The organism is Paraburkholderia tagetis, from assembly GCF_022213065.1.
Classification (GTDB): domain Bacteria; phylum Pseudomonadota; class Gammaproteobacteria; order Burkholderiales; family Burkholderiaceae; genus Paraburkholderia; species Paraburkholderia tagetis.
This window is the reverse complement of sequence record NZ_JAKLJA010000012.1, coordinates 115343-172849: the sequence shown is the minus strand read 5'-3', so window position 1 is coordinate 172849 and position 57507 is coordinate 115343. Positions and strand designations below refer to the sequence as shown.

Annotated in this window: 48 protein-coding genes and 1 riboswitch (2 of these 49 only partly in view); of the genes, 17 read left to right on the top strand and 31 right to left on the bottom strand. The window is 66.7% G+C overall.

The annotated features are described in order from the left end of the window. Positions 1–41 carry the 5' end (the start) of a glycosyltransferase family 2 protein gene (locus L5014_RS16940; protein WP_238464877.1) on the bottom strand. The gene continues 844 nt to the left of window position 1, outside the view, so 41 of the gene's 885 nt are visible here — the first part of the coding sequence; its start codon is at positions 39–41; the stop codon falls past the left edge of the window. Between the two features lie 260 nt (positions 42–301). Between L5014_RS16940 and L5014_RS16935 the strand changes: the two genes are divergently transcribed. Then, on the top strand, positions 302–2437 hold the full coding sequence (locus L5014_RS16935; RefSeq protein WP_238464876.1) for a tetratricopeptide repeat protein: 2136 nt from the start codon (positions 302–304) through the stop codon (positions 2435–2437). Here the strand turns inward: L5014_RS16935 and L5014_RS16930 are convergent. The 13 genes from L5014_RS16930 to L5014_RS16870 all read right to left on the bottom strand — a co-directional run bounded on the left by L5014_RS16930 (position 2418) and on the right by L5014_RS16870 (position 17549). Then, positions 2418–3515 carry a TraB/GumN family protein gene (locus tag L5014_RS16930; RefSeq protein ID WP_238464906.1) on the bottom strand — a complete coding sequence of 366 codons (1098 nt, stop codon included), beginning with the start codon at positions 3513–3515 and terminating at the stop codon, positions 2418–2420. The two genes, L5014_RS16935 and L5014_RS16930, sit on opposite strands and share 20 nt — an antisense overlap. A 254-nt stretch (positions 3516–3769) precedes the next feature. Next, positions 3770–4780 carry a peptide ABC transporter ATP-binding protein gene (locus L5014_RS16925; protein ID WP_238464875.1) on the bottom strand — a complete coding sequence of 337 codons (1011 nt, stop codon included), beginning with the start codon at positions 4778–4780 and terminating at the stop codon, positions 3770–3772. Further along, entirely contained in the window at positions 4777–5784 is a 1008-nt protein-coding gene (locus L5014_RS16920; RefSeq protein ID WP_238464874.1) for an ABC transporter ATP-binding protein, read from the bottom strand. Before L5014_RS16920 ends, L5014_RS16925 begins: the two co-directional genes overlap by 4 nt. Positions 5785–5786: 2 nt before the next feature. Further along, positions 5787–6704, bottom strand: coding sequence for an ABC transporter permease subunit (locus tag L5014_RS16915; RefSeq protein ID WP_238464905.1), 918 nt, complete (start codon positions 6702–6704; stop codon positions 5787–5789). 53 nt (positions 6705–6757) lie between these two features. Next, the gene (locus L5014_RS16910; RefSeq protein ID WP_238464873.1) at positions 6758–7771 is read right to left on the bottom strand and encodes an ABC transporter permease subunit; all 1014 of its coding nucleotides are present in this window, start codon (positions 7769–7771) and stop codon (positions 6758–6760) included. A gap of 138 nt (positions 7772–7909) precedes the next feature. Further along, positions 7910–9544 (bottom strand): ABC transporter substrate-binding protein, encoded by a 1635-nt coding sequence (locus tag L5014_RS16905; RefSeq protein WP_238464872.1) that lies wholly within the window; start codon positions 9542–9544, stop codon positions 7910–7912. 213 nt (positions 9545–9757) lie between these two features. Beyond that, complete coding sequence (locus L5014_RS16900) at positions 9758–12019, bottom strand: O-linked N-acetylglucosamine transferase, SPINDLY family protein (protein ID WP_238464871.1); 2262 nt, start codon at positions 12017–12019, stop codon at positions 9758–9760. Between the two features lie 266 nt (positions 12020–12285). Continuing rightward, positions 12286–13116, bottom strand: coding sequence for a methylenetetrahydrofolate reductase [NAD(P)H] (gene metF / locus L5014_RS16895; RefSeq protein ID WP_238464870.1), 831 nt, complete (start codon positions 13114–13116; stop codon positions 12286–12288). Between the two features lie 65 nt (positions 13117–13181). After that, a complete protein-coding gene (locus L5014_RS16890; protein WP_238464869.1) occupies positions 13182–13535 on the bottom strand; it encodes a phage holin family protein in 354 nt (117 codons plus the stop codon). A 175-nt stretch (positions 13536–13710) separates the two neighbouring features. Then, positions 13711–15129, bottom strand: a complete 1419-nt coding sequence (gene ahcY / locus L5014_RS16885) for an adenosylhomocysteinase (protein WP_238464868.1) — start codon at positions 15127–15129, stop codon at positions 13711–13713. Between the two features lie 33 nt (positions 15130–15162). After that, positions 15163–15292: riboswitch (S-adenosyl-L-homocysteine riboswitch) on the bottom strand. Between the two features lie 86 nt (positions 15293–15378). Next, positions 15379–16149 (bottom strand): glycosyltransferase family 2 protein, encoded by a 771-nt coding sequence (locus L5014_RS16880; RefSeq protein ID WP_238464867.1) that lies wholly within the window; start codon positions 16147–16149, stop codon positions 15379–15381. Between the two features lie 120 nt (positions 16150–16269). Continuing rightward, positions 16270–16992 (bottom strand): LrgB family protein, encoded by a 723-nt coding sequence (locus L5014_RS16875; protein WP_238464866.1) that lies wholly within the window; start codon positions 16990–16992, stop codon positions 16270–16272. A gap of 98 nt (positions 16993–17090) precedes the next feature. Next, complete coding sequence (locus L5014_RS16870; protein ID WP_238464865.1) at positions 17091–17549, bottom strand: CidA/LrgA family protein; 459 nt, start codon at positions 17547–17549, stop codon at positions 17091–17093. Between the two features lie 160 nt (positions 17550–17709). Between L5014_RS16870 and L5014_RS16865 the strand changes: the two genes are divergently transcribed. Continuing rightward, positions 17710–18657, top strand: a complete 948-nt coding sequence (locus tag L5014_RS16865) for a LysR family transcriptional regulator (RefSeq protein ID WP_238464864.1) — start codon at positions 17710–17712, stop codon at positions 18655–18657. Between the two features lie 217 nt (positions 18658–18874). Here the strand turns inward: L5014_RS16865 and L5014_RS16860 are convergent, their stop codons facing one another. After that, positions 18875–20707: an OmpA family protein gene (locus tag L5014_RS16860; RefSeq protein WP_238464863.1), complete on the bottom strand. Its 1833-nt coding sequence runs from the start codon at positions 20705–20707 to the stop codon at positions 18875–18877. A gap of 427 nt (positions 20708–21134) precedes the next feature. On the opposite strand from L5014_RS16860, the gene L5014_RS16855 reads away from it, so the two are divergent. Then, positions 21135–22880 carry an isovaleryl-CoA dehydrogenase gene (locus tag L5014_RS16855; RefSeq protein WP_238464862.1) on the top strand — a complete coding sequence of 582 codons (1746 nt, stop codon included), beginning with the start codon at positions 21135–21137 and terminating at the stop codon, positions 22878–22880. Positions 22881–23001: 121 nt separating this feature from the next. Then, the gene (locus L5014_RS16850; RefSeq protein WP_238464861.1) at positions 23002–24609 is read left to right on the top strand and encodes a coniferyl aldehyde dehydrogenase; all 1608 of its coding nucleotides are present in this window, start codon (positions 23002–23004) and stop codon (positions 24607–24609) included. Between the two features lie 14 nt (positions 24610–24623). On the opposite strand, the gene L5014_RS16845 is transcribed toward L5014_RS16850, so the two are convergent. The 5 genes from L5014_RS16845 to fliE form a co-directional block, all read right to left on the bottom strand. After that, the gene (locus L5014_RS16845; RefSeq protein ID WP_238464860.1) at positions 24624–25007 is read right to left on the bottom strand and encodes an EscU/YscU/HrcU family type III secretion system export apparatus switch protein; all 384 of its coding nucleotides are present in this window, start codon (positions 25005–25007) and stop codon (positions 24624–24626) included. Further along, positions 25004–26644, bottom strand: coding sequence for a flagellar hook-length control protein FliK (gene fliK / locus L5014_RS16840; RefSeq protein ID WP_238464859.1), 1641 nt, complete (start codon positions 26642–26644; stop codon positions 25004–25006). The genes L5014_RS16845 and fliK overlap by 4 nt, the downstream gene beginning before the upstream one ends. A gap of 157 nt (positions 26645–26801) precedes the next feature. Next, the gene (locus L5014_RS16835; protein WP_238464858.1) at positions 26802–27134 is read right to left on the bottom strand and encodes a flagellar protein FliT; all 333 of its coding nucleotides are present in this window, start codon (positions 27132–27134) and stop codon (positions 26802–26804) included. Then, positions 27131–27577, bottom strand: a complete 447-nt coding sequence (gene fliS, locus L5014_RS16830; protein WP_238464857.1) for a flagellar export chaperone FliS — start codon at positions 27575–27577, stop codon at positions 27131–27133. Before fliS ends, L5014_RS16835 begins: the two co-directional genes overlap by 4 nt. Before the next feature lie 202 nt (positions 27578–27779). After that, on the bottom strand, positions 27780–28115 hold the full coding sequence (gene fliE, locus L5014_RS16825; protein ID WP_238464856.1) for a flagellar hook-basal body complex protein FliE: 336 nt from the start codon (positions 28113–28115) through the stop codon (positions 27780–27782). A gap of 299 nt (positions 28116–28414) precedes the next feature. On the opposite strand from fliE, the gene fliF reads away from it, so the two are divergent. The 13 genes from fliF to fliR all read left to right on the top strand — a co-directional run bounded on the left by fliF (position 28415) and on the right by fliR (position 40938). After that, positions 28415–30214: a flagellar basal-body MS-ring/collar protein FliF gene (fliF, locus tag L5014_RS16820; RefSeq protein ID WP_238464855.1), complete on the top strand. Its 1800-nt coding sequence runs from the start codon at positions 28415–28417 to the stop codon at positions 30212–30214. Next, entirely contained in the window at positions 30204–31199 is a 996-nt protein-coding gene (fliG, locus tag L5014_RS16815; protein ID WP_238464854.1) for a flagellar motor switch protein FliG, read from the top strand. The genes fliF and fliG overlap by 11 nt, the downstream gene beginning before the upstream one ends. Further along, positions 31192–31884: a flagellar assembly protein FliH gene (gene fliH / locus L5014_RS16810; RefSeq protein ID WP_238464853.1), complete on the top strand. Its 693-nt coding sequence runs from the start codon at positions 31192–31194 to the stop codon at positions 31882–31884. The genes fliG and fliH overlap by 8 nt, the downstream gene beginning before the upstream one ends. Beyond that, complete coding sequence (fliI, locus tag L5014_RS16805; protein WP_274389394.1) at positions 31878–33746, top strand: flagellar protein export ATPase FliI; 1869 nt, start codon at positions 31878–31880, stop codon at positions 33744–33746. Before fliH ends, fliI begins: the two co-directional genes overlap by 7 nt. Beyond that, positions 33743–34192, top strand: coding sequence for a flagellar export protein FliJ (gene fliJ, locus L5014_RS16800; protein WP_238464852.1), 450 nt, complete (start codon positions 33743–33745; stop codon positions 34190–34192). Before fliI ends, fliJ begins: the two co-directional genes overlap by 4 nt. 39 nt (positions 34193–34231) lie before the next feature. Next, positions 34232–35860, top strand: coding sequence for a flagellar hook-length control protein FliK (locus L5014_RS16795; RefSeq protein WP_238464851.1), 1629 nt, complete (start codon positions 34232–34234; stop codon positions 35858–35860). A gap of 373 nt (positions 35861–36233) precedes the next feature. Beyond that, positions 36234–36740 carry a flagellar basal body-associated protein FliL gene (gene fliL, locus L5014_RS16790; RefSeq protein ID WP_238464850.1) on the top strand — a complete coding sequence of 169 codons (507 nt, stop codon included), beginning with the start codon at positions 36234–36236 and terminating at the stop codon, positions 36738–36740. Between the two features lie 102 nt (positions 36741–36842). Further along, positions 36843–37841, top strand: coding sequence for a flagellar motor switch protein FliM (fliM, locus tag L5014_RS16785; RefSeq protein ID WP_238464903.1), 999 nt, complete (start codon positions 36843–36845; stop codon positions 37839–37841). Beyond that, positions 37834–38319, top strand: coding sequence for a flagellar motor switch protein FliN (gene fliN / locus L5014_RS16780; protein WP_238464849.1), 486 nt, complete (start codon positions 37834–37836; stop codon positions 38317–38319). The genes fliM and fliN overlap by 8 nt, the downstream gene beginning before the upstream one ends. Beyond that, positions 38316–38924, top strand: coding sequence for a flagellar biosynthetic protein FliO (fliO, locus tag L5014_RS16775; protein WP_238464848.1), 609 nt, complete (start codon positions 38316–38318; stop codon positions 38922–38924). Before fliN ends, fliO begins: the two co-directional genes overlap by 4 nt. Further along, a complete protein-coding gene (fliP, locus tag L5014_RS16770; protein WP_238464847.1) occupies positions 38925–39770 on the top strand; it encodes a flagellar type III secretion system pore protein FliP in 846 nt (281 codons plus the stop codon). 24 nt (positions 39771–39794) lie between these two features. Continuing rightward, positions 39795–40064, top strand: coding sequence for a flagellar biosynthesis protein FliQ (fliQ, locus tag L5014_RS16765; RefSeq protein ID WP_238464846.1), 270 nt, complete (start codon positions 39795–39797; stop codon positions 40062–40064). An 82-nt stretch (positions 40065–40146) separates the two neighbouring features. Beyond that, complete coding sequence (fliR, locus tag L5014_RS16760) at positions 40147–40938, top strand: flagellar biosynthetic protein FliR (protein ID WP_238464845.1); 792 nt, start codon at positions 40147–40149, stop codon at positions 40936–40938. A 30-nt stretch (positions 40939–40968) separates the two neighbouring features. On the opposite strand, the gene L5014_RS16755 is transcribed toward fliR, so the two are convergent. The 11 genes from L5014_RS16755 to flgE form a co-directional block, all read right to left on the bottom strand. After that, on the bottom strand, positions 40969–42699 hold the full coding sequence (locus L5014_RS16755; protein ID WP_238464844.1) for a ShlB/FhaC/HecB family hemolysin secretion/activation protein: 1731 nt from the start codon (positions 42697–42699) through the stop codon (positions 40969–40971). Between the two features lie 176 nt (positions 42700–42875). Beyond that, on the bottom strand, positions 42876–46541 hold the full coding sequence (locus tag L5014_RS16750; protein ID WP_238464843.1) for a beta strand repeat-containing protein: 3666 nt from the start codon (positions 46539–46541) through the stop codon (positions 42876–42878). 358 nt (positions 46542–46899) lie between these two features. Then, on the bottom strand, positions 46900–48159 hold the full coding sequence (gene flgL / locus L5014_RS16745; RefSeq protein WP_238464842.1) for a flagellar hook-associated protein FlgL: 1260 nt from the start codon (positions 48157–48159) through the stop codon (positions 46900–46902). 11 nt (positions 48160–48170) lie between these two features. Next, on the bottom strand, positions 48171–50195 hold the full coding sequence (flgK, locus tag L5014_RS16740; protein WP_238464841.1) for a flagellar hook-associated protein FlgK: 2025 nt from the start codon (positions 50193–50195) through the stop codon (positions 48171–48173). A 306-nt stretch (positions 50196–50501) separates the two neighbouring features. Then, entirely contained in the window at positions 50502–51257 is a 756-nt protein-coding gene (locus L5014_RS16735; RefSeq protein ID WP_238464840.1) for a flagellar brake protein, read from the bottom strand. Positions 51258–51414: 157 nt separating this feature from the next. Further along, positions 51415–52410: a flagellar assembly peptidoglycan hydrolase FlgJ gene (flgJ, locus tag L5014_RS16730; RefSeq protein ID WP_238464839.1), complete on the bottom strand. Its 996-nt coding sequence runs from the start codon at positions 52408–52410 to the stop codon at positions 51415–51417. A 719-nt stretch (positions 52411–53129) separates the two neighbouring features. Then, positions 53130–54248 (bottom strand): flagellar basal body P-ring protein FlgI, encoded by a 1119-nt coding sequence (locus L5014_RS16725; protein ID WP_238464902.1) that lies wholly within the window; start codon positions 54246–54248, stop codon positions 53130–53132. Positions 54249–54334: 86 nt separating this feature from the next. Continuing rightward, on the bottom strand, positions 54335–54964 hold the full coding sequence (locus tag L5014_RS16720; RefSeq protein ID WP_238464901.1) for a flagellar basal body L-ring protein FlgH: 630 nt from the start codon (positions 54962–54964) through the stop codon (positions 54335–54337). Between the two features lie 203 nt (positions 54965–55167). Then, positions 55168–55956: a flagellar basal-body rod protein FlgG gene (flgG, locus tag L5014_RS16715; protein ID WP_238464838.1), complete on the bottom strand. Its 789-nt coding sequence runs from the start codon at positions 55954–55956 to the stop codon at positions 55168–55170. Between the two features lie 21 nt (positions 55957–55977). Next, entirely contained in the window at positions 55978–56736 is a 759-nt protein-coding gene (gene flgF, locus L5014_RS16710) for a flagellar basal-body rod protein FlgF (RefSeq protein ID WP_238464837.1), read from the bottom strand. Positions 56737–56785: 49 nt separating this feature from the next. Continuing rightward, a protein-coding gene (gene flgE / locus L5014_RS16705; RefSeq protein WP_238464836.1) for a flagellar hook protein FlgE crosses the window boundary here: on the bottom strand, positions 56786–57507 show its 3' portion. The gene runs 532 nt beyond the window's last position; 722 of the gene's 1254 nt are visible here — the last part of the coding sequence; its start codon lies off the right edge, out of view; the stop codon is at positions 56786–56788.

Here is a 57507-nt window from a genome sequence, read left to right as displayed (position 1 = left end):
ACACCCGGCGCGTCGGTCCGGGTGGTTGGTGAATTCGTCATATTGCCCTCCTGGCCAGACAAAAGCCGGATGGTAGAGCCGCCTCATGGGAACCGAAATCGAATTCCCTCTAAAGCCGCATTCACCCACATTCACCCGCATTCCCCTTTTGGGCCGCGCATGGCGTTTCGTCATGGGTTGCGTCGCTTTCGGAGTTTTCTTATCGAAGCGGCAAGGCCAGAACCTTACCTTGTGCGGTTCTCCCCCATTTCGGCCGGTTCCGCGCCCCTTGCGCAGCGCGCCCGATCCGCCTCCCATTCCCATGACTCCGAACGCCTCCGGTCCCGCCGATCCGTCCACGCCCGACGATTCCGCCGATTCCCCCGATTCCGCCGAATGTGCCGCACGCGCTGAACGCGCTGACCACGCCGATGCCGCTGAATATGCCGATCCTGGCGCGCGCTTTGCTGCCGCCCTCGAAGCCCACAGCGCGGGACGCCTTGAAGAAGCGCAAACGATCTATCGCGCGTTGATCGAGCGCGACCCCACGCATGCGGATGCGTTGCATTACTGGGGCGTCGTGCGCCATCAACTCGGCGACCATCGGAACGCGCTCGCGCTGATGGATCGCGCGCTCGGGCACGCTCCCGCCGACGCGGTCTGCTGGAGCAACCGCGGGCTCGCCGCGCTCGCGCTCGGCCAGCACGTCGAAGCGGCGCACAACCTGCGCGAAGCGCTGCGCCTTGCGCCCGGGTTCGCCGACGCGCACAACAACCTCGCGCTGGCGCTACGCGAAGCGGGCGACTTTGCGGGTGCGGAGCGCCACTGCCGCGCGGCGCTCGCGCTGGCGCCGGCGTCCGTGAACGCGCATGTGAACCTGGGCAGCGCGCTCGCCAGGCTCGGGCGCCACGAGGAGGCGCTCGCGTGCTATCGCGAAGCGCTCGCGCTCGCGCCCGCCGACGCCGCCATCCACTTCAACCTCGGCAACGCGCTGCGCGCCCTCGGCAATGACGCCACCGCCATCGCGCATTACCGTCAGGCCGTCGAGCTGGCGCCAGGTTACGCGGCGGCCTGGGTGAACATGGGCACCGCGCTCGGCCAGACCGGCGACTATCGGGCTGCGGAAACCTGCTATCGCAAGGCGGTGGAGCTGGAGCCCAACGCGGCGAATCTCGTGTGCCTGGGCGCTTCGCTGGGCGCGCAGGGCCGCAACGACGAGGAAGAGCCTTACTACCGGCGCGCGCTCGAACTCGACCCGGAGCACGCCGACGCACGCCAGAACCTGGTCTGGCTCAAGCTCAAGCGTGGCGAGTATCGCGAAGGCTGGGCCGAATACGCCCGGCGCTGGCGCGCGTGCGACTACGCGCCGTTCGACATCGAAGGCATGGCCGAGTGGCAAGGCGAGCCGCTCGACGGCAAGCGCCTCCTGCTCGTGCACGAACAAGGCTTCGGCGACCAGATCCAGTTCGTGCGCTATGCGAGCACGCTTGCCGGGCGCGGCGCGAGCGTGGACGTGTGCGTGCCGCAGCCCCTGCAACTGCTTGCGCAGTCGGTGCCGGGCGTGCACCGCGCGTGGACCGGCACGCCAGCCGGCGATTACGACTACTGGCTGTACGTGATGAGCGCGCCGTCCGCGTGCGGCACCGAGCTCGACACGATTCCGGCCACGGTGCCCTATCTGTTCGCGCGCGACGTCGACATTCAGGCGTGGAAGCCGCGCGTGCAGGCGGCCATGCTCGCGGACCTCGAAGCCGCCGCAAAGCCTCTCGCAAAATCCGCCGCAAAACCCGCCGCACAATCCGCAGCACAATCCGTCACCAAGGCGGGCGCGCGCAAGCCCGCCGGCTACCGCAACATCGGCCTCGTCTGGGGCGGCAGTCCGACCTTCTACAACAATCGCAACCGCTCGGTCGCGCTGGCGGCGTTCCGGCCGCTCTTCGCGCTCGAGAAAATCAGCTGGTTCTCGCTGCAAAAAGGCGAGGCGGCCCGCGCGCAGCTCGCGGCGCTGGCCGGTGACGCCACGATCCACGCATCGATTCACGACTTCACCGACGATCTGCGCGACTTCGGCGACACCGCCGCGCTCATCATGAATCTCGATCTCGTGATTGCCGTGGACACATCGGTCGCGCATCTGGCCGGCGCGCTAGGCAAGCCGGTCTGGATCCTCGTGCCGGCGAACGGCGAATGGCGCTGGCTCGAAAAGCGCGCTGACTCACCGTGGTACCCCACGGCGCGGCTCTTTCGCCAGCGCGAAGTGGGCGACTGGCAACCGGCGCTCGACGAGCTGCGCGACGCGCTCGCCGAAAAGCCCAGCCGCACAGCCAGCGCGGGCGCCCGCAAATCCGCGCCGAAGGCGCCCAACCCGCACAAAGCGCAGAAAACCGGGCAAGCAGACACACCGCCGACAACGCCGCCGGCCAACGGCGAGCTGGATCTCAGCCCGGATCGACCGTGAAGCCGCGCTGCCGCAGCAACTGGAGCACGCCCTTGCGCCCGCCCAGGTGCAGCGCGCCGATCGCGACGAAGAGCGGCTTGTTGGGCGCGGCGTACTGCTGCATGCGCGCGACGAAGCGCCGGTTGCGCTCGTAGACGATGCGGTTATCCACCGAAGCCGCCACACGCGGGTCATGTGCAAGTTTTTCGGTGCGCGCGGCATCCCAGGCCGCGATGGCGTCGGCGTCACCGAGTCGCCACAGGCGCAGCAGCGTGTGCACGTCGGCGACGTTTTGCGCGGGCGTCTGCGCGAGATCCTGTGCGAGCATTTCGCGCTGCTGCGCGAGGTTGAGGTACGTGAACGCACGCATCTGCTCGGCCAGCGTTTCCAGCCCGATCACGCGCCGCCCCTTCAGACTCAGGAACACGTTCTGCAACTGCGCCTCGGTGCCGTATTCGGTCTGCAGGCCGGCGCTCAGTGAATCGTAGGTTTCCACCAGCAGCGAGGCGAGCCACGGCTTCATCTTGCGGATTTCGGCGAGCGCCTCGGGGTTGCCGCGCAAGCGCGCCGCCAGCTTCGCCCACAGCGGGTCGGGCAGGAGCTGTTGCAGGCAGGGTTTGCGGCACACGCCATATTTCGAGACGTCGTCTTGGGAGACGAGCAGATCGTCGGGCGAGAGTTCGAGCGCGAGCGTGGGCGAGGCGTTGAGCGCCGCGAGGATCGGCGCCCGGAACGGCTGGTTTGGCGGGTAGTCGGCGGGGTCGCCCACATGCAGCGTGCCGAGCAGATAGATGGTGGTGGTGCCGCGCGTGGCGACATAGAACGGCATGCGCGCCGGTTGCGTGCGCACCGGACCGCCCGCCGTGGTGCCCGACGCGTAGCTCGGCACGGCCGGCGGCGAGTGAAAGCCTGGCAGGCCGCCACCCGAGGGCAGGCCGGGCGCGGGAATGGCGGGATGCACACCGGGCGTGTTGGCGGCGGCGGTCGCGGCAAGCGCGCTGGGCATGAACGATTGCATCCGCAGTAACGGGCCGCTGAAGAGGGACAGCGCGGCCAGCCACGCGTGCCATGCCCCGCCCTCGCTTGACTGGCCGTGCATCGCGCCCTGCGGCCACACGAGTCGCAGCGGCCGGTCGAGCGACGGCCCGAGGGCGACGGCCAGCGCGAGCGCCCCGCCCAATGCCGCGCGCAGCCACGCACGCACGGATGAACGCAGGGATGAACGCACCCGCGCCCACGCCATGGCACCGGCCGTCATGACGCGCCCCCGGTCTTGCATCTTCAATGCGGCACGACGGCCGCCCCTGAGCTGGCGGCGCGTAAAACGACGCTCCGCCGTCGCTTCAGGCATTCCTATTCCCCTACCTCCTCTGCACGATGGCAGGATACCTGACGCCCATCCACTTCGCGAAGCATCGGCACTTCCTTGCGACACCGCTCGATCGCATATGGACAACGCTGATGGAACGTGCAACCCGGAGGCGGGTTCAGCGGCGAAGGCAGCTCGCCCTCGAGCTTGATCTTCACGTGCCGGTCCGCTTCGAAGATCGCGGGCGTCGCCGAAAGCAGCGAGCGTGTATACGGGTGGCGCGGCCTCCCGATCACCGTGTTCTTGTCGCCGAGCTCGGCCACGCCGCCCAGGTACATCACCATCACGTCGTCGGCGATGTGCTCGACCACGGACAAGTTGTGCGAGATAAACACATAGCTCGTGCGGAACTGCTCCTGGAGGTCCATGAACAGATTGAGGATCTGCGCCTGGATCGAGACGTCGAGCGCGGAGACCGGCTCGTCGGCCACGACGATCTGCGGGTCGAGGATCATCGCGCGCGCAATCGCCACACGCTGACGCTGGCCGCCCGAGAACATATGCGGATAGCGCTTCGCGTGCTCGGGCCGCAGGCCCACGATGCGCATCATGTGCGCGATGCGGTCGGCGCGCTCGCTCGCCGTGAGCTTGGTGTTGATGGCGAGCGGCTCGCCGAGCGTCTGCTCGACGGTCTTGCGCGGATTGAGCGAGGCGAACGGGTTCTGGAACACCATCTGGACGCGGCGGCGCAGCGCGGCGATCTTCTCGTGGTTCGCGTGCGCGACGTCCTCGCCGTCGATGGTGAGCTTGCCCGCGGTGGGCGGCTCGATCATCGTGAGCTGGCGCGCGAGCGTGGACTTGCCGCAGCCCGACTCGCCCACCACCGCGAGCGTGCGCCCGCGCGTGAGCGAGAACGACACGCCGTTGAGCGCCTTCACGGTGCCCGTGCCGAACATGCCGCGCTTCACGCTGTAGTGCTTCTTGAGATCTTCCGCGACGAGAACCTTGTCGTCCTTATGGTCTTCGCGAGCCGCGGATTGCTGGACTGCGTTCATCGCGCGCCTCCGTTGGATTGAGTCACCGCCACGTTCAGCGGCTTGATGCAGCGAACCTGTGCATAAGCGTTTTGGTCGACGCGATCGGCCACCGGATCGAGCTTCGGCCGCGCCTTCATGCAGTCGTCCACCACGTACTTGCAGCGCGGCGCGAACAGACACCCGCTCGGGCGGTCGTCGCGGCCGGGCACCATGCCGGGCAGCGCGGCGAGACGCATGGCCCCCTTGTTGTGCTCGGGAATCGCGGCAAGCAGCGCCTCGGTGTACGGATGATGCGGGCGCGAGAAGATATCGGGCACGCGGTTGGTCTCGATGATCTCGCCCGCGTACATCACGGCCACGCGCTGCGCGACTTCGGACACCACGGCCAGATCGTGCGAGATCAGCACGAGCGCCATGCCGCGCTCCTTCTGCAAGCGCACGAGCAGCTCCATGATCTGCGCCTGGATCGTCACGTCGAGCGCGGTGGTGGGCTCGTCGGCGATCAGCAGCTTCGGGTTGCAGGCCACGGCCATCGCGATCATCACGCGCTGGTTCATGCCGCCCGACATCTGGTGCGGGAAGTTGTCGATGCGGTTCTTCGCGTCGGGAATGCCCACCTGGTCGAGCAGTTCCAACGCGCGCGCATGGAGCGCCGCGCCGCGCAGGCCTTCGTGCAGCTTGAGCACTTCCTTGATCTGATAGCCGATGGTGTAGCTCGGGTTCAGGCTCGTGAGCGCGTCCTGGAACACCATGGCGATGTCCTTGCCCACGATGCGGCGGCGCTCCTTGCCGGTGGCGTTGAGCAGGTCGCGGCCGTCGAACGTGATGGAGTCGGCGCTCACCTTGCCGGGGGCGTCGATGAGGCCCATCAGCGCCATCATCGTCACGCTCTTGCCCGAGCCCGATTCGCCGACGATGCCGAGCACTTCGCCCGGCGCCACGGAGAGGTTCACGCGGTCCACAGCGGGCAGGCCGTTGAAGTTCACCGCCAGATTGCGGATGGTTAGCAGTTCTTTCTTCATGATCAGGCCATCCGCTTGAGCTTGGGATCGAGTGCGTCGCGCAGCCCGTCGCCGAGCAGGTTGATCGCGAGCACCGAAATCAGGATGGACAGACCAGGCATCGTGACGATCCACCAGGCGCTGTCGATATAGTCGCGCGCCGAGGCGAGCATCGCGCCCCACTCCGCCTTGGGCGGCTGTACGCCGAGGCCGAGAAAGCCCAGCGCGGCGGCGTCGAGAATCGCCGACGAAAAACCGAGCGTGGCCTGCACGATCAGCGGCGCGGTGCAGTTGGGCAGCACCTGCGAGAACATCAGGCGCAGCGTGCCGGCACCGGCTACGCGCGAAGCGGTCACGTACTCCTTGTGCAGTTCGCCGAGCGCCGAGCCGCGCGTGAGACGCACATAGCCCGGCAGCGCGACGATGGCGATTGCGAACATGGTGTTGGTGAGGCCCGGGCCGATAATCGCGACCACGGCCACCGCGAGCAACAGCGAGGGCAGCGCGAGCAGCACGTCCATGAGACGCATGATGGGCGTGTCGGCCCACTTCTCGAAGAACGCGGCCACGAGCCCGAGCACGATGCCCGGAATCAGCGCGAGCACGACCGAGACGCAGCCGATCCACAGCGACAGCCGCGCGCCGTACATCAGACGCGAGAGGATGTCGCGGCCGGCTTCGTCGGTGCCGAGAATGAACTTCCAGTTGCCGCCGTCGAGCCAGGCGGGCGGAATCTTCACGAAGTCGCGGTACTGCTCGATGGGGCTGTGCGGCGCGATCAGCGGCGCGAAAATCGCCACGAAAACGAGCAGCAGCACGATCACGCCGGCGCCCACGGCGCCCCGGTTGCGCGAAAAGTTCGCCCAGAATTCGCGCAGCACGAGCGCGCGGCCCGAAGGCGGCGTGACGGCGGCGGGCACGGTGTTCTGAATGTCAGCCATCATGCCTCCACGAATCGCTGGGTGTATTGCGGGTTTGCATCGTCATGGCGTGATTACCTCGTATGTCGAATGCGCGGATTGAGCACGCCGTACAGCAGATCGACGAACAGGTTCACGACGATCACGAGTGTCGCGATCATGAGAATGCCGCCCTGCACTACCGGATAGTCGCGGCGGCTGATCGCGTCGATCAGCCATTTGCCGATGCCGGGCCACGAGAACAGCGTCTCGGTGAGCACGGCGCCCGCCAGCAGCGTGCCGACCTGCAGGCCGATCACGGTCACCACGGGAATGAGCGCGTTGCGCAGCGCATGCACGACAATCACGCGCACAGGCGAGAGGCCCTTGGCGCGCGCGGTGCGAATGTAATCCTCACGCAGCACTTCGAGCATGGACGAGCGCGTCATGCGCGCGACCACGGCAAGCGGAATCGTGCCGAGCACGATGGCGGGCAGGATCAGATGCGAGAGCACCGAGCGGAACGCGCCCTCGTCGGTGCCGGGCAGCAGCGAATCGATCAGCATGAAGCCCGTGACGTGCGGAATATCGAACTCCACGGCGATGCGCCCCGACACCGGCGTCCAGCCGAGCTTCGACGAGAACACCATGATGAGGATGAGCCCCCACCAGAAGATCGGCATCGAGTAGCCGGTGAGCGCGGTGCCCATCACGCCGTGATCGACGACGGTGCCGCGCCGCAAGGCCGCGAACACGCCGGCGGGCAGGCCCACGATGAGCGCGAACATGAGCGCGCAGAACGAGAGCTCGATGGTGGCGGGAAAGCGCGCGAGGAACTCGCCCATCACGCTCGTGTTGGTGATGATCGAGGTGCCGAGGTTGCCGTGCAGCGCGTGCCAGACGTAGTGCACGTACTGCAACGGCAGCGGCTCGTCGAGCCCGAGGCGGTGCATGGCCTCGGCGTGCATTTGAGGATCGACGCCGCGCTCGCCCATCATCACTTCGATGGGGTCGCCCGGAATCAGGTGGATGAGCGCGAACGCAAGCAGCGTGATACCGATGAATGTCGGTATCACCATGCCGATGCGGCGCAATACGAAGCGGAACATGTGGTTGTTCCCCCAAAGCCTTGAATGAAACGCAACCGGCGACAGGGGCTCGTGACCCCGGTCGCCGGACCTTATTTCGACAGTTTTCCGTTTAGGTGTTGACTGAGCGAAAGTGAGTGAAACGCTACGCGAGCGCCTTTACTGCATGCCGACGCCGTCGAAGCGCGCGTAGCCGAGCGGCTCGATGCGCATGTCGGTCACCTTCTTGCTGACCGGCTGATAGACGGTCGAGTGGGCGATCGGCGAGAACGGCAGTTGCTGCGCGAAGATCTGCTGCGCCTGCGTGTAGAACTTCGTGCGCTGCGCCTGCTCGGGGGTCTGGCGGCCCTTCTGGACCAGTTCGTCGAACGGCTTGTAGCACCACTTGCCGAAGTTGTTGCCGTTCACGGCCTCGCAGCCGAGCAGCGTGCCGAGCCAGTTGTCGGGGTCGCCGTTGTCGCCCGTCCAGCCGATCAGCATGGAGTCGTCCTCGCCCGCGTGCGCGCGCTTGATGTACTCGCCCCACTCGTAAGTGACGATCTTCGCCTTCACGCCGATCTTGGCCCAGTCGGCCTGGATCATTTCGGCCATCAGGCGTGCGTTCGGGTTGTAGGCGCGCTGCACCGGCATGGCCCAGAGCGTGATCTCGAAGCCGTTCGCCTGACCCGCCTTCGCGAGCAGCGCCTTCGCCTTCGCGGTGTCATACGCGTTCGCCTTCAGGCTCTTGTCGTAGGACCATTGCGTGGGCGGCATCGGGTTGGTCGCTGCCTGGCCCGCGCCCTGGTACACCGAGTCGATAATCGCCTTCTTGTTGATCGCCATGTCGAGCGCGTGGCGCACGTCCACATTGTCGAGCGGCTTGTGCGTGACGTTGTACGACAGGTAGCCCAAATTGAAGCCCGGCTGCGAAGGCATCGCGATGTTCGAATCGGCCTTCAGCGGCGCGATGTCGGCGGGACGCGGATAGCTCATCACCTGGCATTCGTCGCGCTTGAGTTTCTGCACGCGCACGCTCGCGTCGGGCGTGATCGAGAAGATCAGCTTCGAGAGCTTCACCGCGCCCGGCTTCCAATAATCAGGATTGCCATCGAAACGGATGGTCGCGTCCTTCGTGTAGCTCTTGAAGATGAACGGACCCGTGCCGACCGGATACTGGTTGATGTCGGCGGCCTTGCCGGCCTTCATCAGTTGATCGGCGTATTCAGCCGAGAGAATCGAGGCGAATTCCATCGCCATGTTCTGGATGAACGGTGCGTTCGGCTCGTTGAGCGTGAACTTCACCGTGTACGGATCGACCTTTTCGACCTTCGCGATCAGCTTGTCGAGGCCCATGTCGGTGAAGTACGGGAACGACACCGGGTACGCCTTGCGGAACGCATTGTTCGGATTGAGCATGCGGTCGAACGAGAACACGACGTCGTCGGCGTTGAACTCGCGCGTGGGCTTGAAGAACGACGTGGTCTGGAACTTCACGCCATGGCGCAGATGGAACGTGTAGGTCTTGCCGTCGGGGGAAACGTCCCACGATTGCGCGAGACCCGGTTCGACCTTGGTGCCGCCGCGCTCGAACTCGACGAGGCGGTTGTAGACGGTGAACGTGTTCGCGGTGAAGTCGGTGCCGGTCGTGTATTGCGCCGGATCGAAGCCGGCGGGGCTGCCTTCCGAGCAGTAGACGAGCGTCTTGTTCGGGATGCTGCCCGCGGCGTGCGCGAGGGGGGCTCCTGCAATCGATGCCGCTGCGAGCGCCACGAGGGATGTCAGTCGTGCAGCACGCAACAGTTTGTTTTCGTTCATGTTTCCTCCAGTTCAGTACCGGCCTCGTGAGCCAGCGTAGCGCGATCTTACAAGAGCACTGCCCGCGCTCACAAGCTGGCCAAAATGACCATTGCGCGCGGGAAATGCCGATTGACAGGCTTGCTGCGAGCGGCTTCCCGGCCGATTTTCGTGTCTCCGCCAACGCACGATACCGCGCCGTTATTTCGCTTGCAGTTTGCCGGGCATCCGGCGTCAACCGCTCACCGGCCGTGCGCGAGCGCACCAGTCGCGCCACATGAGGCGGAAAGCGGCTTCCATGTTGCGCGCAAAACGCTCGCCGTCCATAAGCGGCGAAGCCGCCATGCGCGTGCGCAGGCCCGCGCGCAGCGCAGCGAGGCGCGCCGGATCGCGCGCGAGCGACACCACGAGTTCGACATACGCGGCATCGTCGGGCGCGGCCAGCTCCGCGAGCCCCAGGTTGGCGAGCAGCGACAGGCCCGCGCGGCTCGCCGCCGAGCGGCCCACGCGCGTCGGCACGGGTACGCCCATCCAGAACGCATCGAGGCTCGTTGTATGGCCGTTGTAGGGAAACGTGTCGAGTGCGATGTCGATTTGCGCCCAGGTGCGCAGATAGTCCTCGCGCGCCTGAAAACCCACGAAGCGCACGCGCGCCGCATCGACGCCATGGGCCGCCAGGCGCGCCGCGAGCCGCTCGCGCGCCGCGCCCGGAGGCGCCATCAGCACGAGTCGCGCCGTGGGCAGCGCGGCGAATACGCCGGACCAGAGCGCGAGCGTGGCATCGGTGAGCTTGCAAGGGTTGTTCAGGCAGCCGAACGTGATCTGGCCGTCGTGTCCCGCGGCCAGCGCCGGCAGCCCATTGACCTCGAGGCCGGGCGCGAGCGCGTCATAGCACCAGAACGTGTCGGGCAGGCGCAGCGACCGCTCGGTGTACTGATCGTCCACGCCTGGCGCGCCCGACGTACCGGACGCCCCCGACGGGTCGAGTTGGTCGAGTTGGTCGAGCGAGTCGAGCGGGTCGAGCCACGGATCGGTGAGCCGCCAGCCGATGGCCGCGCTGCCCGTGGTGCCCGGGTAAGCGAGCCACGCCACCTGCACCGGCGCGGGCCGCCGCGCGAACACGAGACGGCGCGCGCCGTCCATATGCATGGTCAGGTCCACGAGAATGTCGATGCGATCGTCGCGGATCTGCTGCGCGAGCCGCGCGTCGTCGAATTCGCGCACGTCGCGCCAGAGGTCGGCATGGGAGGCGAGGCGCGCCGTCACTTCGTCCGGCTGCGCGACGCTCGAATAGCAGACGATCTCGAATGCCGCGCGATCGTGATGCCGGAACAGCGGCGTCGTGAACAGCATCTGGCAGTGGTTGCGAAAGTCCGGCGAGACATAGCCGATGCGCAGCCGCCGTTGCGCATCGGGCATGTTTGCATGTGCAACGGGCTGCGCGAGCAAAGCCGCTTCGTGCTGCATGGAGAGTTGTTCGGCGGCGGCGCGGATCGTGTGGCCGTCCTCAGTCGCGAACATCAGCGCGTAGACGTAGTTGCTGTGCGCGCCGATGCTGCCGCGCTCGCACGCGAGCGCATCACGATAGCAGGCGAGCGCCTGCTCGATATCGCCCGCGTGCTTGTGGGCGTTGCCCAGATTGCTCGCGGCATTGGCGAAGCCCGGCCTCAGTTCGAGCGCGCGCGTGAAGCAGGCGCGCGCCTCGTCGATGCGAAAGAGGTCCACCAGCACGTTGCCCAGGTTATTCCACGTCGATGCGTCGTGCGGCGCGAGCGCAAGCGCGCGCTCCAATGCCGCTTGCGCCTCGGCGTGGCGGCCGCTGGCGCGCAGCAGGCAACCGAGATTCGTGAGCACGTTGGCGGACTCGGGCGCGAGCGTGCGGGCGTGCTCGAGCACTGCTTGCGCCTCGCCCGTGCGCTGCAACGCGATCAGAACGTTCGCGAGATTGTTCCAGGCGTTCACGGACCCCGCGTCGAGCGCCACGGCGCGGCGCAGCGGCGCCTCCGCGCGTGCCGCGTCGCCACTGGCGAGCAGTGCGCTGCCGTAGTTGTAATGCGCGCTCGCATACTCGGGCGTGAGCGCCAGTGCACGCTCGAATGCGGCCAGCGCGCGCGGGAAGTCGCCCTGGCCCGCGTACAGGTTCGCGAGGTTGTTCAGCGCGATCGAAAAATCGGGGTTGATGGCGAGCGCGCGCTCGAGCGCCGCGAACGCGCCCTGCGTTTCGCTAGCCGCGTCATAGGTGAGGCCGAGGCTCACGAGGAAGTTGGGGTCCTCGCGCAGCGCGAGCGCCCGCTCGATCAGCGCGCGCGCCGCCAGCCGGTCGTGCGCCGTTTCGAGGATGCCGGCCAGATGCAACGCATCGGCGTGCTGGGCATTGGCTGCGATCAGCCGCGCACACCGCGCGCGCGCCTCGTCGAGCGCGCCGGCTCGCCACGCGGCGACGGCATCGGCGAACGTGCCGGCTTGTAACGTGCTTTCAGGAGTGGAATTCGTCATGCGCAGGGCTTGCTGCATAAGGGTTGCCGCGCAAGACGCATGCCGTTGCGCGATCACGCCGATAAAAAAACCGTTGATTATCGGCACCGTCTCATCGGCGTCAGTTGACGCAGATCATAGGCAGCAGTCGCAAAAGACCATCCGAAAAGACAATCGAAAAAGTCCGTGCAAATAAAAAACCGCGCGGCCCCTTCCGAAGGGAACCGCGCGGTTTGCACGGCCGGGCACGAAGGCGGCCGGCCAGGAGTCAAGCGAAGCTCAGGCGCTCACAGATCGAGCCGCTCGCAGATCGCCTTGGTCGCGCCCGCCGCGTTGAGCGTGTAGAAGTGCAGACCCGGCGCACCGCCCTCGATGAGGCGGCGGCACAGGTCCGTCACCACGTCGAGGCCGAACGCGCGAATCGACTCGCGGTCGTCGCCGAAGCTTTCCAGGCGCTTGGCGACCCAGCGCGGCACTTCGGCGCCGCACATTTCCGAAAAGCGCATGAGCTGCGTGTAGTTCGTGATCGGCATGATGCCGGGCACGATGGGCACGTCCACGCCGAGCTTTTTCGCGTCTTCCACAAAGCGGAAATACGCGTCGCCGTTGAAGAAGTACTGCGTGATGGCCGAGTCGGCCCCCGCCTTCACCTTCTTCGCGAACGCTTCGAGGTCGTGGCGCGGCGAGCGCGACTGCGGGTGGTACTCGGGATAGCCGGCCACTTCGATGTGGAACGCGTCGCCGGTTTCCTCGCGGATAAACGCGACGAGCTCCGACGCATAGCGCAGCTCGCCCACTTCGCCCATGCCCGAAGGCAGGTCGCCGCGCAGCGCCACGATATGGCGGATGCCGTGCGCGCGGTACTGGCGCAGGATCTCGCGCAGGCTGTCCTTCGACGAGCCGATGCACGAGAGGTGCGGGGCCGCGTCGACACCTTCCTTGGCGATTTCGACGATGGTGTCGAGCGTGCCTTGCTGCGTCGAGCCGCCGGCGCCAAAGGTCACCGAAACGAAGCGCGGCTTGAGTGTGAGCAGTTGCGCGCGCGTGGCGCGCAGCTTCTCGACGCCGTCCGCGGTCTTCGGCGGAAAGAATTCAAATGAGAGTTCGATCGGTTTCATGATCGGTTTTCTGATAAGCCGGCCGAGGCAGCGCGCTTCGGCCGAAACATACGCCCAAACGCGCGTCAGCCGAGGCTGCGGTTGCCGAAGATCAGCGCCGAGAGCAGCCAGGAGACGATGCTGTAGAGGATCGAGCCGAAGAACGCCGACCAGAAGCCCGACACCTCGAAGCCCTTGAGCAGCGACGCCGCCAGCCAGAAGCACAGCGCGTTCACCACGAGGATGAACAGGCCGAGCGTGAGCACGGTCACGGGCAACGTGAGGATGATGAGCACCGGACGCAGGACGGCGTTGATCAGGCCGAGCACGAGCGCGATGATCAGCGCGGTGCCGAAACTGCGTACGTGGATCGACGGAACGAGCCAGGTGATGATCAGCAGCGCGAGCGCGTTGATCAGCCAGGTCAGCAGCACGGTCATGGGAACTCCTTTTGCGTCGTTGTGATGTGTGCGGCCCGTGCGCGGCCACAAGTGGCGCGGCGCACGGGCGTTTGCACAGCATCCGGCTGGTCGCTTAAAGCGGGCTTAAAACCGTTAAGCCGCGCTGTGTCGCGTTATGCAGCGTTGTATCGATGAGTAACGGACGAGTAACGGATCAGTAACGGTAGTGGTTCGGCTTGAACGGACCGTTCTTGTCCACACCGATGTACGCGGCCTGGTCGTCGGACAGCACGGAGAGGTTCGCGCCGATGCGCGCGAGGTGCAGGCGCGCGACCTTCTCGTCCAGGTGCTTGGGCAGCACGTACACCTTGTTCTCGTACTTCTGCCCTTGAGTGAACAGTTCGATCTGCGCGAGCGTCTGGTTCGTGAACGAGTTCGACATCACGAACGACGGGTGGCCCGTGGCGCAGCCGAGGTTCACGAGACGGCCTTCGGCCAGCAGGATCACACGCTTGCCGTCCGGGAAGACGATGTGGTCGACTTGCGGCTTGATGTTGTCCCACTGGTACTGGCGCGTCGAAGCAACGTCGATTTCCGAGTCGAAGTGGCCGATGTTGCAGACGATCGCGTTGTGGCGCATCGCCTTCATGTGGTCATGGCCGATCACGTGGTAGTTGCCCGTGGCCGTCACGAAGATGTCGGCCTTGTCGGCGGCGTATTCCATCGTCACGACGCGGTAGCCTTCCATGGCCGCTTGCAGCGCGCAGATCGGATCGATTTCCGTGACCCACACCGTGGCGCCCAGGCCGCGCAGCGATTGCGCGCAGCCCTTGCCCACGTCGCCGTAGCCGGCCACAACCGCGATCTTGCCCGCGATCATCACGTCGGTTGCGCGCTTGATGCCGTCGACGAGCGACTCGCGGCAGCCGTACAGGTTGTCGAACTTCGACTTGGTGACCGAGTCGTTCACGTTGATCGCCGGGAACGGCAGACGGCCTTCCTTCTCCATCTGGTACAGGCGGTGCACGCCGGTCGTGGTTTCTTCGGTCACGCCCTGGATCTGCGAGAGGCGCTTCGAGTACCACTGCGGATCGACTTCGAGGTGCGCGGCGATCGACTTGTAGAGCGCCACTTCCTCTTCGTTGGTGGGCTTGGCGATGACCGAGCGGTCCTTTTCAGCCTTCGAACCGAGGATCAGCAGCAACGTGGCGTCGCCGCCGTCGTCGAGGATCATGTTGGCGAATTCGCCGTTCGGCCATTCGAAGATGCGGTGCGAGAACTCCCAGTATTCGTCGAGCGATTCGCCTTTGAACGCGAACACGGGCGTGCCGCCCTGCGCGATGGCCGCGGCGGCGTGATCTTGCGTCGAGAAGATGTTGCACGAGGCCCAGCGCACGTCGGCGCCGAGCGCCGTCAGCGTTTCGATCAAAACGCCCGTCTGGATCGTCATGTGCAGCGAACCGGCGATGCGCGCGCCCTTCAGCGGCTGCTGCGCCTTGTATTCTTCGCGGGTTTGCACGAGACCGGGCATTTCGGTTTCGGCGATGTCGAGTTCCTTGCGGCCCCAGCCGGCAAGTGCCATATCGGCGACGACGAAATCTTTGGCTTGATTCTGCGGAACTGCGGCGTTCATCACGCCCTCCTTTCTAAAAGTGACTAGAAATTAAAGACGTGAGCGCCGTTTTCAGTGCGGTGAGTTCGCGGCATCGAGCCCTCGAATCGACCGTATTGAGCGCCTTCGAGCCTGGCGGATCACGCAGTCAAACCGCGAATCCGTCGCAACGCTCCTCGAAGACGAGGCGTGATTGTAGCAAAACGAGACGGCCAGTTGGATGGCGCCCGCGCGACACAGATTCGCTCGTGCGGCGTGCCGTGGGCGGATTCAGCTATCGGGCCGCGCCAGATCGAGCGCGCGCATCTGCTGCACGCTCGCGATCGCGGCGTCGAGAAAGGCCTGCGAGCAGCGCACGGTTTCGGCTGTCATGGACGGGTCTGCTTCGACGAAGCCCATCTGGATGTTCAGAAAACGCTCCGCATGTATGCCCTCGTGATAATGCATGCGCACCTGTTTCTGACCCGTGAAGCGGCGCTGCCCGAAGATCTCACGCAGCGCCCACGAGAACGCGCCGTCCTCGCCGCCCTGGCGGCGGAAGAAGTCGTCCATCGGAAAGCCGCCCAGCGCGAGGAAGGCGCTGCGGCGGATCACGAGGCTGCTCGGCACCGTATTGCTCAGTACGGTGGCGTACTTTTCGAAGTCCGGATGCGTCGTCAGGCGCTCGGGAAACCCCACATAGTCGACGTCGAGGCGAATCGCCGCTTCATGCGGACGCTGCTCGAGGTGCGCGTGGGCGGCGGCGAGCGCGCCGGGCAAGTATTCGTCGTCGGCGTCGAGAAAGGCGACGAGCGGCGTGGCCGCATGAAGCGCCGCCCAGTTGCGCGCGCGGGCCGCGCCGCCGTTGGTCACCGTTTGCAGCAGGCGCACGCGCGCGTCGCGCATGGCATGGACGCGAGCGATGGACGCGGAGGAATCGGTCGAGCCGTCGTCGACGACGAAGATTTGAGTGGCCTCGGGCTGCGCGAGGCAGCTCTCCAGCGCGCGCGCCAGCGTGGCGGCGCCGTTGAAGCACGGGATGATGATCGAAATGGGAGACATGAGACGCAGCGACAATGAACCGCATGATCCGCGGCAACAGGCAGGATCATAGGCGTGTCGCGACATCGTGAAATGGCGCGTGGCCGCGACGCAACGGCACACCCGGAAGACGGTCGTCGCCTAGACCGGCAGGAAGCCCAGCGCCGGCGCGAGCAGCACCATCACCACGCCCGCGATCATCATCGTGAGGCTCGCGACCACGCCTTCCTCGCTGCCCAGCTCGCGCGCCTTCGCGGTGCCCACGCCGTGCGCCGCCGCACCAAACAGCGCGCCACGCGCAAGCCGCGTGCGCAGCGGCACGAAGCCGAGCACCAGTTCGCCGAACAGCATCCCGCACACGCCCGTGGCGATCACGAAGAGCGCGGTGAGGTCGCGCGGCGCGTGAATCTTGTCGGAGACCGCGAGCGCGAATGGCGTGGAAACCGAGCGCGTCATCAAGCTGCGCTGCAATTCGGGCGACAGATGCAGGAGCTTGGCGAGCGCGAGCGAGCCGCCCACGGCCACCACGATGCCCACCGTCACGCCCACGGCCAGCGAGATCCAGTGACGCTTGAGCAGTTCGCGGTATTCGTAGATCGGCACGGCGAACGCAACGGTGGCCGGGCCGAGCAGCCACATGAGCCAGCGCGTGTCGTGGAAGTAGACGGGATACGGAATGTGCAGCAGCAGCACGATCGTGCCCAGCACGGCCGGCACCGCGATCATCGGCGTGAGCCACGGCGAGCGAAAGCGCGCGTACAGCGCCTTCGCGGCGAAATAGAGCGCGACCGTGAGGACGAAGCAGCCGGCGGCGATCAGCCGCGAGGCGTCGTCGGCGAACAGGGATGCATAGAACGTGTTCATGACGGGATCATCCTTGTCATTCGTGCCTGGGGTGCTTCAGGCGCTTTTGGGGTGAATTACGTGCGCCAGATGCGTTGGGTGCGTTGAAACCGGAGCGCTCAGGCCCGCGCCCGCGCGTGGCGCACGCGGCGCAGCGCGAGGCGGCGCTCCAGCCGCGCGGCCTGATCCACCGCGAAAGCCACGGCCACCATCACCATCAGCGTGCCGCCGGCCACCACCAGCGCGAGGCGCCAGCCATCGGCGCGAAAGAGACCGCCGTACTGCACGGCCGCCACGGCGGCGGGGATGAAGAACAGCAACATGTCGGAGAGCAGCCAGTCCGCGCCCGCCTTCACCCAGCGCGGCGTCACGCCGCCGCAAAAAAGCAGCGCGAGCAGCAGCACGAGGCCCACCACGCCGCCCGGCACCGGCAGATGCGCGGCGCGCACGAGTGCATCGGCGGCGAACCAGACTCCGGCGAGCAACGCCGACTGCGCCACAATCCGGCCGACGCGCGCGAGCCCGCGCGTTTGCGCGGCCATTTGCGCGGCCGGTGCGGAGGTGTTAGGTGCAGTCATGGCAAACCCTAGGTGACAATGGAATGGAAGTCAGTATAGGTTGCGTCGCAACATAAATAAAATGACTTAGTCTTATCAATTACATTCCATAATGGAATGTGACGGCCAAGCCGATAGCCAGATAGTTAGACCGATCGTCACGCCGAGAGGAGACGTAACCATGGAATTGCGCGCGCTTCGCTATTTCATCGAGGTGGTGCGGCAGCAGAGCTTTACCGCCGCCGCCGAGCAACTGCACGTGACCCAGCCCACCATCAGCAAAATGGTGAAGGCGCTGGAGGACGAGACCGGCACCCCGCTGCTGCTGCGCGACGCGCGCCAGATGGTGCTCACCGACGCCGGGCGCATCGTCTACCAGCGCGGCCAGGATGTGCTCGCGGCGCAAGCGCGCTTGCAGGCCGAACTCGCCGATCTGGGCACGCTCGGGCGCGGCGAGCTCACCATCGGCATTCCGCCGATGGGCGGCTCGCTCTTTACGCCCGCCATCGCCGCGTTCCGCCAGCGCTATCCGAAGATCGAACTCAAGCTCTTCGAGCAGGGCTCGCGCGCGATCGAGGCCGCGCTCATCTCCGGCGAACTCGAGCTGGGCGGCGTGCTGCTGCCGGTCGACCCTAACCAGATCGACGTGCTGCCGATGTCGCATGAACTCCTGTGGCTGGTGGCGCCGCGCGGCTCGCGCTGGGACGGCGCGCCAGGCGTGCCGCTCGCCGAGCTCGCCAGCGAGCCGTTCGTGTTCTATGGCGAAAGCCTCGCGCTGAACGACGTCGTGCTCGCCGCCTGCCGCACGGCGGGTTTCACGCCGCAAATCGTGGGCCGCAGCGGCCACTGGGACCTGATGGCGGCGCTCGTGCTCGCGGGCGTGGGCATCGCGCTGCTGCCCGCGCCCTATGTGCGCCGGCTCGACGCCGCGCGCTTCACCTGCCTGCCCGTCACGGATCCGCAGATCGCCTGGGACATGGCCATCGGCTGGAAGCGCAGCGGCTATCTCTCGCACGCCGCACGCGCGTGGCTCGCCGTGGCGCGCGAGGAATACGGCAAGCCGTCCACGTTCCTCGACGACTTCGTGCGCCCGCCCGGCCTCGAAAAGCCCGCCGCCGATGCGCGCTGATGGGGGTCGATGAAGCGTTGATGCGCCGGTGCACCAACGCATCGGCAGCGCCGCTTGCGCGGCACGGGGCGGCACGGGGCGGCACAGCGGGGCGACCCAATGTGAAAGAGCCGTCCGGCTCACACCGGACGGCTCCTTACGCGCTTTTTTATAGGTGGTCTCTCTCGCGCTGCGCGCCGCGTAACGCGCTTTGCGCTTACTGCCTGCTGCCTGCTACTTACTGCTTTGCTACGAACTCGATGCGTCGGTTGCGGAAGCGCCCGCCCTCGGTGTCGTTGCTGTCGACCGGGTTGGCCTCGCCGTAACCCTCGGCGGTGAGCGTCGACGCATTCACGCCATGCGCGACCAGATACGTGCGCACGGCCTGCGCGCGCCGTTTGGAGAGCGTGAGATTGCTCGCCTTGTTGCCGACGTTATCCGAATAGCCGGCAATTTCGATCTTCACCGGCTTGCCTTCCTTCGCGCATGCGTTGAGCACCTTGGCCGACTGGCGCAGATCCTCGCCCGCCGGAGCCGGGATCGTCGTGCTGCCCGTCGCGAAGTTCAGCACTTGCAGGTTGAACACCTTCACGACGTCCGCGGAAGCGCACGAGGCATCGGGGCCGAACAGGCCCTTCACCGCGTCGCGGAACGACTGCGTGGCGTCGGCCACGGCCTTTTGCACGTTGAATACGCCGATGTCGAAGCCCGAGCCGAACAGCGCCTTGAGCTTGTCGAGCCAGCCGAGCCTGGCGTCCGCCGCCGCCCCGCTCAACTCCACGTGCGAGCCGTCGATCTTCACTTCGGCGCCGGGCAGCGCGAGCAACGGCAGCAGGCCGTCGAGATGCGCGAGCCAGGCGGCGGGCTTCGTTGCGGCATCGACCGTCACGTTGGCGTTGAACTTGCCCTCGCCGAAGCGCTTCGTGAGCGCGTCGACAAGCTGGGCTTTCTCCGCCTGGGTCCCCACCGTCGCGGTGACCGTCGGCACGCCGGCCTTGTCGACCGTGAACGAGAAGTGCGAATCCTGGGTCGGCGCCGGCGCGGCATCGTTCGCCGACGAGGCCGCCTCGGCAGCAGATACACCGGATGCCACTGCGTCCGAGGCTGCGGCGGCCGATGCTGCGGCGGTCGAAACCGCAGCGGCCGATGCTGCTGCGTCCGAAGCCACTGCGTCCGGAGCCGCTGCGTCCGAAGCGGCAAGCGCGATGGCGCCGCTCGCATCCGTTGCGGCTTCTGCTGCGGGTGCGCCAGCGTCCGACGCAGCAACCGCCGAGGCAGCCTGCGTGTCTTCGGCGACGTTGTGGCGCTGGCACGAGCGCAGCGCGAAGAACGCGATGACCACGGCGATTGCGGCCAGCAGCCACCACAGCCACGAATGCCCGCGCTTCTCGGGCGCGATCGGCGGCGCGGGGTGCGCGATGGTCTGCGGCGGCACGGCGGCCGGAACGGGGCGCATGGTCGGCTCCGGACGGTCCAGATGCGTCGTGACGTCCTTCAGGCGCGTGAGAATCGAATCCGAGAAGGTCGCCGCGCTGCCGAGGCCCACGGCCTGCGCGAGACGGTCGGTGAGGCTTGCATTGACCGACGACAGTTGATGGCCGAGCAGCGTAGGCAGTTGTCCGATAGAGCCCTGCGAAGCCGTGAAGTGATGCTTCAGAACGCCCATGACCGCCGCGCCGACCACACCGGTCAGCGAGAAGGCCGTCGATTGCGCCGCGCCGGTTTGTGCGGCCACGGCGTCGGCAAGCTCGCCGACATTGATGCCCGCAGCCTTCTGGATCAGTTCACGGCCCGCGGTTTCGAGCTGGCTCACGCCTGACGTGCTCGCGAGCAGATCGGGCAGTTGCTTGCCGATCAGCGCATTCACGTCCGGCGACATGATGGTGGAGAAGAGGCCGCGCGCGCCCTCGGGCGTGCTGGCGCGATGCATGAGCGCGGCGACGATGGCCGGAGCGGCGGCGCCTGCGACCTTGCGGGTGAGATCGGGCGAGAGACCGAAGCGGCCAGCGAGTGTGCGCACGACATCGTCGCTCAGGACCGTTTCCAGCAGGTGAAAGACGTTGATGCTCATCGAGGCGGGTTCTCCTGTTCGCGGACGCGTCAACTGACACGCCACAGTGCGGCGCGATTATAGGGAGTCCGAAATCCCGAAAATACGGCGGGAGCGTGCGCCGCACATTGTTTGACGAAAACCTTTGGATCGGGCCGCGCTTCGTCAATGCCACGTCATCACGAAGCGCAATACGCCTCGTGATGACGCTTCACATGAGAAGCGGAAAACTTGCAGGAGAACGGGAAGATGCGTGTCAGGCGATGGCTGGCGTTGCATGCAAAACGCGCTTGAGGCACGCTAGATGCACGCTCGTTCTATTTTCGCTTTCGCGCAGTGCAGGAAGCATCTTAGGATTGAGGCGGCTTTTATGTCAGAACCCTTCCTCTAATCCTCGGGTCGCGTAGGCGGGTAGCATCACACCGCCACGCCGCCGATGGAGACAACCATGGACTCGATGGACCCCGGCACCACCCACGAAGTCACGAATCAGGCGCCGCCGCTCGCCGATTACAACCTTTTCACGGCCGATGCCGCGCTGGGCGAGGCGCTCGCGCGCGCTGGCGCGCTCTGGCATCGCGAGACGCTCGTGCGTCACGGCGCGACGCTGGGCGCGGCGCCCACGCTCGCGCTCGCCGATCTCGCCAACCGCCACGCACCCGAGCTGCACACGCATAGCCCGCGCGGCGAGCGTATCGACGCGCTCGAATTCCATCCCGCCTGGCACGACCTGCTCGTGCTGCTGCGCGCCGAAGGCCTGCATGCGCTACCGTTCTCGGAGCCGCGTCCGGGCGCGATGGCCGCGCGCTGCGCCGGCTATTTCCTGCACGCGCAGCTCGAATCGGGCTCGCTCTGCCCGCTCACCATGACCTTCGCGAGCATCCCCGTGCTGCAACGCGAGCCAGCGCTGTTCGAAGCGCTGCGCGAGCGGCTCTATGCGCGCGAGCATGACCCGCGCGACGTGCCGCTCGCCGCCAAGCGCTCGATGATGATCGGCATGGGCATGACCGAAAAACAGGGCGGCTCGGACGTGCGCAGCAACCGCACGCTGGCACGGCCGGCGGGCATCGCCGGCGGGCGCGGCGCCGATTACCTGCTCACCGGCCACAAGTGGTTCTTCTCCGCGCCGCAGTGCGACGCGCATCTGGTACTCGCGCGCACCACGGAGCATGAGGGGCTGTCGTGCTTCTTCGTGCCGCGCTTCAAACCCGACGGCACGAAAAACGCCGTCCACGTCCAGCGCCTGAAGGACAAGCTCGGCAACCGCTCGAACGCGAGCAGCGAGGTGGAGTTCTTCGACGCCTTCGGCGTGATGATCGGCGATGAAGGCCGGGGCGTGGCGACCATCATCGAAATGGCGAACTACACGCGGCTCGATTGCGTGATCGGCAGCACGGCGCTCATGCGCGCGGCGCTGGTGCAGGCGATCCATCATGCGCGGCACCGCAGCGCGTTCGGCCGCAAGCTCGCCGATCAGCCGCTCATGCAGAACGTGCTCGCCGATCTCGCGCTCGAATCCGAAGCGGCCACGGTGCTGTTCATGCGGCTCGCGCAGGCGTTCGAAGAAAGCGACAACGCGACTGGCACGAATGGCGCTCAAGCAGCCGGAACTGGCGCGGATGAGAGCGACCGTGCACGCGAAGCCCGCGCCTGGCGGCGCATCGTCACACCAGCCGCGAAATTCTGGGTCTGCAAGCGCGCGCTCGCGTTCACGGGCGAGGCGATGGAGGTCTGGGGCGGCAACGGCTACGTCGAGGAAGGCCCGATGGCGCGCTTCTACCGCGAGGCGCCCGTCAATTCGATCTGGGAAGGCTCGGGCAACGTCATGTGCCTCGATGTGCTGCGCGCGCTGGAACGCGACGCCGACGCCGCCCAAGCGCTCTTTCTCGCGTGGCGACGCGAGGCGACGGGGCATCCCGCGCTTTGCGCCGCGCTCGATCAGCTCTCGGTGCTGCTCAACGGCGCGCCCGGCACGCGCGAAGCCAGCGCGCGGCACATCGCCCAGCAGATCGTGCTGATCGCGCAGGCCATGCTGCTGCGCGCGGGACCGCCCGAGGTGGCCGAGGCGTTCATCGCCACGCGTCTCGACGAGCACGCCGCCGACTGCGGACGCGTATTCGGCACGCTGCCTGCGCGCTTCGATCACGCGGCGCTGATCGCGCGGGCGCTGCCGCCGGACTATCTCGCGGTGTGAATGACAGCGCCGCGCGGCTTGGGCGATAGCGCCGAGGCCCAACGGCACAGCACGGCATGACGGCATCAGAATTGCATCGCAACCCGGCATGGCCACTGCGCCATCCTCACGAGGACCGACCATGAAACAGGATTTGCCCGAAGCACTCGCGCGTCAGGACGGCAGTGACAGCGGCGGCGAGCCTGGCCGTGGCGCGCAGAACGCCCCGTCCGGCCGTGCGGGCGAACCGAGCAACCCGAGCAACCCGAGCGCCCCGAACGCCACGAACAACCCCAACGCCGCAAGCGCCGAACGCACTGCGGGCGCCACGAACGCCACGAATGACCCGAACGACCCGCGTGAATCGCTGCACGCCTTGCTCGCCGCGCAGCGCGCGGCGCATCTGCGCGCGCCGTTCCCCGCGTGGAGCGAGCGTGCGCGCAATCTACGGGCGCTGCGCGAGGTGCTCTTCGCGAATCAGGACGCGCTTGCGGAGGCGATGAACGCCGACTTCGGCCAGCGCTCGAAAGCCGAGGTCGCGCTTGCCGAGTTCGTGGTGCTCAAGCAGGAGATCGACGCGGCGCTCAAGCACGGCGAGCGCTGGATGCGCCCGCAGCGCCGGAGCGTCGGCAAATGGCTCGCGCCGGGCCGCGCGCGCGTTGTGCCGCAGCCGCTCGGCGTGGCGGGCATCGTCGTGCCGTGGAACTATCCGCTCCTGCTCGGCGCGAGCCCGCTCGTGTGCGCGCTCGCGGCGGGCAACCGCGCGATGATCAAGATGTCGGAGCTGACGCCGCGCACCTCCGCGCTCTTCGAGGAGCTGGTAAGCCAGACCTTCGCGCGCGACCACGTGGCGGTCGTGAATGGCGACGCCACCGTGGGCGCCGCGTTCACGGCGCTGCCGTTCGATCACCTGCTCTTCACGGGATCGACGCGCGTCGGCCACGAGGTGATGCGCGCGGCCGCCGCGAACCTCACGCCGGTCACGCTGGAGCTGGGCGGCAAGTCGCCCGTGCTGATCGGCGAACACGCGCGCTTCGACTATGCCGTCGACAGCCTGCTGCTTGGCAAGACGCTCAACGCGGGGCAAACCTGCATCGCGCCCGATTATGTGCTGCTGCCGCGCGGCAGCGAGGACGCCTTCATCGCCCGGGCGCGCACGCGCTTTGGCGAGCTTTACCCAGACTTCGCGAACAACCGCGACTACACGTCGATCATTTCGGCGCGCCACTACGAGCGGCTCGAACGCCTCGCCGACGAAGCGCGGGACGCGGGCGCGCAACTGCACGCGCTCGGGCCGCGCGACGCCGCCACGCGGCGCTTCGCGCCCGTGATCGTGACGGGCGCGAGCGCGCACACGCAACTGATGCAGGAGGAGATTTTTGGGCCGCTGCTGCCGCTCGTGCCCTACGACTCGCTTGATGAAGCGTTGCACTACGTGAATGCGCACGCACGGCCGCTCGCGCTCTACCTCTACGCCGACGATGCGCACACGGTCGAGCGCGTGACGCGCGAGACCGTGGCGGGCGGCATGGCGGTGAACGAGACGCTCATGCATATCGCGGCGGAAGGGTTGCCGTTCGGCGGCGTGGGCCCGAGCGGCATGGGCGTGTATCACGGCTACGAAGGCTTCGTCACGTTCTCGCAGATGAAGCCTGTGTTCACGCAGGCGCGCGTCAATGCGCGGCGGCTGATCGCGCCGCCCTACGGCAAGGTGTTTGATTTGTTGATGCGGGTGATGTTGAGGTTTTAGCGGCGCGAACGCCCCTACCAAGGCAGCGCCGGAAACCGCAACGGATTCCCCCCAAGCGCTTTGGCGTCGGGCAGGCGCGCTGGTGTTTCCTTCACAGCCGCCGCCGCTTTCGTCTCCTTTGCCTCGCTTTCCACGGCTTCGAGCCCATGCAGCCAGGCAAGCAACTCCGCCACGGCCTGATAAAGCTGTGGCGGGATCTGCGAATCCAGATCCACCTGCATCAGCAGCGAGACCATTTCCGGCGCCTCGTGGACATAGAGGCCCGCTTCCTTCGCGCGCTGCACGATCATCTCGGCAACGAGCCCGTAGCCCTTCGCGACCACGCGCGGCGCGCCGTCGCGCGCGACGGGGTCGTCGTAGGCGAGCGCGGCGGCGCTCCTGCGGTGCGTGCGGCTCATCCCAGCTCCCAGTCTGTCGAGTCCATGGCGTGCGGCGCATCGGCCGCGTGTACAGCCGATGCCGCAGCCGATGCCGCAGCCGGTGCCGCGTCCGCATGGTGCCAGGCCTCGACGGGCCCGGCTCCCTGAGCGTCGCGAACGTGCGTCGCGGCCGCGCGTGCATACGCACCGGCGGCCCGCGCACCGTCCACGCCCGCGGCACCGCTCATGCCGCCGATCTCGCGGATCGACAGCCCGGCGAGCGCAAGCCCCAGCGCTTCGAGCCGCCCGCGCAGCGCTTCGCTGTGCGCGGTGAGGCGCTGCGCGCCGCCCGGGCTCGCCTGCACGCGCACCGCGAGCGTCGAGCCCGCAAGCGTCAGTTCCGCGTCGACGGTGCCCAGCGCCGGCAGCGCCAGGGTGAGACGCGTGCGCCACGCGGTCTCGTCGTCGTCGACAGCGCGCCCCGGGCGTGGGTCGGGGGCATCGCGGCGCTCGTCGTCGTCCTGCTGGATGGTCCAGTCGAGCCGCACGCCCGGCCACGCCTCGCCGGTCCAGCGGAATTCCCCGGTCGCGAGCAGATCGAGCTGCTGACGCACGAGCGGCAGCAGCGCCTCGTGCACGCCGACTCCTGCACCGGCCCCAGCGGCCGTGCGGGCGGCGGGCAGCAGCGTGTCGGCGAGCAGCGCCGCGCTGCCGCCAGCGCGCGCGGCGTCGTGGGCGAACGCGGCATTGGCTTCCCCGTGCGCGCTTGAAGTCCCCACCCCCGCCCCCGCGGCATTGGCCATGCTGCCCACGCGCGCGCCCTGCTGGGCGGCGCTGGGTAGATCGGTCCAGAGCACGTCGTCGATGTCGTGAGCGGTGGGGCTCCAGTCAAGCGGCAACTGTGCGCCGCCGGTCAGGCGATTCTGGGGTTCGTCGGCGAGTTCGCCGGGCGTGCGCTGGCCGCGCAGCCACTGGGCGAGATGCGATTCGTAGAAGAGGCCGCTCGACGCCACCGTTTGTGCGAGCGCTGCGGCAAGCGCGGCGACCGGTCCGGATTGCGCAGCGAGCGCGGCGCCTTGAGCCGCTTGCGTACCTTGCAATGAAGAAGATGCCGCGCCCTGAGCGCCAGCCGTGCCGCCATTTGCAGCACCGTCCGCACCGTTCGCACCGTTTGCACCGTTCGCGCTACCGGCGCCGGCGGCACCATCGGCACCATCGGCCCCCTGGGCACCGCCCGGCAGTCCCGCCTGCGCGATTCCGCTCGCCAGTCCGGCGAGCAGCGTGGCTTCCAGCGCCCCAGCCTGGGCGGCGGCTCCCGCCTGGCCGGCCGGATTGTTCGAGAGGCCCGGCAGCGGCAGCGAGTTCGCGTCGCCCGACTGCGCAGCGCCGGCCGTCGACGGATCGGCCCACACCGGCGCGCGTCCGACCACGGCGGGCGTGGCCTCGCCACCCGAGCGGATGATCGCGTCGAGCGCGAGCGCGACGGCGGAGAGCACCGTCTGCGCCGATGCCTGGGGCGAGCCGGCGTTGCGCGGATCGGCCAGCGCGTCCACGCCGCCCGTGAGCGCGGAAACACCCGTCTGCGCAGCGCCGGCGCTGCCCTGGGAGCCCGGCGGGCTGAGTGCGCCTATGCGGCCCGCGAGCAGCGCTGCGGCGCTCGTATCGATTCCGTTCATGCGGAGCGTGGCCCGCGCGGGCCAGGTTAGGCGCCGCGCGCCCCATTTGGCCGCGCGGCGCTGTCAGTTTTCGTGCTCGAGCGTGCCCGATTGCGCCTGCTTGCGCCCGATAGCGCCTGCTTGCGCCTGATCGAGCTCGCTGGTACTTGCTCGCGTCTTACCTCGCGCCGTACAGCTCCTGCAACACCCGCGACGGCTGCGCGGTGCCGTGAAAGAGCGCCGCAAGGCGCGCCATGCACGGGCTCGCGAGGTCGCGGATCGCGGCATCGTCGGCGAGGATCTGCCGGATCAACTCGTATTTGCGCGTGCGCTCGTCAGTGGTGAGCCGCACGCCGAAATCGGCGTTCCTGAGCGCGTCCACTAGGTGCCGGTATTGCTCCTGGAGGCCGATCAGCTCATTCCAGTGCGCGCTTCGCGCGGCGCGGAGCATCTGCTCCGAGACCGCGGCAATCGCTTCATAGCGGGCAAAGTAGTCTGCTTTCGAATTCATCTCGTCAATGAACCGGGCACGGATCCGGATGCCGCTCTGGCCATCCGCTCCACTTCCGGCGCAATCCCCAACCAGGCTTCTTCGAGCGTCGCCAGCAGGCCATCGACTTCGACCAGCATGGACTCGCTCTGTTGAATATTTGCTTCGAGCAGACGTCGCGTCATGTAACCGTAAAGTGCGTTCAGGCGCTGCGCGATTTCTCCGCCCGCCTCGACGTTCAACGCCAGCTGAAGCCCGCTTTCGACTATCCGGATTGCCTTGCCGATCGCCTCGCCACGCGGCCCCACATTGCCCATTTGCAGATGCATGCGGGCTTGCGCAATCGCCTTGCGCGCGCCTTCGTACAGGAGCGCGATCAGCTTGTGCGGGCTCGCGCCCATGACCCCTGTTTCGACACCCACGCGTGCATAAGCGTTGGCTCCAGACTGTGCAGGGGAAAACATCGGCGCTTCTCCTTCAAACGTGCGGCTATGGATACGGTGCGTCCGGCCTGTCGCGCCTGGTGACGCGGGTGGGCTGGTTCTAGCCGTGTTATCGGAACGGCACAGGTGAAGCTTTAATGCGCTTTGGCGCGCGCGATGCCGCCCCCGCCGCGAGCGCGAGGTGCGAGGCCGGTCTTGCGGATCCGGAGTCGAATTCCGGCCGCTAGACCTGGATCTGCATGATGTCGGTGTAGGCCGCAACGAGCTTGTTGCGCACCTGCAAGCCGAACTGGAAACCGACATTGGCCTTCTGCATGTCGACCATGACGTCGTTGAGCGAAACGTTGCCGGCCCCGAGCTCGAACGCCTGCGACTCGCCGACGGCCTTTTGCTGGTCGCCGCTGATCTTGTCGAGGGACGACTTGAGCGCAGCGGCAAAGCCGCCCGCGGTGGCCGCGCCCGAGCCGCCGTCGGCCGCGGCGGAACCGCTTGCCGCCTGCGCGGCCATGGACTGCATCTGCGCAAGGGCCGACGTCAGCGGGTTGACTGGCACGGTCATATTTGCTCCACGAATAAAGAGGGGTCGTGCAAGGGCGGATGCCGCCGCCCGGCGGATCCGGCACGCCCGCAGGGGATGTACAGGGCCCATGCAGGCCATATGCAGGCCACATACAGGGCGCCGAATCTGACGATGAGCATAGCAATTCGCCCGTTCCGGCAGCCTCGAAACTAGGGGGAAAACCCGGCTCTATTCGCGCAATCGGCTTGCCAGCGGGTGCGGATAATCGCTGTCGTGAAAGTTTCCGCCGCGCGTATGCCGCGCCGCGGGACAGCAAGTCTCCCGGAGAAACCCGTCGCATGGATTCGTCTGCCAACTCGTTGATCAACCCCGACGCCCGCGTGGGCCTCGCCACCAGCGGCGCCGCCCCGGGCGCGAGCGCTGCCGGCCTGGCAGGCGCGGCGGGTGGCCTCGCGGAGGACCTGGGCGGCGGCTTTGCGCAGCGCCTCGGGTCGCTCTCGTCGCTGGGCAAGGTGCGCGGCAACCCGCGCGCGCCGCTCATCGTCGCCGTGGCGGTGCTCGTCGCCGTGATCGCGGGCCTGATCCTGTGGTCGCGCGCGCCCGACTACAAGGTGCTCTACAGCAACCTCTCGGACCGCGACGGCGGCGCCATCATCACGGCGCTGCAAGCCGCCAACGTGCCCTACAAGCTCTCCGAAGGCGGCGGCGCGATTCTCGTGCCGTCCGAGCAGGTGGGCGAAATGCGTCTGCGCCTCGCGCAGCAGGGCTTGCCGAAAAGCGGCTCGGTGGGCTTCGAACTGATGGACAACCAGAAGTTCGGCATCAGCCAGTTCGCCGAGCAGGTGAACTACCAGCGCGCCCTCGAAGGCGAGCTCGAGCAAACGATTCAATCGATCCAGAGCGTGAAGTCCGCGCGCGTGCATCTGGCCATTCCCAAGCCCTCGGTGTTCGTGCGCGAGCGCGAAGCGCCCACGGCCTCGGTGCTCGTGAACCTGTATCCGGGCCGCTCGCTCGATGAGGGCCAGGTGGCCGCCATCACGCACATGGTCGCTTCGGCCGTGCCCGATCTGCCGGTGCGCAACGTGACGGTGGCCGACCAGGACGGCAACCTGCTCACGCAGAGCACCGCGAGCGCGGGCCTCGACGCCTCGCAACTCAAGTATGTGCGCCAGGTCGAGCACGACACCCAGGCGCGCATCGACGCGATCCTGGCGCCCCTTTTCGGCGCCGGCAACGCGCGCTCGCAGGTGAGCGCCGACCTCGACTTCTCGAAGCTCGAGCAGACGTCGGAGAACTACGGCCCGAACGGCAACCCGCAGCAGGCCACCATTCGCAGCCAGCAGCAGAGCATCGCCACCGACTCGCAGCAGGCCAATGCCGGCGGCGTGCCGGGCGCGCTCTCGAACACGCCGCCGCAGCCCGCCTCGGCGCCTATCAACGCGCCCACGGGCGCGAACGGCGCGGCAGGCGCCACGCCCATCTCGGATCATCGCGACACCACCACGAACTACGAAGTCGACAAGACCGTGCGCCACTTCCAGCAGGCGCCGGGCGACATCAAGCGCCTCTCGGTGGCCGTGGTCGTGAACTATCAGCAGAAGGTGGACGCCAAGGGCCACGCCACGCTGCAGCCGCTCGACGCGCAAAAGCTCGCGCAGGTCGAGCAGCTCGTGAAGGACTCGATGGGCTACGACGCCAGGCGCGGCGACTCGGTGAACGTGGTGAACGCCGCGTTCCAGCAGGACGTCGACCCGAACGCGAACCTTCCCTGGTGGCGCCAGCCCGAGATGCTCGCGCTCGCGAAGCAGGTCGCGACCTGGCTTGGCATCGGCGCGGTGGCCTTGTTCCTCTATTTCGTGATGGTCAAGCCCGCGCTGCGCCGGGCCTTCCCGCCGCCCGCGCCGGCCGCCGCCACGCCGGCGCTCGCCGGTGACAGCGAGCCGATGCTGCTCGACGGCCTGCCGAGCCTCGAAAAGCTCGAAGGCGCAGGAGAAGCCGAAAGCGACGTCGGCCTGCTCGCCCTCGAAAACGACAAGCACAAGTTCGAACGCAATCTGGAATTCGCGCGCAGCATCGCGCGCCAGGATCCGAAGATCGTCGCAACCGTGGTCAAGAACTGGGTAAACGATGAACGCTGAAGGAGCCACCAAGAGCGCACTGCTGCTCATGTCGATTGGCGAGGAAGAGGCCGCGCAGGTCTTCAGGTTCCTCGGCCCGCGCGAGGTGCAGAAGATCGGCGCCGCCATGGCCGCGCTCAGGAACGTCAAGCGCGAAGAGATCGACGCGGTGTTGCAGGAGTTCGTGAAGGAAGCCGAGCAGCACAGCGCGCTTTCGCTCGACTCGAACGACTACATCCGCAGCGTGCTCACCAAGGCGCTGGGCGAGGACAAGGCCGGCGCCGTGATCGACCGCATCCTGCAAGGCGGCGACACGAGCGGCATCGAAGGCCTCAAGTGGATGGATTCGGGGTCGGTGGCCGAGCTCATCAAGAACGAGCATCCGCAGATCATCGCCACGATCCTCGTGCATCTGGACCGCGACCAGGCCTCGGAGATCGCCTCGTGCTTCACCGAGCGCCTGCGCAATGACGTGCTGCTGCGCATCGCGACGCTCGACGGCATCCAGCCGCAGGCGCTGCGCGAGCTCGACGACGTGCTCACGGGCCTGCTCTCGGGCAGCGACAACCTCAAGCGCAGCCCGATGGGCGGCATCCGCACCGCCGCCGAGATTCTCAACTTCATGACGAGCCAGCATGAGGAAGGCGTGATCGAGAACGTGCGCCAGTACGACGCCGAACTCGCCCAGAAGATCATCGACCAGATGTTTGTTTTCGAAAACCTGCTCGATCTCGAAGACCGCGCGATCCAGTTGCTGCTCAAGGAAGTGGAGTCGGAGTCGCTCATCATTTCGCTCAAGGGCGCGCCGCCCGCGCTGCGCACCAAGTTCCTCTCGAACATGTCGCAGCGCGCTGCGGAACTGCTCGCCGAAGACCTCGACGCGCGCGGTCCTGTACGTGTTTCGGAGGTCGAAGCACAACAACGGCGTATCCTTCAGATCGTTCGCAACCTTGCCGAAAGCGGCCAGATCGTGATCGGCGGAAAGGCGGAAGACGCCTATGTCTGACGAGGCAACGCAAACAGCGACGCAGCAGCGGCACGCGCGCTCGGCGTATCAGCGCTGGGAGATGGCGTCGTTCGACCCGCCTCCTCCGCCCCCGCCGCCGCCCACGCCCGACGAGACGGCCGCGTTCGAGGCCCAATTGCAGCGCGTGCGCGACGCCGCGCACCAGCAGGGTCTCGCGTCCGGCCACGTGGCCGGGCAGGCGCTCGGCTACCAGGCCGGCTACGACCAGGGCCACAAGCAGGGCTTCGAGCAGGGCCGCGAAGAGGCGCGTGCGCAGGCGCGGCAACTGGCACAGCTCGCGCAGCATTTTGCCGATGCGTTGCAGACCGCTGAAGCGGGCGTGGCCGACACGCTCGTCGAGCTTGCGCTCGATATCGCGCAGCAGGTCGTGCGCCAGCACGTGCAGCACGACCCGACGGCGCTGCTGGCCGCGGCGCGCGAGGTGCTCGCGCACGAGCCGCAGCTCGCGGGCTCGCCGCAACTCGTGGTGAGCCCCGCCGATCTGCCGGTGGTGGAGGCGTATCTGATGGAAGAACTGCAAACGCGCGGCTGGACCGTGCACACCGACGCGGCGCTCGAGCGCGGCGGCTGCCGCGCGCAGGCGGCGACCGGCGAAGCGGACGCGGCTATCGGCACACGCTGGGAGCGCGTGGCGGCGGCGCTCGGCAAGGCACGGCCATGGTGAACGCGGCGAACGCCAATCCGCACCAGACGATCCATACGGGCGGCCTCACGCCGCTCGAGCAGGAACTTGCGCTCGCATCGTTCGGACCCGGCGCGCACGACCCGGCGCAAACGCGCGGCGTGCTGGTGGGCGACGACGCGCAAGCAGGCCAGCACGGCGCCGATGCCGCCGCTCATTCAGCCACTCATTCAGCCGCTCAATCAGCCGCACATGCAGTCACTCAGGCCGCTGCGACGCTCGACGCCGTCGAGGCCGCCATCGCTCATGCGGCTCATGCGGCTCATGCGACTGATGCAACCAATGCAGCCGATGCAGCCGATGCCTCCAGCGCAGAGTGGAACGGCGCCGATGTCGGCCACGACGATCCCTCGGTCAGCCCGAGCGGCCCGCGTGACCCGGCCGCCGACTCGCGCGCGCCCTGGACTCCGCCGCCGAACTACGACCCGACCAACCCTCACCTCACCGCCTGGAATGCACATCTGGCCGGCGTGCGCGCACGCAGCGCCCGTGCGCTGCCGCTGCGCGGCTGCGGGCGCCTCACGCGCGCGGCGGGCCTCGTGCTCGAAGCCGTGGGGCTGCGCCTCGCCGTGGGCTCGGAGGTGATGATCGAGTTGCCGCCGGGCAGTGCGCTGCCGATGGCCGAAGCCGAGGTGGTGGGCTTCGCGGGCGACAAGCTCTTTCTCATGCCCACCACCGAAGTGGCCGGCTTGCTGCCCGGCTCGCGGGTCTGGCCGCTGGAGAGCGCGCCCATCGCCGATCCGATGGCGGGCGCCAAGCGCCTGCCGGTGGGCTGGGGGCTGCTCGGACGCGTGCTCGACGCCTCGGGCCGCCCGCTCGACGGCCTGGGCGCCCTCGATACCGAAGCCGACGCGCCGCTCACCGCGCCCGTCATCAACCCGCTGAACCGCGAGCCGATCCACAAGGTGCTCGACGTGGGCGTGCGCGCGATCAACGCGCTGTTGACGGTCGGGCGCGGCCAGCGCATGGGCCTCTTTGCGGGCTCGGGCGTCGGCAAGTCGGTGCTGCTCGGCACCATGGCGCGCGCAACCAGCGCCGAAGTCATCGTGATCGGGCTGATCGGCGAGCGCGGCCGCGAAGTGAAGGAATTCATCGAGCAGATCCTGGGCGTCGAGGGGCTGGCGCGCTCGGTCGTGGTGGCCGCGCCCGCCGACGTCTCGCCGCTGCTGCGCATGCAGGCCGCCGCGTACACGACCACGCTGGCCGAATACTTCCGCGATCAGGGCAAGCACGTGCTGCTGCTGATGGACTCGCTCACGCGCTACGCGATGGCGCAGCGCGAGATCGCGCTCGCGATTGGCGAGCCGCCCGCGACCAAGGGCTATCCGCCCTCGGTGTTCGCGAAGCTGCCCGCGCTCGTCGAGCGCACCGGCAACGGCCCCGAAGGCGGCGGCTCGATCACGGCGTTCTACACCGTGCTCACCGAAGGCGACGACCAGCAGGACCCCATCGCCGACTCCGCGCGCGCGATTCTCGACGGCCATATCGTGCTCTCCCGCGCGCTCGCGGAAGCGGGCCACTATCCGGCCATCGATATCGAGGCATCGATCAGCCGCGCGATGACCGCGCTGATCGACGATCAGCATCTGAACCGCACGCGCGCGTTCAAGCAGATGCTCTCGCGCTACCAGCGCAACCGCGACCTCATCAACGTGGGCGCTTACGTGAGCGGACGCGACGCCGTGCTCGACCGCGCCATCGCGCTGTATCCGCGCATCGAGGCCTTTCTTCAGCAGGGCTTTCGCGAAACCGCGAACTACGAACAAAGCGTCGAGATGCTCGGCGCGCTGATGGGTAACACACTGGGCAACACTTCGGGCAACGGCCAGGGAGCCAGGACATGACAAAGCAGACCGCGCTGCAGACCCTCATCGGCCTCGCGCAGGACGATGTCGACGCCGCAACGCAACGGCTCGGGCGCGTACAGCGCGAGCGCGTGGAAATCGAGAAGCAACTGAAGTCGCTGATCGACTACCGCGACGAGTATCACGCGCGCTTTACCGAGTCGGCGCGCGCGGGCATGGCCGCCGGCAATGTGCGCAACTTCCAGGCGTTCATCGACACGCTCGACTCCGCCATCGACCAGCAGCGCCGCATGCTCGAGCAGGCGACGCAGCGCGTGGAGGCCGCGAAGCCCGACTGGCAGCGCAGCAAGCAGAAACTCGGCTCGTATGAGGTGCTGGAGTCGCGCCAGAACGCGGTGGAGGCGCGCAAGGACGCCCGCCGCGAACAGCGCGACGCCGACGAGCATGCCGCCCGCGTGCTGCGCATGCGCACCTCGCATCATTGATGGGCATGCGCCCAGATCACGTTCAAGAGAGCAGATAGCATGTCGCTTCTATCCGCAGTCAGTTCGTTGCTCGGCGCCGCCGTGGATGCCGCCACGGGCGCATCCAGCAACGGGGCCAGCAACGTGGCCAGCAACGGCACGAGCCCTTCCGACCTCGCGCGCAGCGGCTTCGCGCAGACGCTGCAGCAAAGCATCTCGGCGCAAAGCGCGCGGAACATCGCGGTCCCGCAAGCCAGCGCCGCGCGGCAGGATGCGCAGGCTTCGCTGGCTCATGGCGGCGCGGTGGCGGCGCAGCGCGCTTCGCAATCGGTGCAATCGGCGCAATCGACACCGGCGGCACCAGGGACACAAGGGACACAAGGGACACCCGCAGGGCAACAGTCCGGTAATGGCGCTTCGGCGCAGGGCGTGCAGAACGCACCGAATGTCGATCACCGCGCCGACGACGCCTACGCGCGCCAGAAGCAGGCCGAAGCCGCCGGCTCGCAGGCCGCCGCGGCGCAGGTTCAGGCGCAGCAGGCAGCACAGCAGGCCCAGCAGGCGGCGCAGCAGGCCCAAGGCGCTGGCGACGCCGCCGCGCAGGCAGTCGACGCCACGCTCGCCAGCGTTGCCTCCGCAGCGGCCGGGGCAGCGGGCGCGAGTGCCGATGCGAACGGCGCCAATGGCACCAACGGCACGGCGGGTGACGGCACAGGCACAGGCACCGCCAGCAGCGACCCGAAATCGGTGAGCGACGCGCTGCACGCCGCGCTCGCGACGCTGCGCGGCGGCGCGGCCACGCTGAACACGCAAGCGGGTGCCGCACAAGGTGCGGCTCAGGGCGCTGCGGCGGCGAATTCGACCATCGCGGGCAGCTTCGCGGCGCACATGGGCGCGCAGGCTAAGGCGAAAACGCTGGGCGCCGGCATCGACGACAAGAACGCCGCCAACGGCGCCGCGAAGTCCGGGGCCGCCACGGCGCAGGATGCGGGCACGCAAAACGCCAATGCCGCGCTTGCGACGGCCGCGCAGCAGGCCACCTCCGCGCAACCGGCCGCATCGAACAACGCCACCGACGCCCTCGCCGCAAACCAGGCGGCTAACCAGGCAGCTAATCAGGCCGCGACCCAGGCCGCCGCCGCAGCAGCAGCGCAGGCCCAGGCGACCCAGGCTGCCCAGAGCGCGAACATCAACCCGGCCGCAACGGCTGCGGCGTCCGCCGCGCTCGCCCCGCAAGTGGGCACGCCGGGCTGGGATGACGCGCTCAGCCAGAAGGTGGTGTTCCTCTCGAACGCACACCAACAGTCGGCGGAACTCACGCTCAATCCCAAGGACCTTGGGCCGCTGCAAGTCGTGCTGCAAGTCGCCGACAACCATGCGCACGCACTGTTCGTCTCGCAGCACCAGCAGGTGCGCGAGGCGGTGGAGGCCGCACTGCCGAAGCTGCGCGAGCAGATGCAGCAGAGCGGCATCGGCCTTGGCAGCGCGAGCGTGAGCGACGGCTTCTCGCGCCAGATGAACCAGCAGGCGCAGCAAGACAACGGCAGCGGTTCGGGCTCGGGCGGTTCGCGCGCGTCGCGTTCGGCTGGCGTGGCCGGCATCGGCGCGGCAGGCGGTGCGGACAGCGCCGCAAGCACCCCCGCTACGGTCACGCAACGTACCGTGGGCTTGATCGATACGTTTGCGTGAAGCGTATGACACCACTCGCGCCGCAAGGCGCATACGGCCGCGCACGGACTTCCGTGCGCTAAAGCGCCGGGCCAGCGGCCAGCGCGACCGCGCCAGCGTTGCGCAAGCCTTCACGCCGCGCGCCCGCGCACATCCCTACCACGCGCATCCGACCCGCCGCGCATGGCTACGCACGGCCACGGCGCACGCTTGCGCCGCACAAAACCAGGAGATAGCTGCAAATCCCCCGTCTATTCCTCCCATCGCCGTAGCGCAAAAGCCGGAACAATGCAGGCTGCCGAAATAAATACGAGCGCGCGGCCTGGCGAGCGGCAACGAAGCAGCGCGCACCGCCCGGCCCCGACATCCGCACCACCCCAGACTCACGACCGACATGGCGACCACGACCGCAACCCAGCAAGCCGCGCCCCAGGGCGCGCAACCCGGACCGCTGAAGCGCATCCTTCTTATCGTGCTCATCGCGATTCTTGCCGCTGGCGCGGCGGGCGGCGGCGTCTGGTTCTTCATGTCGCGCCACGCGGCCAGCGCCCCTGCCGCCGCGAGCGCGCTGCCGCTGCCCGCCGCGCCCGTCTACTACGCGCTCGAGCCGATGACCGTCAACCTGCAATCCGACGACGGCGAAGCGCACTATCTGCGCATCGGTCTCACGCTCAAGCTCGACAGCCAGGCCACCCAGGACGCGCTCGTCGCGCACATGCCCGAGATCCGCAGCCGCGTGCTGCTCGCGCTCTCGAACAAGCATCCGTCCGATCTCGCGCCGCTCGACGGCAAGCGCGCGCTCGCGGGCGAGCTCGCCACGATCATCGCGCAGCCCTCCGACCCGCGCGCCACGCCCGCCAAGGTCGATGACGTGCTGTTCACCGAATTCGTCGTGCAGTAAGCACAGCATGAACACGCTCAACATGAACCCGCGCGTCCGCCCGCATGCCGCCTGCACATGCGCGGGCCGCGCGCAGCCAATCCGGAGCCTTGCATCATGAGCATGGGTCACGACGAGTTCATGTCGCAGGAGGAGGTCGATGCCCTCCTCAAAGGCGTCACCGGCGAAGTCGACACCGAGGCCACGCAGACCGAAAAGCAGGGCGTGCGTCCGTACAACATCGCGACGCAAGAACGCATCGTGCGCGGGCGCATGCCCGGCCTCGAAATCATCAACGAGCGTTTCGCGCGTCTCATGCGCGTGGGCATCTTCAACTTCATGCGCCGCACCGCCGAGATTTCCGTCGGCCCCGTGCGCGTGCAGAAGTACAGCGAGTTCACGCGCAATCTGCCGATCCCGACGAACCTGAACCTCGTGCACGTGAAGCCGCTGCGCGGCACCTCGCTCTTCGTGTTCGACCCGAACCTCGTGTTCTTCGTGGTGGACAACCTGTTCGGCGGCGACGGGCGCTTTCACACGCGCGTCGAAGGCCGCGACTTCACGCAAACCGAGCAGCGCATCATCAGCAAGCTGCTCAGTCTCGTGTTCGATCACTACACCACGGCGTGGAAGAGCGTGCGCCCGCTCACGTTCGAGCACGTGCGCTCGGAAATGCACACGCAGTTCGCCAACGTCGCGACGCCCAACGAGATCGTGATCGTCACGCAGTTTTCGATCGAGTTCGGCACGACAGGCGGCACGCTGCACATCTGCATGCCCTACTCGATGATCGAGCCGATCCGCGATGTGCTCGCCTCGCCGCTGCAAGGCGAAGTGCTCGACGTGGACCGCCGCTGGGTGCGCGTGCTCTCGCAGCAGGTGCAGGCCGCCGAAGTGGAGCTGACCGCCGATCTCGCGCACGTGCCGGTCACGTTCGAGCAGATCCTGAACATGAAGAAGGGCGACGTGCTGCCGATGAATATTCCCGAGCACATCGTCGCCAAGGTGGACGGCGTGCCGGTGATGGAATGCGGCTACGGAATTTTCAATGGTCAATACGCGTTGCGGGTCCAGAAGATGATCAGCGCAGCCGACACGATGAAGGAAGGTGGATATGAGTGACGTGAACGCCACGCAAGGAAGCGAGCCCGTGCTCGAACCGGGCCAGCAAGCCTCAGCAAGCGCGGCAGGCGCAGCGGAGGCGGCGGACGCCATGGACGCCATGGACGATTGGGCCGCCGCGCTCGCCGAGCAGAACGGCCACGAAAGCCACGAAGTGGCCGCGCAGCCCGCCGCCGTGTTCCAGCCGCTCTCGAAAGTCGATTCGGGATCGACGCGCAACGACATCGACATGATTCTGGACATTCCCGTCCAGATGACCGTCGAACTGGGGCGCACCAAGATCGCCATCCGCAACCTGCTGCAACTCGCGCAGGGCTCGGTGGTGGAGCTCGACGGCCTCGCCGGCGAGCCGATGGACGTGCTCGTGAACGGCTGCCTCATCGCTCAGGGCGAAGTGGTGGTGGTGAACGACAAGTTCGGCATCCGCCTGACTGACATCATCACGCCCTCCGAGCGCATCCGGAAGCTGAATCGATGAAACGCCTGGTCGCATCCGGCTTCGCGCGGGCCAACGCAGTCGCCTTTGCATGTGCATTTGCAGTGTCATGCGCATGCGCCTGGCTCGCCGCCACGCCCGCGCAGGCCGCCGACCTTCAGACCCTGAACCAGGCCGTGAACGAGGCCTCGCGCCCGGCATCGAGCGCCTCTGGCGTGATCGCTGGCAGCGCGGTGCCGTCGCTCGGCTTCGGCGCGGTGCTGCAAACGGTGTTCGGCCTCGCGCTCGTGATTGGCGTGGTGTTCGGCTGCGCATGGCTCGCGCGGCGCCTGGGGCTCCAGCACGGTCCCAGGAGCGCGCTCGTGAAGACCGTGGGCGGCGCCTCGCTCGGCGGCAAGGAGCGCGTGGCCGTGGTCGAGATTGGCGACACCTGGCTCGTGCTGGGCGCCGCACCCGGCAATGTGCGCCTCCTGCACACGATGCCCGCGGGCGAGTTGCCCGCCACTGCTGGCGCGGCTACGCGCGATTCGGCCGGCCCCGCCGCCCTCCAGGGCACGAGCGGCAACACCTTCGGACAGCGCTTTCGCGACGCGCTGAAACACGAAGCAGGCAAACGTTTCAAGCGTCACGACGGCGGAGCGCAGTAAATGCACGGCAGCACCCTTCCTGACGCGCTCGCGGGCGGCCACGCGCGCGCGCGCACTTCCTCGATCGCGAGAATCTCGCGCGCGGCCTTGCCGGTCGCGCTGGTGCTCGGCGTGCTCGCCGTGGCGCTTTTGCTGCCGCATCTCGCGCACGCGCAAACAGCGGCGCAGCCGCAAGGCCTGCCCGCGTTCAACACGAGCCCGGGCCCGAACGGCGGCACCACCTATTCGCTGAGCGTGCAGACGATGCTGCTGCTCACGATGCTGTCGTTCCTGCCCGCGATGGTGCTGATGATGACGAGCTTCACGCGCATCATCATCGTGCTCTCGCTGCTGCGCCAGGCGCTCGGCACCACCACCACGCCGCCCAACCAGGTGCTCGTGGGTCTCGCGCTGTTTCTCACGCTGTTCGTGATGTCGCCGGTGCTCGACAAGGCGTATAACGACGGCTACAAACCGTTCGCCGCCGGCGCGATCTCGATGGACGAAGCGGTGGCGCGCGGCGTCGCGCCCTTCAAGACCTTCATGCTGCGCCAGACCCGCGAGTCCGACCTCGCGCTGTTCGCGCGCATCTCGCACGCGGCGCCCATGCAGGGCCCCGAGGACGTGCCGCTCACGCTGCTCGTGCCTTCGTTCGTCACGAGCGAATTGAAGACCGGTTTTCAGATCGGCTTCACGATCTTCATTCCGTTTCTCATCATCGATATGGTGGTGGCGAGCGTGCTGATGTCGATGGGCATGATGATGGTGTCGCCCGCAACGATCTCGCTGCCGTTCAAGCTCATGCTGTTCGTGCTCGTGGATGGCTGGCAACTGCTGATCGGCTCGCTCGCGCAGAGCTTCACCTGAGGCGCTTTACCCAAGGAGATCGCTATGACGCCCGAAACCGTCATGACCCTTTCGCACGAGGCCATGTATGTGGCGTTGCTGCTGGCTGCGCCGCTGTTGCTGGTGTCGCTCGTGGTGGGCCTCGTGGTGAGCCTCTTTCAGGCGGCCACGCAAATCAACGAAAGCACGCTCTCGTTTATTCCCAAGCTCATCGCGATTGCGGTGACGCTCGTGATTGCCGGGCCGTGGATGCTCACGACCATGCTCGATTACATGCATCGCATCTTCGCGAGCATTCCGTCGCTCGCGGGTTGAGCGCCGGTTTTTATCTTCCGTATCTTTCGTCTCTTTCGTCTCTCGCGCATTCGGCGATTTTGGTGCCCCTGACGCTCACACGATGTTCACCGTCACCTACGCGCAGCTCAATCTCTGGCTCACCGCGTTCCTCTGGCCGTTCACGCGCATTCTCGCGCTGGTGGCCGTGGCGCCCGTGATCGGCCATCGCTCCGTGCCCACGCGCGTAAAGATCGCGCTGGCCGCGTTCGTGACGCTCATCGTCGCGCCCACGCTTGGCGCCATGCCGCAGGTCACAGTGTTTTCGGCCGAAGGCGTGTGGATTCTGGTCAATCAGTTTCTGATCGGCGCGGCGCTGGGTTTTACGATGCAGATCGTGTTTGCCGTGGTGACGGCGGCGGGCGATTTGATGGGTCTGGGGATGGGGCTGGGTTTTGCTTCGTTCTTCGATCCGCAGGCCAATACGTCCACGCCCGCGCTTTCGTCCTGGCTCAATGTCATGGCGATGCTCGCGTTTCTCGTCTTCGACGGGCATTTGCAGATGATTGCCGCGCTAATCGAGACGTTTCATAGCGTGCCAGTGTCGGCCAATGTGCTTTCGGGAAATGGCTACAGGTTGATTGCGGGCTGGGGCGCGACGGTGTTTAACGGCGGGTTGCTGCTCTCGCTGCCGGTGGTGGTGGCATTACTTATCACGAACATCTCACTCGGCATTCTGAATCGCGCGGCGCCGCAGATTGGTATTTTTCAGATCGGGTTTGCGCTCACCATGCTCGTGGGGTTGCTGCTGATTCAGTTGATGATGCCGAATCTGATTCCTTACTTTGCGCGCTTGTTTGACGGTGGAATCGAGCAGATGGGGCGCGTGGCGGCGGGGTTGCGGCCGGGGCCGTGAAGCGTATGCAACGCCACGACCCTCGCACCGTTAGATCGAAGCCGTGAGCGTCACCCACGTCTGCTGACGCGCCGCATGCTCGGGGGCAGGTCCCGTCCGCATCGCATAGCTGATCTGCGCCGACACGCGCTTGCCTGAATAGCTCGCGCCGATCCCGTAACCCTGCAATCGCACCGAAGCCCCCGCCATGGGGCCATCGCTGCGGATCCGGCCGCGCGCATCGTCATAAAAAACCTGCACCGCAGCACCCGGCAGAGGCGGGATGAACTGGCTCACGCCGACGGAAACAATCACGCCATCGTCAACGGAAGCGGCGTTCTGGTCGTACGCGCGCACCGCCGACGGTCCGCCCAGGCCAAGCCGCTGCGAGCCGTTCAGGCTGCGGCTGGCCCACTGGCCATGCACCGCGAGCGTCGCTTGCGTGGTCGACGTCAGCGCCTGAATGTAGGTGGCGGAAGGCTCGATCTTCAGAAAGTTGAACCGGCGGTCCACATACAGCGGCTGGGTGCTGCTGTAGTCGTATTCCTTCTGCGTGGTCGTGCCATAGCTCGTCACGAAGCTGTACTGCGTCGCGTTGCGCCGCGCGCCCCATTTGCCATAGAAATTGCCGTCGGCGCGCAGCGATGCAACGTAATTGCGTTGCCGGCTATCGAGGATGTTGTCGAGTCTCTCGTCGGTCGTGAACCACGCTTCCATGCTGGCGCCGAGGTCGAGACTCGCGTTGGCGGTGCGGATCACCGGCGAGGAACCATAAAGGCTGGCGACGTCGGCCTTGCCCGTGCCCAAGCCACTGAACGCCTCGCCAAGTTTGTAATCCACGTGCGAGTACGCCATGCCGGCACGGCTCGCACCAATTCCGGTCAGCATGTCATAGGACAACCGGCCGAGGCGCGTTCGTCCGTCCTCGCCCGAACTCGTCTGCATGAAGCGCGGCGTGAAGTAGACGGTCCCCTGCAACTGGTCGCCCAGGCCGAGCACGTTGTTGACGCCGCCGGAAACGCCGACACGCCGCCAGCCGGCCTGGCGCGACCCCGAGTTGTCGATGGTCGCGGCAGCGTAAAAGCGGTCGGCGGGCGTGACGTCGACACCGACGACCGTGCCGCCCGCTTCGGTGCCTGTCGCGAGCGTCGACGACACCGAACCGACACCGGGAATGCCTTCGACGACGCGCATATTGCGCTCGATTTCGCGCAGCGTTGGCGTGGTCTCGCTCGTACTCTCCAGGATGGCCTGGAGCCTTGGCGTCGATACCTTCGAGCCGTTCTCCACCTTGAGCGCTTCGACATGGCCGCGCTCAATGCCAAAGCGCACGACGCCCGCCGTGACGGTCTGCGGCGGCAGCGTCACGCGCACGAGCGTCTCGCCGCCGTTGTACAGCACTGTCGTCAGTTCGTCGCGCAGCGCATGCAATTGCGCGAGCGTCACGCTGCGCCCGCGCCACGGTGCGAGGAAGGCATCGACACGTTGCTGCTCCGCGTCGGAAAGCGCGCCGTCAAAAGTGAATTCGTTGACGACGAAAGCCAACTCGCCTTCGGCGGGAGCCGTCCCGGCCGGTGCCGACGGCTGCAAGGCAGGGGCGTGCTCGAGCGCGGACTCGCCTTCGATGCCACGCGACGTGTCGGCGTTCTGCCGGATCAATGCGCCGGCGCTGGTGGGCTCGAAGGCTTGCGCGGAAACATGCCACGCCGCCAGGCCGAGCAACGGCAGGCAGGCGGGACCGAGGCGCGGGCAAAGGCCGCGATACCAGTTAGAGACTTTCAAGGTGGGAAGGGAAACAAGGGGGGCAAATCGACGCGACCCATTTGGGCCAACTCGGGCCAACTCGGGGCCAACTCGGGGCCAATCCTGGCCAACTCGGGCGGGCTGGAGACGGGCGGCTGCCCGTCTCCACGATCGCCGGGAGACTGCCCGGCGATCGATGCTGCCGCGCTCGCCCGTTACTGGCCGCTAAGGGTGATCGGCGTCGGCAACGTGATCGTCGGCGCCGACAGCTTGCCGAGATACTTCGGGGCCGCGGACTCCACCGTGATCGACTTGCCCGCCGTGTTGTTGCCGGCGACGACAGCAACCGCGCGCAGCGCAATGCCGGTGGCCGCGCGAGTCTGCGTCGTCGGGTACTGGCCGATCATGCCGGTATAGGCGATCGTCGGAACGCCCGTCCACGGATCGATCGAGACGCCCGGATCGACGGCCAGCATGACGCCGCCGTTGCGGCTGGTGATGTTGCCCAGCTGGAAAACGCCCTTCGTACCGCTCTTGCATCCCGCATCCGCAGCCGTGCAAACACGATTCGTTGCGTGAGCGACGATATCGCCATCGGCATTCACATCGCGCAGCAGGTAGACACTGTCACCCTCGACCGAGACGGTCTTGCCGCTCAGCAGCCCTGCCTGGAGCGTTCCGCTGGTGCCGATCTTCACGTCCGCGCCCGCCGTGGTGCTCACGCCGTAGTCCTGCACGACGTTCGAGCCCGTGAGGTAGACCGAACCCTTGTTAGCCGTCACGTTCGCGTACTGCTTCAGGTTGCCGGGCCGTGCGCCATCGGCCTGGACCTGCACGTCGCCCGTCGTGGCGGTAACCTGCCCATTGATGTTGACGCCCGAGCCCATCATGGTCACGCTGCCCCCCCGGACCTCCGCGTTCGTCGTCAGGGCGCCGCCGCCAACCGCCGCGAGCAGGACGTCGCCGCCGCCGCTCACGCGTGCTGCACGGAGCTCGCCGGCCGCAGCGATGTTCACGTCTTGAGCCGCAACGGTATTGACGCCCGAGGTCTGAATGACGTTGCCGCCGATGAGGTTGACCGAACCCTTGTTGGCCGTCACGTTCGCGAACTGCGTCAGATCGCCGAGCTTCGTGTTGAACGCCTGGATCGATACGTCACCCTTCGTGGCGGTAATCGGCGCAGTGATCTCGACGCCCGTGCCCTGCATCGCCACGCTGGCGCCGTTGACCTCACCGGTCACCGCCAGGTCGCCGTCGCCCAGCGTGCCCATCTGGATGTCGCCGCCGGCAATCACGCGTGCGCTCTGGAGCGTGCCGGTTGCGCCGATATTCACGCCGTTGCCGGCATAGGTGCTGACGCCCTTCTTCTGCACGATGTTAGTGCCCGTGAGGTTGACCGAGCCCAGGTTCGCCGTCACGTTCGCGTTCTGATTCAGGTCGCCCTGACCCAGGCCATCGGACTTGATGGACACGTCGCCCTTCGTGGCGGTGATCCACGAATTGAGGTCGACGCCCGTGCCCTGCATCGCCACGCTGCTGCCGTTGATGCCGTCGGTGACCTTGATCGGACCCGCCGCGCCGAGTTTCACGTCGCCCACGGTGTCAATGCGTGCCGTCTGAAGCGCGCCGGTTGCGCCGATATTCACGCCGTTGCCGGCGTAGGTGACGTAGCCCTGCTTCTGCGTGACGTTGGTGCCGGCGAGATTGACCGAGCCCTTGAACGCCTTCACGTCCGCGTTCTGGTTCAGGTCGCCCTGGCCCATCATGTCATCGGCCTTGATGGAGACATCGCCGGTCGAGGCGAGAACCCACGAATTGAGATCGACGCCCGTGCCCAGCATTGCCACGCTGCTGCCGTTGATGCCGTCGGTGACCTTGATCGGACCCGCCGCGCCGAGTTTCACATCGCCCGCGCTGTCAATCCGTGCCGCCTGGAGGGCGTCGGTTGCGCCGATATTCACACCGTCGGCGGCGTAGGTGACGGAACCCTGCTTCTGCGTGACGTTGGTGCCCGTGAGGTTGACCAAGCCCTTGAACGCCTTCACTTCCGCGTTCTGATTCAAATCGCCCTGGCCAAAGCCATCGGCCTTGATCGATACGTCGCCCATCGAGGCGTTGATCGACGAATTGAGGTCGACGCCCGTGCCTTGCACGGCCACGCTGCGCCCGTTGATGGCGTCGTTGACCGCAATGGGGCCTGTCGCGCCGATCTGGACATCGCCGTTGGCAATCACGCGTGCGCTCTGGAGCGTGTCGGTTGCGCCGATATTCACGCCATCGCCCGCGTAGGTGCCGATACCTCGCTTCTGCACGACGTTGGCGCCCATGAGGTTGACCGAACCCAGGTTCGCCGTCACGTTCGCGTTCTGGTTCAGGTTGCCCTGACCCAGGCCATTGGAACTGACGGACACGTCGCCCTTCGTGGCGGTAATCCACGAATTGAGGTCGACGCCCGTGCCCTGCATCGCCACGCTGCTGCCGTTGATGCCGTCGGTGACCTTGATCGGACCCGCCGCGCCGAGTTTCACGTCGCCCGCAGTGTCAATGCGCGCCGTCTGAAGCGCGCCGGTTGCGCCGATATTCACGCCGTTGCCGGCGTAGGTGACGTAGCCCTGCTTCTGCGTGACGTTGGTGCCCGCGAGATTGACCGAGCCCTTGAACGCCTTCACGTCCGCGTTCTGATTCAGGTCGCCCCGGCCCAGACCATCGGCCTTGATCGATACATCGCCGGTCGAAGCGTTAATCCACGAATTGATGTCGACGCCGGTGCCGCCCTGCACGGCCACGCTGCGCCCGTTGATCGCCTCGTTGAGCGCAACGGCGCCAGCGCCGCCCGCGCCGATCTTGACATCGCCGCCGCTGCTGATGCGCCCGCTCGACACGACATCGCCGCCGCCGGTCCCGATCGAAACCGAGCCTTGCGAGGTGGTCAGATACGCGCCTTTCTCGATGGTCACATTGTGGCCGGCGCTGCCGTATTCGCCGCCGCTCGGCGCGGTGTCGGCGTTAAACGGAGAAAGGAACGGCGGGTAATTCACCGGCGCGGAGCCGATCGTCATGTCGGTCGCCGCGTTGATACGGCCGCCCGCGCTGATGTTGCCATCGAGTTGCGAGCCGAGAATGATCGAGCCGCCCTCGCCCGAGGTGGCGCGCGTGGCTTCCAGCGTGCCCGAGTTCTGCACCACCGTTGCGAGCATCGCGCCCGTTGCCGCGGCGTTGAGCTGGATGTTGCCGCCGTTCGCCGTGATCACGCCGCTATTGGCCGCGAGCGCGTTCTGCGCTTCGCGACCGAGCATGACCTTGAAGCCGGAGCCGTTCATCTGCATGGCCACGCCGTCGGCGGCGCCGAGCGTGACGTCCTTCGCGCGAATCGTGCCCTGGTTGGTCGCCTTCGCACCGAGCAGCACGACGGCTTCGCGCGCGTTGATTTGACCGTCGTTCGAAACGACGCCGTTACCGCCGTTCGCGGACAAGTTCATGATGCCGGTGACGGGCTCGCCGCCGTCCATGAACTTCTGGCTGTCGACGCTGAGCGTCGATGCCACGAGGCTGCCCACGTTCACCTGCGACGTCTTGCCGAACATCACACCCGAGGGATTGACCACGAACACGCGGCCATTCGCCGTCAGTGCGCCGTCGATCTGGGTCGGCGCTGCCGCCGTCACGCGGTTGAGCACCGCCGAGGTCGCGCTGGGCTGGTTGAACGCCACGGTCTGGTCACGGGCGATATTGAAGTTGTTCCAGTTGACGACCATCCGGTCGGTGGACTGATTGATCGTCGTTTTGACGCCCTGAGTCGCGATGGTGCCGCTGCCCGCCGCGACGACCCCGCCTTCGACCGCGCCGGCGCTGTTCGCATAGCCGAGGGCGGCTGTCAGCATGGCGGGCATGATCGCGAGCCGGAAAGCGGGCTGGCGTGGCGCTCGAGAGCGTTGGCGAATGGACTTGTTGTGGCTCATTTCCTGACCTTGTAACGAGTTCTTTTCATTACCCGGACGGGGGCGCTATGGTCTATTCCCACGCCGGGAGTTCTTCGGACTGCTTACGCAAACAGATGTAATTAAATGTAAGTAAACGTAAGCAGACCAAAGATTTTATTGGGCCAGAAGAAAGCGGACCGTAAGATGAATCTTAAAAGCGCGCGGGCAAACCCTTAAAAAAAACGGCGGCACGCCAAAGGCGCGCCGCCGCTGTCTCGATCCGGGAAACCGCCGAGAAACCGCCCCTCGGCAGCTTCCGTCAGGGATTGATGTACTGGAAGAGCGAAAGATTCTGAGTGGCCGCAAAACTTTTCTGCGAAGCCGTCAGCGCATTGGAAAGCTGCGTGTACTGCGTAATCGCCGCCGTCATATCCGTACTCACGATATCGTTGAGATTCGAAGCCATCTGCAACGAATTCGTCGAAGTCACCGTTTGCAGCGCCTTCACTTCCTGCTCTCTGCCGCCCACCGAAGCCTGAATCGTCACCACGTTCGAGATCGAATTCCCGATTGCCGTGAGCCCGCCCTGCAGCGCGTTCGTGAGGTTGGCGCCCGCAGCCGGGCTGCCGTTCACCGGTGCTTGCAGCGCGGCGATCACATTGTCGATGGTGGTGAACACGCTGCTGTTCTGCGGCGCCGTGGCCGGCGTGACGGAGAACGTATCGCCCGCCACGGGCGTACCCGAGATCGTCACGTTCATGCCGATCTTGCCGGCGGCGCCAAGGCCGATCGGCGAGCCATCCGTATAGGGCTGGTTCGATGCCAGCGCGACAGGCGGACTGGTCGAGTTGTCCATCACCGAATACGTGAGCGCGCCGGTAGTGGCGTCGGTGCCGAACTGGATCTCAAGCGGGTGGCCGTTGGTGGCCTGGGTCGGGTCGGTCACCGTGACGCCGCTGATCGTGCCGGTGCCGGTGTTCTTCATGCTGCCCTCGGCCACCGCCTGCGAGCCCACCGCCGAGACGCTCAGGAACACCGCTGCACCCGTGTCGCTCACCGCGATCTGGCGCGAGCCGCCCACCTGCACCACGCGCTGGCCCAGGTCGCCGTTATAGGTCACGCCGCCGCCCGTCGCGTTGGTGAAAACCTGTGATGTGCTCTTGAACCCCGAGAACAGATAGTTGCCCTGACCATCGGTGGTATTGGCGAGCGTGAACAACTGGCTGCGTTCGCCCTGCAATTGCTTGGCGAGCGCCTGGCGGTCGGAGTCGTTGAGCGCGCCGTTGATCGCCGACTGGATCTGCTGGTTGATCGCTTGCAGCGTGGTCGTCACGCTGCCGAGCGTCGAGTCTTCGAGTTGCAGCGACGAAAGCGCCATGTTCTGGTTCGACGCGTACTGCGTGAGCGTCGCGCTCGTGGCCGAGAGCTGCACGGCCTGGGCCGCGCCGAGCGGGTTGTCGGCGGGGTTCGAGAGCGAGACGCCCGTCGAGATCTGCTGTTGCACCTGGAGAAGCTGCGATTGCTGGTTCTCCATCGATGCCAGGTTGGACGAGTAAAGCTGGGAAGTCGCGATACGCATGGTTCAGCGCCTCACTGGAATGCGCCGAGCAGGGTCTGGAACAGCGATGCCGCCGTCTGGATCACCTTGCTGTTGGCTTGGTAGAGCTGCTGGTACTGCAGCAGTTTGGCGGCCTCTTCGTCGAGGTTCACACCCTGCACCGACTGCTGCTGCGACGTGAGCTGCGTGACGAGCGATTGCTGCGAGGTGCTCGACGCCTTCAACTGGCTCGCCGTGTTGCCGATCGTGTTCACGTAGTTCGAGTACGCGTTCGTGAGCGTCTGCGAGTCGGTGAACGCGGTGCCCGAAGTGAGGTTCGCGAGCGCGAGCGCGTTGCGCCCGTCCTGCGAGCCGCTCGTGTTCGGCGCGACGCTGAAGGTGTCGCCGTTCGCGGGCGCGCCCGTCAACGTGAAGCTCACGTTGTTGGCCGTGCCGCTGGCGTCCCCGCTGATGGCGATGGTTGCGCCCGTGCTCGAGTCGTAGGAGATCGTCGTGCTGCTGCTCGCGATGGTGTACGTCGTGGGCGTGCTCGATCCCGGCACCGTGACGGAGACCGTGGCGCCTGCCGGGAAGCCCGAGAGCGTGCCGCTGCTGCCCGATCCTGCTGCATAGCTCAGTTGCAGGCCCGGCGCGGCCACGGCATAGCCCGCGCTGACCGTGCCCTGCGTGACGGTGGCCGTGCCCGTGTTCGTGCTGCCCGCCGCGACGAGCACCGGCGAGGCGGCCGCGATCGCCGACGGGTCGCCCGTCGCGACGGCGAAGCTGTCGAGCGCGCCCGCAGTCGGCCGGATCGCGAACGAATCGCCGTCGGTCATCGTGCCCGTCGAGGTGATCGAGAGACCTGAGCCACTGGGCGCGAACGGGCTGCTTGTGCTCGGCTGGGTCGTGGTCGAGCCGAGCACGGTGTTGGTTGTCGTGTCGGTGAGCGTCCAGGTGCCGCCCGCCGCGCTCGAATACGAGAGCGTGTAGTTATCGGTGGGCGGGCTCACGGCGTTGGTGAGCGTGGCCGTGACCGCGCCGGTGCTGCCGGGGTTGTTGTTCAGGTTTGCCGTGACGACCGGTCCGCTCACGGTAAAGAGCGCGCCGCCCGGCTGGCCGCCGAGCGTCAGGCCCAGCGCGTTCTGCTGGTTCACCTGCGCGGCGAAGCTGGTGGCGATCGCGCCCAGTTTCGCTTGCGCCGGGTCCAGCGTGTTCTGCACGAACGAGACGAGGCCGCCCACGGTGCCGCCCTGCAAGGCCGCATTGGAAAGCGGCTCCGCCTTGGCGGTCGAGCCCGGCAGGCCCTGCCAGGCCACGGTCGTTTCCGTCGGGTTCGAGCTGGACGGCTGCGTGGTGAGGTTGTAGTTCTGCCCGCTCACCACGAGCGGCTGGCCGTTGCCGAGGAACACGCTGTCGCCGCCGCTGTTTTGCACGACCTGCACGCCCACGAGCTGCGAGAGATTCGAGATCGCGAGATCGCGCTGGTCGAGCAACTGGTTCGGCGGCTGGCCCGCGCTGCTCGCCATCGAGATCTGCGTGTTGAGCTGCGCGATCTGCTGCGTGTAGGTGTTGATCTGCGCGACGGCGTTCGAAAGCTGCGTGTTCACGCTCTGGCGCATCGCGTCGTACTGCTGGCCGGCGGCGTTGATCTGGTCGGCGAGCGATTGCGCGTCGGAGAGCGCGGTCTGGCGCGTGGCGATGCTCGCGGGCGAGTTCGAGACGTTCTGCAGGCCGGAGAAGAAGTTGGTGATCGACGTGGCGATGCCCGAGGTCGGGCTGCCCACGAGGTTCGAAAGCTGCGTGGCGAGCGTATACGACGCGGTGAGCGCCGCGTTGCCCGACTGCGCGTTGTTCAGCGAAGTCGTGAGGTACTGGCTATAGGCGCGCTGCACCGTGGCCGTGGTCACGCCGCCGCCCATGTAGCCCGAGCCCGTGTACTGGCCGTTCGCTTCCTTGAAGACCGCGTTTTCGACGTTGTAGCCCGTGGTCGACGAATTGCTGATGTTCTCGCCCGCGGTGGCTATGCCGATCTGGGCCGCCTGCAACCCGGAAAGCCCGATCGATAAGATGTTGGACATGCTTGATCCTCATGGGCGGCCTTTGCGACTTACCGGTCGATGCGTCGACGGGGCAATGGGTCGATCAGGCCGCGTGGGTGAACCAGTGTGATAACGGCAGCGGGGGGCGAAAATTGAGCGCCTGCATCCGGGAAAACGGGTGGAAAGCGGCACGATAAGCGGGACCCTGAGCAGGACCCCAAGCAGGACTCTGAGCGGGGCAAAAATCCGCGAGGAAAACGTTTGGCGTGCGAGACGTGGCTGTGCGTGCCGCGCGGGGCATCGTGCAAACGCGTGGCGGCGTCCCGCCAAACCTCGCGACGAAGCTCAGGCGCGCAGGAACGTGCGACGCTTCATTTCGAGTTGCGTGATGTAGCGCTGGAGGCTGTTCTCCGCCGCGCCCGGGAGCGCCACGAAGCGAAAGCCCAGGTGATAGCGCCGCTCGCCGTTGGGCAAGTCGATGAAGCGCAGCACCGCGAGCGCGAGATCCACGCGCAGCGTGCCGTGCGAGCGCAGGTCGAGTTCGACGTTGGGGATCGTCAGGCCCATCTCGAAGGTCGCGGCGCGCTCGTCCGTCGTGCGCAGGCCCAGGCCGCCGAGCGAGAGGTCGTGCACCTCGAACTGGAAGCGCTGGCCGGCCGCCGGCAGATCGCCGCGGCACAGGCACGGCTCCAGCACGGGCGTATCGACGCGGAAATACTCGCGGCGCTGGATGTAGTAGAGCACGTCGGGGAAAGCGGCCTCGAACGCGGGGCGGCCTTCGAATTCGGTCTCGCGCGGCGCGGCCGTGGCGAACTCCACCCGCACGCCGTCGGGCGAGGCGTGGAACTGGCACTGCGCGCACGCGAGCACTTCGAGGTTCTGCTCGGGCAAGGCGCCCCAGTCGAACACGAAGGTGCGCTCGCGCGTGTTCACCTCGAGAATGCGCGTGACCAGTTGGCCACCGCCGTATTGCAAGGTCAGGAAATCGCCGCGATTGACGAGGTTGCGCAACTGCACCCCGACTTCGAGCGGATTGCGCCGGCCATAGTCGGGGACTTCGCCCTCGGAGGCTTCCTGTTGATTCGACTGAACGGTATTCATCGGCCTGCCGGAATTTCGTGAACATGCCAGCGCGCCGCGGCGTAAACCGCCGTGCGCCGTCCGGGCGCTTACTGCCGCCCCTGATTTTTTTGGACCTCGCCTGCATTAGCGGCAAGCACAGAAAAAAATTTAGGGGTTCCGCATAAAAATTCCGGGCTCACGCCATCTGCTGCATGATCGACATGAGCTTTTTCGCGTAATGCGGATCGGTTGCGTAGCCCGCGCGCTGCATGCCGTGCGCGAAGCTCTCCGCGCTGCGCGAGTTATTGATCACCGAGGCGTAGCGCGGATTGCTCTTGAGCATGTTGGCGTAGTCGGTCATGGCCTCGTCGTATGAGTCGTAGGCGCGGAACTTCTCCACCACGCGGTGCGGCTCGCCGTTCACGTACTCGGTCGTCATGGTCGAGACGGTCTTGCCGGTCCAGTCCTTGGTGGCCTTGATGCCGAACACATTGTGGCTCGTCGAGCCGTCCGCCTTCATGATCTCGCGCTTGCCCCAGCCCGACTCCAGCGCCGCCTGGCCGACGATGAAGCGCGCCGGGATGCCCGTGGCCGCGCTCGCCTGCTGCGCGCCGCTGGCGAGCTTGTTCACGAAGGCGTCCACCTTTTCGTCGCCGTTGCCGTGCACGGGTGGCGTGAGCGCGCTGTTGGCGTCCCAGCCGTGGGCCCGCCCGAGCGCGCCGTTCGCGGCCGCATTGCCATAGGCGCGGCCAAGCGCGCTCAGCATCGCCATGTTGCCTTCGTTGCCGCTGCCGCCCGAGCCGGCCATGCCCGACATGGCGTTGGCGATGCCGGCGGCGCCATCCGCGCCCCCCGTACCGCTTGCATCGCCGCCCATGCTGCGCATGAGCTGCTTGATCATGGCGTTCGCCACGCCAATGCCCTTGTTCGACATTTGCTGCGCGAGCTGCTGGTCCATCATCGAGACGAACTGCGCGCCGTCTTTCGAGTCGAGCGGGCCGTCGTCGGGCGTCGCGTCGCGCATGCTCTTGAGCATCATCTGCGTGAACACGGCGTCGAACTGCTTCGCGGCCATCTTCACGCCTTGCTGGGGCGCCGCGTTGGCTGCGGCGCGCAGCGAGTCGAAGCCCTGTACGTCCAGCGCGAAGCGGTTCGTGAGGTCGAGGCTGGTGCCGATATTCGCGTTATCCATGTTGGCTTCCTGGCGCGTGTTTGAGATTTGATCGGGGCGATGTTGTGGTTATGGGGCTTTTGGGTTGGCTGCTTTTTCGCGTTTCCTGGTTTTTCGCGTTTCCTGGTTTTTCGCGTTTCCTTGTGTTCGTGTCGGTCTGCTAGCGTTGCCCCTGTGCGGGGCGGCACCTACTTTTCTTTGCAGCCGCAAAGAAAAGTAGGCAAAAGAAAGCGGCTCAAACCGCCAGTGTGACGCCGTCCACTTCTTGCCCGTTAATCGAAGTGGTTCCGGAGCATCCGTCACCTCGCACCTTCAAACTCAGTGACAAAGGAGTCATTCATCCCGCTGCTCGCTACGCGCGCAGCGGTCGGGTATGCATGGGAAACCACACCTACTGCACTGGCGAAAACGCATGCATCCCATTGGTTTTCGGTTATGCCCCACGGCGCGCGCAGCGCCGCCGGAGGTATGAATCCTTGGTCACTCCGTGGTACGACGCGTGGTGGCAGACGCTCCGGAACCGCTCCGATTAACGGCAAGTGGTCCACGGCGTCACACTAGCGGTTTGAGCGGCTTTCTTTTGCCTACTTTTCTTTGCCGCTGCAAAGAAAAGTAGGTGCCGCCCCGCACAGGGGCAACGCTAATAGACCGACACGAACACAAGGAAACGCGACAAACCAGGAAACGCGACAAACCAGGAAACACAAAAAACCAGGCCCCGCGAAAGCACGCCTCCCAACTTAAATAATCTGAAGATCGGCGCGCAATGCACCCGCCGCCTTCATCGCCTGCAGGATCGACATGAGGTCCGCGGGCGTCGCGCCAAGCGCATTGAGCGCTTTCACGACTTCCGCGAGATTGGCGCCCGCCGTCACGAGCTTGAGCGACCCATTGTCCTGCTTCAACTGGATCTGCGACTGGCGCGCCGCCACCGTGGTGCCGTTCGAGAACGCACCCGGCTGACTCACCGCCGTCTGCGTATTCACGACCACCGAGAGATTGCCATGCGCCACCGCGCAACTATCGAGCGTGACCATCTGGTTCATCACGATCGAACCGGTGCGCGCGTTGAGAATCACCTTCGCCGCCGGCTGCGCCGGACGCACATCGAGATTCTGGATCTGCGCGATAAAACCCACTTGCTCCGCCGGATTGAGCGGGCCGCGCACCTGGATCGTGCGGCCATCCACGGCCGCCGCGATGCCCTGGCCGAACATGTTGTTGATCGCCGCCACGATGCGCTGCGTCGTGTCGTAATCCATGTCGTTGACTTCCATCTGCAGAACGCCGCCCGCCTGCGTGACGGGCGATGGCACCGCGCGCTCGACGGTCGCGCCGCCTGCGATGCGGCCCGCCGCGAGCTGGTTCACCTGCACCCGGCTGCCGTTGGCCGACGCGCCCGCGCCACCCACGGCCACGTTGCCCTGCGCGATCGCATAGACCTGGCCGTCGGCGCCCTTGAGCGGCGTGAGCAGCAGCGTGCCGCCGCGAATGCTCTTGGCGTTGGCGAGCGAGGAAACGGTCACGTCGATCTGCTCGCCGGGCCGCGCGAACGGCGGCAGCGTGGCGGTCACGATCACGGCCGCGACGTTCTTCAACTGCATGTTGTTGAGCGTCTGCGAGGAGCCCGTCGCGCTCGATGTGTTGTTGATCGAGATGCCCAGGTTCGCCAGCATGTTCGCGAGCGTCTGCGTCGTGAAAGGCGCCTGGGTGGTCTGGTCGCCGGTGCCGTCGAGGCCCACCACGAGGCCATAGCCGATGAGCGGGTTGTCGCGCACGCCGGTAATCGACACGAGGTCCTTCACGCGCTCGGCATGCGCGGGCGCGGCGTAAGCCAGCAGCGCGCCGCACGCGAACATGAGACCGATCACGAAGCCCAGTGCGGTGAGCACGTCCTTCACGCGCGAGCGGCGCGAGTGGCGTATGCGGAACAAGCGGCGGGTCTTTACCATGGTGCGAGATTCAGGAAAAAGCGTTGCAGCCAGCCCATGGTCTCGGCTTCGTCGATCACGCCTTTCGCGGAGTATTCGATCTTCGCGTCGGCCACATCGGTCGAGAGCACGGAGTTGTCTCCGGCAACGGTGTTCGGATTCACCACGCCGGAAAAGCGCACGAATTCATTGCCCTGGTTGATGAGCATCTGTTTCTCGCCCGAGACCACCAGGTTGCCGTTGGGCAGCACGTTCGTCACGGTCACGGTGATCACGCCCGTGAAAGTGTTGGACGCGTTCGCGCCGCCCGTCGCGTCGAACTGGTTGCCGCCCGTGGCGGAGAGGTTCATGCGCGAGAAGAAGCCCGGTGCGAAGCCCGCCGTCGGCACGTTGAGGTTCGTGCTGCCGCCGCGCTTGGTATTGGCGCCCGAGGACTTGGTCGCGTTGATGTTTTCGGAAATGACGATGGTGAGAATGTCGCCGACGTTGCGCGGACGCTGGTCTTCGAAAAGCGGCCGCCCCGTGTAGCCGGGGTTGTAGATCGACCCAGGCGAGGTGTTGACCGGCGGCGAAGGCGGCACGGCCGTCATCGGCTGCTGGGTGATCGGCTGCCGGAACGGTACATAAGCGCAGCCCGCCAGCATCGCCAGCGCGAGCGCCGCCACCAACGCGCGCGGCTTCGCTCGTGCGCTCGTGTGCGCCGCGCGCTTGCGAGAGTTGTTTCGAACGGACTGGCCCATGCCCTTTACCTTCACCTTCGTCGTATCTGTCTTGCGTGTACAGTTTTGTGCCGCTACTGCCGCTACGTGCCTGCTTCCCTGCGTGCCTGCGTGTTTCAAGCCGACGCTCAAACCTGCATCTGGCTCAGGGTCTGCAGCATCTGGTCGGAGGTCGTGACCGCCTTGCTGTTGATTTCGTAGGCGCGTTGCGTCTCGATCATGTTCACGAGCTCCTGCACCACGTTCACGTTCGACGCTTCCACATAGCCCTGGTTGAGCGTGCCCGAGCCGTTCAGGCCCGGCGTGGTCACCGTGGGCGCGCCCGACGAGGCCGTTTCGGAGAGCAGGTTCTGGCCGTTGCTCTGCAAGCCGGCCGGGTTGATGAACATGGCCAGTTGCAGCGAGCCGACGGTGGTGTTGCTCGCCGAGCCCGGCGTGGTGACCGTCACCACGCCATCGCTGCCGATGGTGAGCGAGGTGGCGTTCGCGGGCACCGTGATGGTGGGCAGCACCGGGTAGCCGCTCGACGTGACGAGCTGGCCCTGCGAGTTGGTCTGAAACGAGCCGTCGCGCGTATAGGCCGTGGTGCCGTCGGGCATCTGCACCTGGAGGAAGCCCGCGCCGTTGATGGCCACATCCTTCGAGTTGCCGGTCTGCTGCAGGTTGCCCTGGGTGTAGAGACGCTCGGTGGCGACCTGCTGCACGCCCGTGCCCACCTGACTGCCCGAGGGCAGCTCGGTGGTCTGCGTGGAGTTCGCGCCCGGCTGGCGCAGCGTCTGGTACATGAGGTCCTCGAACACCGCGCGCGAGCCCTTGAAGCCATTGGTGCTCACGTTCGCGAGGTTGTTGGAGATCACGTCCATTTGCGCCTGCTGGGCGTTCATGCCGGTGGCGGCGATGTAGAGCGATCGGTTCACGGTGGTTTTCTCCGGAAATGCTTAGCTGAAATTGAGCAGCTGGTTCGCGCTCTGTTCGTTCTGGTCGGCCGTTTGCAGCAGCTTGGTCTGCATCTGGAACTGGCGGGCGTTGTCGATCATCGAGACCATGGCCGCCACCGGGCTCACGTTGCTGCCTTCGAGCGATTCCGTCGCCACCTGCACGCTCGGGTCCGCGTCGGCGGGGTTGCCGTCGGCCGTGCGAAAGAGGCCGTCGTCGCCGCGCGTGAGCGAGCCCGCGGGCGGGTTCACGAACTTGATCTGGTCGATCATGGCGATGGCGCTCGCGGGGCTGCCCGGCGCGATCGCCGAGACGGTGCCGTCCTTGCCGATCGTCACCGCCGAGCCCGGCGGCACCGCGATCGGGCCGCCGCCGCCGATCACCTGGAGGTTGCTGGCCGTCACGAGCTGGCCGTTTTCGTCCACGTGCAGGTTGCCCGCGCGCGTGTACGCCTCGTTGCCGTCGGGCGTCAGCACGGAGATAAAGCCCGAGCCCTGCACGGCGACGTCGAGCGGGTTGCCGGTGCGCGAGATCGCGCCGGGCGTCATGTCGGAGCCGGGCGTCGACGAGAGCACGAAGGTGCGCGTGGTCGCATCGTTGACGCTCGAGCCGTCGCCGAACGACATCGGCACGGCGCGGAAATTCGCGAGTTGCGCGCGAAAGCCCGTGGTCGAGACGTTCGCCAGGTTGTTCGCGACGACGGCCTGCTGCTCGAGCGCCTGGCTCGCGCCCGTCATCGCGGTGTAGATCAGTCGGTCCATGATGTGCCCGGTGCCTTAAAAAAGGAGTGCGCCTGCGTGCTCTGCGTGCTTACATCTGCAGCAGCGTCTGGTCGACGGTCTGCTGCGTCTTGATGGTCTGCGCGTTCGCCTGATAGTTGCGCTGCGCCGTGATCAGGTCGACGAGCTGGTTCGTGAGGTCGACGTTCGACGACTCCACCGCGCCGCCCGTGAGCGAGCCGTGGTTGGTGCTGCCGGGCGTGGAGACCTGCGGCACGCCCGAGGCGGACGTTTGCTGGAACTGGTTGCCGCCGAGGTTCAACAGGCCGTTCGGATTGTTGAAGTTGGCGAGCACGACCTGGCCGAGCGTCTTGGTCTGACCGTTCGAATAGTTGCCGGTGATGGTGCCGTCCGAGCCGATCGTGAAGTTCGAGAGCGTGCCGCTCGCGTAGCCGTCCTGCGCGAGGTTGTTCACGCCGTTGGCGCTGCCGTACTGCGTCGTGCCGGTGAAGTTCAGCGTGATCGCCTGGTTCGTCTTCGAGCCGTCGGTCGGGTTGATCGTGATGGGAATCTGGCCGAGCGAGGTCGCCGTGCCCGACGCGTCGGCCGTGCCCATGAGCTTGCCGGTGTTGTCGAACGTCATCGTGCCCGCGGCCGTGGACGGCACGGCGCCCGCCGCGCCCGAATAGACGCTCCATTGCTGGTTGCCGCTCGCGTCCACGCCGCCCTTCACGAAATACATGTTGATCTGCTGCGTGCCGCCGAGCGAGTCGTAGGCCGTGATCGACGTCGAGTAGTTGTAGGTGTTCGAAT

What these genes read in the sequence shown, in the direction of transcription:
- L5014_RS16935 (WP_238464876.1), top strand. Translation starts at nt 302, where the DNA reads ATGACTCCGAACGCCTCCGGTCCCGCCGATCCGTCCACGCCCGACGAT.
- L5014_RS16930 (WP_238464906.1), bottom strand. Translation starts at nt 3,515, where the DNA reads ATGCACGGCCAGTCAAGCGAGGGCGGGGCATGGCACGCGTGGCTGGCC.
- L5014_RS16925 (WP_238464875.1), bottom strand. Translation starts at nt 4,780, where the DNA reads ATGAACGCAGTCCAGCAATCCGCGGCTCGCGAAGACCATAAGGACGAC.
- L5014_RS16920 (WP_238464874.1), bottom strand. Translation starts at nt 5,784, where the DNA reads ATGAAGAAAGAACTGCTAACCATCCGCAATCTGGCGGTGAACTTCAAC.
- L5014_RS16915 (WP_238464905.1), bottom strand. Translation starts at nt 6,704, where the DNA reads ATGGCTGACATTCAGAACACCGTGCCCGCCGCCGTCACGCCGCCTTCG.
- L5014_RS16910 (WP_238464873.1), bottom strand. Translation starts at nt 7,771, where the DNA reads ATGTTCCGCTTCGTATTGCGCCGCATCGGCATGGTGATACCGACATTC.
- L5014_RS16905 (WP_238464872.1), bottom strand. Translation starts at nt 9,544, where the DNA reads ATGAACGAAAACAAACTGTTGCGTGCTGCACGACTGACATCCCTCGTG.
- L5014_RS16900 (WP_238464871.1), bottom strand. Translation starts at nt 12,019, where the DNA reads ATGACGAATTCCACTCCTGAAAGCACGTTACAAGCCGGCACGTTCGCC.
- metF (WP_238464870.1), bottom strand. Translation starts at nt 13,116, where the DNA reads ATGAAACCGATCGAACTCTCATTTGAATTCTTTCCGCCGAAGACCGCG.
- L5014_RS16890 (WP_238464869.1), bottom strand. Translation starts at nt 13,535, where the DNA reads ATGACCGTGCTGCTGACCTGGCTGATCAACGCGCTCGCGCTGCTGATC.
- ahcY (WP_238464868.1), bottom strand. Translation starts at nt 15,129, where the DNA reads ATGAACGCCGCAGTTCCGCAGAATCAAGCCAAAGATTTCGTCGTCGCC.
- L5014_RS16880 (WP_238464867.1), bottom strand. Translation starts at nt 16,149, where the DNA reads ATGTCTCCCATTTCGATCATCATCCCGTGCTTCAACGGCGCCGCCACG.
- L5014_RS16875 (WP_238464866.1), bottom strand. Translation starts at nt 16,992, where the DNA reads ATGAACACGTTCTATGCATCCCTGTTCGCCGACGACGCCTCGCGGCTG.
- L5014_RS16870 (WP_238464865.1), bottom strand. Translation starts at nt 17,549, where the DNA reads ATGACTGCACCTAACACCTCCGCACCGGCCGCGCAAATGGCCGCGCAA.
- L5014_RS16865 (WP_238464864.1), top strand. Translation starts at nt 17,710, where the DNA reads ATGGAATTGCGCGCGCTTCGCTATTTCATCGAGGTGGTGCGGCAGCAG.
- L5014_RS16860 (WP_238464863.1), bottom strand. Translation starts at nt 20,707, where the DNA reads ATGAGCATCAACGTCTTTCACCTGCTGGAAACGGTCCTGAGCGACGAT.
- L5014_RS16855 (WP_238464862.1), top strand. Translation starts at nt 21,135, where the DNA reads ATGGACTCGATGGACCCCGGCACCACCCACGAAGTCACGAATCAGGCG.
- L5014_RS16850 (WP_238464861.1), top strand. Translation starts at nt 23,002, where the DNA reads ATGAAACAGGATTTGCCCGAAGCACTCGCGCGTCAGGACGGCAGTGAC.
- L5014_RS16845 (WP_238464860.1), bottom strand. Translation starts at nt 25,007, where the DNA reads ATGAGCCGCACGCACCGCAGGAGCGCCGCCGCGCTCGCCTACGACGAC.
- fliK (WP_238464859.1), bottom strand. Translation starts at nt 26,644, where the DNA reads ATGAACGGAATCGATACGAGCGCCGCAGCGCTGCTCGCGGGCCGCATA.
- L5014_RS16835 (WP_238464858.1), bottom strand. Translation starts at nt 27,134, where the DNA reads ATGAATTCGAAAGCAGACTACTTTGCCCGCTATGAAGCGATTGCCGCG.
- fliS (WP_238464857.1), bottom strand. Translation starts at nt 27,577, where the DNA reads ATGTTTTCCCCTGCACAGTCTGGAGCCAACGCTTATGCACGCGTGGGT.
- fliE (WP_238464856.1), bottom strand. Translation starts at nt 28,115, where the DNA reads ATGACCGTGCCAGTCAACCCGCTGACGTCGGCCCTTGCGCAGATGCAG.
- fliF (WP_238464855.1), top strand. Translation starts at nt 28,415, where the DNA reads ATGGATTCGTCTGCCAACTCGTTGATCAACCCCGACGCCCGCGTGGGC.
- fliG (WP_238464854.1), top strand. Translation starts at nt 30,204, where the DNA reads ATGAACGCTGAAGGAGCCACCAAGAGCGCACTGCTGCTCATGTCGATT.
- fliH (WP_238464853.1), top strand. Translation starts at nt 31,192, where the DNA reads ATGTCTGACGAGGCAACGCAAACAGCGACGCAGCAGCGGCACGCGCGC.
- fliI (WP_274389394.1), top strand. Translation starts at nt 31,878, where the DNA reads ATGGTGAACGCGGCGAACGCCAATCCGCACCAGACGATCCATACGGGC.
- fliJ (WP_238464852.1), top strand. Translation starts at nt 33,743, where the DNA reads ATGACAAAGCAGACCGCGCTGCAGACCCTCATCGGCCTCGCGCAGGAC.
- L5014_RS16795 (WP_238464851.1), top strand. Translation starts at nt 34,232, where the DNA reads ATGTCGCTTCTATCCGCAGTCAGTTCGTTGCTCGGCGCCGCCGTGGAT.
- fliL (WP_238464850.1), top strand. Translation starts at nt 36,234, where the DNA reads ATGGCGACCACGACCGCAACCCAGCAAGCCGCGCCCCAGGGCGCGCAA.
- fliM (WP_238464903.1), top strand. Translation starts at nt 36,843, where the DNA reads ATGGGTCACGACGAGTTCATGTCGCAGGAGGAGGTCGATGCCCTCCTC.
- fliN (WP_238464849.1), top strand. Translation starts at nt 37,834, where the DNA reads ATGAGTGACGTGAACGCCACGCAAGGAAGCGAGCCCGTGCTCGAACCG.
- fliO (WP_238464848.1), top strand. Translation starts at nt 38,316, where the DNA reads ATGAAACGCCTGGTCGCATCCGGCTTCGCGCGGGCCAACGCAGTCGCC.
- fliP (WP_238464847.1), top strand. Translation starts at nt 38,925, where the DNA reads ATGCACGGCAGCACCCTTCCTGACGCGCTCGCGGGCGGCCACGCGCGC.
- fliQ (WP_238464846.1), top strand. Translation starts at nt 39,795, where the DNA reads ATGACGCCCGAAACCGTCATGACCCTTTCGCACGAGGCCATGTATGTG.
- fliR (WP_238464845.1), top strand. Translation starts at nt 40,147, where the DNA reads ATGTTCACCGTCACCTACGCGCAGCTCAATCTCTGGCTCACCGCGTTC.
- L5014_RS16750 (WP_238464843.1), bottom strand. Translation starts at nt 46,541, where the DNA reads ATGCTGACAGCCGCCCTCGGCTATGCGAACAGCGCCGGCGCGGTCGAA.
- flgL (WP_238464842.1), bottom strand. Translation starts at nt 48,159, where the DNA reads ATGCGTATCGCGACTTCCCAGCTTTACTCGTCCAACCTGGCATCGATG.
- flgK (WP_238464841.1), bottom strand. Translation starts at nt 50,195, where the DNA reads ATGTCCAACATCTTATCGATCGGGCTTTCCGGGTTGCAGGCGGCCCAG.
- L5014_RS16735 (WP_238464840.1), bottom strand. Translation starts at nt 51,257, where the DNA reads ATGAATACCGTTCAGTCGAATCAACAGGAAGCCTCCGAGGGCGAAGTC.
- flgJ (WP_238464839.1), bottom strand. Translation starts at nt 52,410, where the DNA reads ATGGATAACGCGAATATCGGCACCAGCCTCGACCTCACGAACCGCTTC.
- L5014_RS16725 (WP_238464902.1), bottom strand. Translation starts at nt 54,248, where the DNA reads ATGTTCGCGTGCGGCGCGCTGCTGGCTTACGCCGCGCCCGCGCATGCC.
- L5014_RS16720 (WP_238464901.1), bottom strand. Translation starts at nt 54,964, where the DNA reads ATGCTGGCGGGCTGCGCTTATGTACCGTTCCGGCAGCCGATCACCCAG.
- flgF (WP_238464837.1), bottom strand. Translation starts at nt 56,736, where the DNA reads ATGGACCGACTGATCTACACCGCGATGACGGGCGCGAGCCAGGCGCTC.